Source organism: Micromonospora sp. NPDC004704 (assembly GCF_053601675.1).
Window position 1 is genome coordinate 401328 of sequence record NZ_JBSGCD010000001.1, and the last position, 56145, is coordinate 457472.

Sequence of the window (56145 nt, forward strand, 5' to 3'; positions counted from 1 at the left end):
GGCTGTGGTGGTCCTGACACCGGGTACGGCTGTGCGGACGTTGGCTGTGGTGGTCCTGACACCGGGTACGGCTGTGCGGACGTTGGCTGTGGTGGCCCCGATACCGGGTACGGCTGCCCCGACGTCGGTTGCGGCGGCACCGAGATCGGCTGCGGCACCGGTTGTGCTGGCGGGGTGTACGTCTGCGGGGGCGCGGGTGCCGCCGGTGGTGGCGACACCTGCTGCGGCGGGGTGGACCACGGGTCGATCCGCGGCATGACCTCTGTCGGCGGCTCGTCCTCGACGCTCGGCGGGGACTCGGCCGGGGAGGTTTGCTCGACAGCGACACTGGGACGCGGGTTCCCGCCGGCAGCGGGCAGCCCGAGGGGAACGGTCGGGGTGCCGTCGGTGGCCGCCGGTTGCGGGTGTCCCACCTCCGACTTCCCGGTCCGCGACGGGACGTCATCGTGCAGGTCAGGTGGTACGGGGTGGTACTCCACACCGAGTGCCAGGAAGACCCGCTCCGCACCGGGGCCGTCGTCCGCGGCGAAAGCAGCCCATGGGGCGGAAGCCGCGAAATCAGCGGAGAAGACCCGGGCCCCGCCCGCCTGCGAACTCGCCAACGCGTTCACCGCGGTGGCGAAGGCTTCCCGCCACCGCTGGTCGGTCGCGACCCGGGCATCGAGAATCACCACAGTGACGGGTCTGCCCACCTGGTCGAGGGCCGACCAGACAGTGCCCACCTCAGACGACCCCAGTGCCTCGATCAACTGGTATGGACTGTCCGGTTGCATCCGACCCTCCCGCTCTTCCGTGCGGATCCTAGCGAGGTCTGGCTCGTCGAGCGGAGGCGCCCGCACATACCGCGTCGTCGTCGCCGAGCCTGTCCGCAATGGACGCCGTTCGAGAGCTTGTCGACCTGGCAGCGCCGACAGGCTCTCGAACGGGTCGGGACGGCTCCAGCGGGGCTCGACCGATGCTGACGATCACTGCGCTCACAGGGTCGGCTCCACTAGGGAGTCGGCTCACCTGCCTTGGAAGAACCGGCGTACGTCGGCGGCGAACAGGTCCGGTACCTCGAGTGCGGCGAAGTGTCCGCCCCGGTCGAACTCGCTCCAGTGCGTCACGGTGTACGTCCGCTCCGCGAGAGGGCGTACGGACAGGGTGATGTCGTGGGCGAAGACGGCCACCCCCACCGGAGGCGGGCAGGGCAGGGGGCCGCCGAACGCGCTCTCCCGGGTCAGTCGCGCCGAGGACCCGGCGGTGCCGGTGAGCCAGTAGAGCATGACGTTGGTGAGGATGCGGTCGTCGGTGATCGTGGAGCGTGGGTCGGTCCACTCGGTGAACTTCTCGGCGATCCAGGCGAGTTGCCCGACCGGGGAGTCGGTCAGCGCGTACGCCAGGGTCTGCGGCCGGGTGGCCTGCAGCACCATGTAGCCGGGGCGTTGGGCCACGAACTGCTTGATCCGGGCCAGCCGGTCGCGGTCCCGATCGGTCAGGTGCTGCTCTCCCGTGCCGTCCGGGGGTGGCGGTGTGGGCAGGTAGTTGAGGTGCACCCCGACGACCCGGTCGGGGGCGATCGCACCGAGGGCGCGGGAGACAGCCGATCCCCAGTCCCCGCCCTGGGCGCCGTACCGGTGGTAACCGAGTCGGTGCATCAGGGTCGCCCACGCGCGGGCGACCCGGTGTACGTCCCAGCCGGTTTCCCGGGTCGGACCGGACAGGCCGAAGCCGGGAATCGACGGGATGACCAGGTGAAACTGTTCGGAGAGCGGACCGATCACGTCGAGGAACTCCACGATGGAACCGGGCCAGCCGTGGGTCAGGATCAGCGGGAGCGCCTTCGGGTCCGTGGAGCGTACGTGCAGGAAGTGGATGTTCTGCCCGTCGATCTCGGTGGTGAACTGCGGGTACCGGTTCAGTTCGGCTTCGTGTCGGCGCCAGTCGTACCCGGTGCGCCAGTGCTCGGCCAGCTCCCGTACCCGGTGCAGTGGAATGCCGTAGTCCCAGCCGACGTCGGGCAGTTCGTCGGGCCATCGGGTACGGGTCAGCCGGGCGCCGAGGTCGTCCAGGTCGGCCTGTGGGATGTCGAGGCGGAAGGGCTCGATCATGGTCGTTTCCTCTCCTACTGCTCTGCGTCGCCGACCTACGTCCATCGGCACGGCGAGAATCGTTCGGCGGACTAACGTTGGTGTAACTAACGATAATCGGACGGGTCGGCGTCGTACCGTTAGTCGCACCAATGAAATTTGTTAGGCTGCCCACATGGAGACGCCGTCCGACGACGCGCCGCCGGCCCGGCTCACCACCCTGCCGAGCTGGCTGATGACCCAGACCGCCACACACGCCCACCGGCTGGTCAGTGAGGGCTTCACCGCCGTACACGCCCGCGGCTACCACTACCGCCTGCTCGCGACGCTCGACGAGTACGGCCCGGCGAGCCAGGCCGCGCTGGGCCGCCGCAGCGGCATTCATCTCAGCGACATGGTGGCCACGATCAACGAACTCGCCGAACGGCACCTGGTCGAGCGCGCACCGGACCCGACCGATCGGCGACGCAACGTCATCACCATCACCCCGGACGGACGACGGCAGCTCCGGCTGTTGGACAAGCAGGTGACCCGGATCCAGGACGACCTGCTCGCGCCCCTCTCGCCGGACGAGCGTACGCAACTGGCCCGGCTGTTGGCCCGGGTCCTCGACCACCACAACCGGCGGTCGGACGGCTGATCCGGCCCCGCTCGCGGGCTTCGGGTGGATGCCCGACGATGGTGGTGTGCGGGTCGGGTGGGCGCGGGCGGTAGCCACGGACTGGGTGTCGCTGCACGCTCGCGACGAGGCCGGGTTCGTCGGGGCCTTCTTCAGCGGCTCGACGACCTGGCTGCCGGCCGACGCCGAGATGCCGCCGACCTCCGACGTCGACGTCGTCGTGGTCATGGAGGGGGAACCGCCCGCGCTCAAGCTGGGCAAGTTCCGTCATCGTGGCGTGCTGCTGGAGGTCACCCACCTGTCCCGGGACGAGTTCGACCCGCCGGAGCGGGTCCTGGCAACGTTCTACCTGGCCAGCAGCTTCCGTACCGACACGATCATCGCCGACCCCACCGGGATTCTGGGCCGGCTGCGGTCACTGGTGTCGGCGAGCTTCGCCGAGCCCACCTGGGTACGCGCCCGCTGCGAGCACGCCAGCCGCAGGATCGAGACCGGACTGGCTGCCGTCGACGTGTCGGCGCCGCTGCACGAACGGGTGCTGGCCTGGATGTTCCCCGCCAGCGTGACCACGCAGGTCCTGCTCGTCGCGGCGTTGCGCAATCCGACCGTACGGCTGCGTTACCTGGCGGCCCGGGGTGTGCTCGCCGACCACGGCCACCTCGATCGTTATCCCGACCTGCTGGAACTGCTCGGGTGCGCCCGGATGACCGGTGGCCGGGTGGCGTACCACCTGCGCCGGCTCGCCCACACCTTCGACGCGACCGCCGAGGTGTCCCGTACACCGTTCTTCTTCAGTGCCGACATCACGGCCGCGGCCCGACCGGTCGCCATCGACGGCGGTCGGGTGCTTGTCGAGCGTGGCGACCACCGGGAGGCGGTCTTCTGGATCGCCGTGACCTTCGCCCGCTGCCACCAGATCCTCGCCGTCGACGCACCTCCGGGGCTGCGGGACGCGCTCGCCCCGGCGTTCGAGGAGCTGGTCGGCGATCTCGGCCTGACCACGGGTGCGGACCTGCGCCGCCGAACCGCGGAGGTCCTCGGTTTCCTGCCGGAACTCTGGCGCACGACCGAGTCGATCCTGGCCACGAACCCCGGCATCCGGTCCCGGTAGCGGGGCGAGTCGCTTGACGGGCAACGGCTCACGCTCTACGTTTAACACATCAGTTAATTAGCAATGAGGTTAAATAACATGGCGAGTGACCGGCTCAGCGTGATCTTCGCGGCGCTGGCGGACCCCACCCGGCGGGCGATCCTGACCCGCCTCGCGGAGGGCGACGCCACCGTCTCGGAGCTTGCCGAGCCGTTCTCCATCAGCCTTCCGGCGATCTCGCGACACCTGAAGGTGCTCGAGCACGCCGGACTCATCTCCCGCAGCCGTGCGGCGCAATGGCGGTCCAGCAGCCTGAACGCCGAACCCCTGCAGGAGGCGACGGCATGGATGGAGCGCTACCGGCAGTTCTGGGACGCCAACTTCAATCGACTCGACGCGCACCTGCGCCGCATCCAACAAGAGCGGTCGGCACAGCAGACCGACCGCGCACCCGAGGGGGAAGCACCATGACGAACACCGTCGCCAACAAGGAACTGGTCATCACCCGGATCTTCGACGCGCCCCGCGAACTGGTCTACCAGGCGTTCGTCGACCCCGACCAGATCGCGCAGTGGTTCGGCCCGGTGGGCTTCTCGGTGCCGCGCGACACCATCGACATCGACGCCCGCACGGGCGGACACCAGCGGATGGTGATGGTCAGCGACGACGACCCGAACATGACCTCGCCGGTCGACGCCCGGTTCACCGAGGTGATCGAGAACGAGTTGCTGGTCGGTGCCGAGGAATGGGACCCCACGCCGGGCGAGGCGGAGCCCATCGCGATGTACATGCGGCTCGAGTTCCACGACGAGGGCGACAAGACCCGGATCGTGTTGCGGCAGGGTCCGTACACCGAGGAGGTCGAGGGCATGGCCCGCGAGGGTTGGAGCAGTTCGTTCACCAAGCTCGACAACCTGCTCGGGTCCTGATCCGGCCCGCCCCCGTACCGCCTCTTCGGGGGAGGCGGTGCGGGGGCGTACGGGTCACGTGTTCGCGGTCTGCGCCACGGTGAAGACCTCGCCGTTGCCCGGTACGCCGATCCCGCGCCAGGTGAACGGCACTCCACGGGCGACGTCCAGATCCGGGTCGTCCATGAGCTGGAAGTGCAGGTGCGGTTCGGTGGTGTTGCCCGAGTTCCCGCACCGCGCCAGGAGTTGACCGCCGCGGACCCGGTCCCCGGCGCGCACCGTGAGCGAGTCACGCCGCAGGTGGGCGTACGCGGCGTAGGTGCCGTCGCCGAGGTCGAGGATGACGTGGTTGCCGAACACCCGCCCCGGGCCGGAGAGGTCCCGCAGGATCGACTCGACCAACAGGTAGAGCAGCGCCGGGTACGAGTTGCGACTGAGGTGGTCGCGGTGGTGGTCGACCGCGGACACGACGGTGGCGTCCGCGACGGCCAGGATCGGGGTGCCGAAGGCCGGGAAGTGCCGGTTTCCGCGTACGAACGGCCACCAGCCGAAGCGGGGTCGGGCGGTGTCCTCCGGTTCGGCCACGATGTCGATCGCGTACGCCTGCCCGTAGCCGCGGGTGCCGTGGCTGGGCACCCGGTCGGCGGGACTGTTGAGCGCGGACCAGCGGCCGGTGACCGGTGGGTCGACCTCGACCACGGGCCGGGCTTCGGCGACGGCGGGTTGCCGGTTCGCGGCGAGTTGCAGTGCGAAGGCCAGGCCCAGCGGTAGCCAGCCCCAGAGCCAGGAGAAGTCGAGGTAGTACCCGGCCACGAGCAACGCGAGGAACGCCACCCAGCAGCAGCGGTAGAGGATCATCGACAGCTTGCGCACGGTACGTCTCCTGTCCCGGTGTGGGGTCACGGTCGGGCGGCGGCCAGCATCACCAGCAGTGGCACGACCCGAGCCGGCGGCACCTCGTAGCGGCCCCGGGCGGCGGTGTGCAGCCAGCCGGCGGCGGTCAGTTGCCGCAGGTGGTGGTAGATCTGGCCGGTGGTGCCGAGGTCTTCGAGGGCGGCCAGTTCGGCGGCCGTGCGGCGGCCGCCGAGGATCTCGTGCAGCAGGCGCATCCGTACGGGATGGCCGAGCGCGGCAAACGACTCGGCGGCCTGCGACCAGTCCTCGTCGAGCAGCGCATCGGTCGGGCGGGCGTACTGCCACGCGTAGTGCTCGTCGGTGGGTAGCTGGACCTTGCCGGTGAACAGCACCCCGCCGTGCGCGATGTCGTGCTCGGCGAGCATCGCGGTGAGCCCGTCGAGGGCCCAGAGGTCGCCCTCCACCGCACGGGTGGCGGGACGGTCGGTCCGTTCGAGCGCGACGAGGCGGCGCTCCAACTCCGTGACACGCTCCTCGATCTCCATGGGTTCGAGTTTACGTACTTACGTAAAAGATTGGTAGATGGGTCGGGGCCCGTTTCGGGACCCGACCCATCCGGGATGCTCAACCGCCGTAGCGGGAACGGGTACGGGCGTCGCGCAGTGCGTCACCCCACCAGACGAGCTGGTCGAGCATGGCCGTGGCCGCCGTGGTGCAGGCGTCCGGATCCTTCGGTTGACCGTCGGAGCCGAACCGCGCCCACGCGCCATGGAAGCTGACCGTCTCGCGCACCGTGACGGCGTGCAGTTCGGCGAAGACCTGCCGCAGATGCTCCACCGCACGCAGTCCCCCGGACAGTCCGCCGTAGGAGACGAATCCGACCGGTTTGGCCTGCCACTGGGTGAAGTGCCAGTCGATCGCGGCCTTGAGCGAGGCCGGGTAGCTGTGGTTGTACTCCGGTGTGACCACCACAAACGCGTCGGCCAGGTCGAGACGCCCGGTCAGGCCACCCAGTACCTGTGCCAGTTCGGCCGGCGGGTTGTTGGTGAGCGCGGTCGGCAGCGGGGTGTCCGCCAGGTCGACGAGGTCGACGGTCAGGTCGTCCCGAAGCTCCGCGTGGGAGGCGAACCACCGGGCTGCGGTCGGCCCGAACCGGCCTTCCCGGTTGCTGCCGATGATGACCGCCACCCGCAGCGGCGGCCGGGAGGAGGTGATTGCCGGGTCAACGTTCATCTGTGTCATTCCCTCGATCGCTGTCCTGCCGTCGGTCGACGACAAGATGGACGGTAGGACCTCAACATTTGTTAAGGTCAAGGCCGACGGAAGGAAGGGGCACGACCATGGGTGCATCCATCGCCGGTGAACTCACCGTCGGCGAACTCGCCGCCCGCAGCGGTGTGAGCGTGTCGGCACTGCACTTCTTCGAGCGGCAGAACCTCATCACCAGTCGCCGTACGGCCGGGAACCAGCGTCGGTACCGGCGGGACACGCTGCGCCGGGTCGCGCTGATCCGGATCGCCCAGCGCGTCGGCATCCCGCTGGCGAAGGTCGCCGAGGTGCTGGCCGTGCTGCCCGACAGCCGTACGCCCACCCGGGAGGACTGGGCGCGGCTGGCCCTGTGCTGGCAGGACGAACTGGACCGACGGATGCGTCACCTCCAGCAGTTGCGCAACGAGTTCACCGACTGCATCGGGTGCGGCTGCCTCTCCCTGGACCGCTGCCCGCTGGTCAACCCGTACGACCGGATGGGTGCGGAGGGGCCGGGGCCACGACGGCTGTTCGGCGCAGACGATGTGGTGGCCGGCGGCGGGTGCGCGTCGCCGGCCGCCGGATCGTCCGCCTGCCTGGCTCCGGCCGGCGCGACCGAACAACCATGACGTGACCAGACGTTCCGGTGTGGAATCCGTTGTCTGACAAAGGCATGGACCAGGACGGCGATCTGGATTGGGTAGGGCGCGCCTCGGACGAGGACACCCACCCGGCTGAGAAACTTTTTCACATGCCTCGCACCGCCGCACCCGCTCAGCGTCCGTCGGCCCGCGCCGCCCTGGCCACCGGCCCGCTCGACTTCACCGAGGCGTGGTTGCGCAACCGCCGGCTCTCCGAGCACACCCGGGCGGCGTACCGGCGGGACATCACCGGTTGGCTCGGCTGGTGCACCGGACGGGACCTCGACCCGCTGCGGGTGACCTTCCTCGACGTCAACTCCTACGCGCGCGAGCTGGAGTCGACCGTGGACCCCCGCAGCGGTCGCCCGCTCACCCCGGCGACCGTGGCCCGCAAGCTGTCGGCACTGTCGAGCTGGTACGACTTCCTGGTTCGGTTGCGGGCGGTCGAGGCGAACCCGGTCTCCGGCGCCGACCGCCCCCGGGTCAGCCGGGACCACTCCGCCACCGTCGGCATGACCCCGGACGAGGTGGACGCGCTGCTCGCCGCGGCGGAGACCGACACCGGCCCGACCGCTGCCCGCAACCGGGTCGCGCTGGTGTTCCTGGCCGACCTCGGGCTGCGGGTCGGTGAACTGGTGTCGCTGGACCTCAGCGACCTCGGGTACGAGCGCGGACACCGCAGCATCCGGTTCATCGGCAAGGGCGGCCGGGCCCGGCGACGGGCTCTCACCCCGGGTACGGCGTTCGCGGTCGACGCGTACCTGCGGACCCGGGCGGCGGCCGAGCGGGTTCCGGTCGAGCAACTCGCCGGGCCGCTGCTGGTGACCGGAACCGGTGGGCGACTCGACCGGCACGCCGTGTTCCGCCTGGTACGCCGGCTGGCCCGACTCGCGGGCATCCCGGCCTGGGCGAAGCTCTCCCCGCACTCGCTGCGGCACGCGTTCGCCACCACGGCACGCTCCGAGGGGGTGCCGCTGGAGGACGTCCAGGACGCGATGGGGCATGCGGATCCGCGTACCACCCGCCGCTACGACCGTGACCGGCACAACCTCGACCGGGATCCGGCGTACGCGATCTGGGCCGCCCGCGCCCGACGCCAACCGGCGGACCCGGCCTGACCGGTCACCGGTCGGGTACGGACATCCGCCACAACCCCAGCCGGGTGCTGCCGGTACGGCACACCAGGTCCACGTCGCCGGCCCGGCAGTCCGACACCCGTTCGGGTAGGGCACCGAGGATGCGCAGAGCCGCACCTTCCTCCACCGCGACCAGCGGCCGATCGGGGGAGGGACGCAGCAGCACCCGGGCGCCGGTGCCGATGCCCCACGGCAGCCGTCCCCATCCCCGGTGCGTGCCGCCGGTCCAGAGCGTGCCGCCGGTGACCGGGTCGAGCGCGACCACCTGCCGCCAGTCCTCCAGGCAGACCAGGCCCGCGCACTCGCGCAGGCCGCCGCTGACCCGCTGGACCGGTCGGCTCCACCGCAGACCGAGGTCGGACAGGTCGTAACCGCTGATCGCGGACTCGCCGCCGGTGGTCGGATGCCGCAGGATCAGCCGGTCACCGACGATCACCGGGTTGTCCGGCGCGTAGTCCGCCGGTGGCAGGCGTCCCTCGCCGACCACCGCACCCGTGCGCAGGTCGTGCAGGTTCACCGCGCCGCTGTCGTGCACCACGAGCAGCCGGTCCGGGCCGCCGGGCACCAGTTCACCGACTGCCGTCGACGGCACCGGCACCGTCCACCGGATCCGCCCGGTCGCCAGGTCGACGGCTTCGATCGTCCCCTCGATCCGGCGGCCGGCGCCGGACGCGCTGCGTACCTCGGAGATCGCGACCCCGGTGGCGGAGTCGGCGCCCACCAGCAGCAGGCCGGGGCGTTGCCATCGGACCTGGCCGGTGCGTGCCGACCGGGCGGTGGTGGAGATCCGGCGGCCCAGGCTGTCCACCTCGGCGACCAGCACCAGGTCACCCACGAGGTCCGCGGCGAAGGACGCCGCGGTGGCGGCCGGGACCTGCCAGAGCTGCCGCCCGCCGGGCAGGTCGTATCCGGACAGTGTCATCGGCGTGCTGGTCGGGTCGGCGACCAGGAGCAGGTCCCCGGCGAGGAAGAACGAGGCCCGGGCGGCGATCGGCAACTCGCCGGTGCGGCGCAGGTCCCGCGCGAGCGGCTGCGCCGCGGTCACCGACAGCAGGACCAGCAGCGCGGTCAGGCAGAGCACCGGCCACCGGACCGCGACCCGGCGGGCACGTACGGACGTCGGCCGGTCCTGCTCCGGGATCCCGCGTTCGGTGCCGAGTTCGATCAGCACCGCCGGGTGCGTGTCCATCACATCTCCCGCTTGCCGGCGTCGCCGCCCCTACCCGGAGAGTCGTCCGGTTACCGGTCGAGCGTATCCAGCACCACGGCGCCCGGCTGCCGGTCCGGCCCGATCGGCGGTCGACGCACCGGCACCGCCCGCGTGTCGCCTCGCGTCCCGCCCGCCGGTCGTGCTAGCAGAGCACGTCCAGGTAGTGGTGGGCGTCGGCGGCGATCTCCTCCCCGCGCAGCCAACGCCGCGCCCAGAGTCGGGCGGCGACCTCGGCGAGTTCGTCGCCGCCGGCGGCCTGCTCGACCAGTACGGCGGCGGCCAACGCGTACGCCAGCCGCAGGGCGAACCCGCGTGCGCCGGCGACGACGGCCACCGCGTCCGGGTCGGCGGTCACCTCCGCGACGGTGGTACGCAGCCGCCTCGCCGACGTGGCGAGCGCGTCGGCGAGGGCCGGGTTCAGCCTGCGGGCGATGTCCGTGGCCAGGTCGAGGCGGCGCAACAGCGGCGGGGCGGCGTCCTCCCGTACGGTGGCGCGCAGCACGTCGAGCGCCAGGACGTTGGTGGTGCCCTCCCAGATCGGCAGCACCTGGGCGTCGCGCAGCAGGCGGGGCACCCCGGTGTCCTCGACGTAGCCGGCGCCGCCGAAGCTCTCCACGTACTCGGCGGCCGAGGCGACCGCGAGCCGGCCGGTGGCGAGCTTGGCCAGCGGGGCCACGATCCGCAGTTCGGCGGCGGCGGCCGGATCGGCACCCACCTCCACCCGGCCGAGCAGGAAGAACGCGTGTCCGGCCAGGGCGAACGCACCGGCTGCGTCGACCGCGAGGGTGCCGAGGGTCGCCCGGTGCAGCGGGGAGGTGGCGAGCAGCCCGCCGGCCACCTGCCGGGTGTCGGCGTACGCGCGGGCGTAGGCCAGGCCACGGCGCATACCGCCGGCCGCCGCGGCGGCGTTGTGCAGCCGGGTCACCACGACCAGGGTCATCGCCCGGGTCAGGCCCGGTTGTTCCGGGTCGCCCAGCGGGAGCGCGTACGCGTTGTGCAGGCCGATCTCGGCCGTGGGCAGTGCCCGGGTGCCGAGCTTGTCCTTGAGCCGGTGCACGGTCACGCCGGGTGCCGGGTATCCCGGGTCGGCGCCGACACCGGCCAGCGGTGAGTCGACGGCGTAGCGGGGCACCAGGAACGGGGCCAGGACCCGGCTGCCGCGTACCTTCCCGTCGGGGCGGGCCAGTGCCACCGCCATCGCCGAGTCGGCGGCGGAACAGAACCACTTCTCGCCGGTCAGCCGCCAGGAGCCGTCGCTGGCGGGCCGGCCCGTGGTGGAGGAACGGGCCAGGTCGGAACCGCCCTGCGACTCGGTCATCCACTGCCCGCTGGTGATCGCGTGAGCGGGGTCGGTCGAGGTCAACCGGGGCAGCCAGGCGTCGCGTACCGCCGGGTCGACCTCGGGTCGGTTCAGCAGGGCCGCCGCGCCGTCGCTCATCGCGACCGGGCAGGAGAACGTGGCCGACTCGGGACCGTACAGGTGCAGCAGGGCGTGCTGGACCACCCGCGCCGCCGCGCCCCATTCGCCACGGGCCTGCGCCAGGTAGGGCAGGGCGACCACGGCGTGCCGGGCGGCGGCGGCCCGCTGGGTCTGCCAGCCGGCGGGGGTGTCGATCCGGTCGATCCTGGCTCCCCACGGGTCGTAGCGCACCAGTGTGGGTGGGTGGGCTTCGGCGTCGGCGTGCGCGGCCCGCAGCGGCCCGGTGACGTCGGCCGCGAGCGCGGTGAGCCGGCCCTTGGCGGCGGCGTGTCCGGCGAGCCCCAGTTGCCGGTCCAACCAGGAGCGCAGCAGGCGGTCTTCGGTGTAGGGATCACCCGGCGCGGTCACCGGTTGCACGTAGCGGCCCATCGTCTGCTCCTCCGCCGATCGGGGGTGGTTGGCGGGATGCGCTGACCGTAGACCACACCGAACGGCGGCAACAGGCCACCGAATGTCAACAATCTATTACCACCCGGTGGAGCGGCGCCCTCCCGTACGGGCGGTCGTGATCATCGCGGTGACGCTGGCGCCGACGGCCCCGCAGCCGTACGGCAGAATCCCGCCCGCGACCACCCGCCCGGCCCGAGGAGCCCGATGCCGTCCCCAGCACCCGCCATCCTGTACGTCACCGACCTCGGCTACCAGGCACGCGGGCGCAGGTACTGCGACGAGGACATCTTCCTGTCGGGGCTGCTGCGCGCGGACTTCACCGTCGCCCTGTGCCACCCGTTGCAGGCGACCGCGCTGATGGACGACTTCGACGCGGTGGTGGTCCGCAACAGCGGCCCGGTGATGCAGTACCAGGCCGAGTACGCCGCGTTCCGGTCCGCCGCCCTGTCCCGGGGCACCAGGGTCTACAACCCGCTGACCGGCCGGGCCGACATGATCGGCAAGCAGTACCTGGTCGACCTGACGCTCGCGGGGTATCCGGTGATCCCGACCGTCGACCGGTACGCCGACCTGCACCGGCTGCCGGACGTCGCCGAGTACGTGGTCAAGCCCGCCGCCGGTGCGGACTCGATCGGGCTGCGGACGGTGTCGCGCGAGCAGCTCGACCGGGTCGAGTTCGACGGGTTGCTGGCCCAACCGAAGATCGATTTCCGGTACGAGGTGTCGTTCTACTTCGTCGACCACGAGTTGCAGTACGCCCTGCACGCCCCCGACCCGGACCAGCGCTGGCTGCTGCGGCGCTACGACCCGACCCCCGCCGACCGGGACTTCGCCCACCGGTTCGTCGACTGGAACGGGCTGAGCCACGGCATCCAGCGCGTCGACGCGTGCCGTACCGCCGACGGGGAACTGCTGCTGGTCGAACTGGAGGACCTCAACCCGTACCTGTCGTTGGACCTGGTCGACGAGGACACCCGTACGGCCTTCGTGGCGAGCATGCGCGCGTCGATCCGGGACCTGCTCAGTCGTTGACCGGCAGGTCCAGGGCCGCCCGGACCAGCGCCAACGCCTGCGCGGGCGGTACGCCGAGCCGGCGGCTCTGTTCGGCGTAGCGCTGGGCGAGCAGTTGCGCCTCGGCCGGCACCCGGGCCGCCCTGGCGGTGATCACCGTGCCGTGCCGGCCACGGGTCTGGACCAGCCCGGCCTGCTCCAGCTCCCGGTAGGCGCGGGCGACGGTGTTGGCTGCCAGGCCGAGTTCCTCGGCGAGCTGCCGTACGGCCGGCAGTCGGGTGCCCGCGGTCAGCTCACCGTCGCTGGCCAGGGCGGCGATCCGCGCCCGGACCTGCTCGTACGGTGGGACCGGCGAGTGCGGGTCCAGTTCGATGAACACGATTCGCCGAGGGTAGCAACGGGAGTTCCTGCGGCGGCGCCGGAGGGTATCTACCGTCCTAGGCATGGCGTACGAGATCGCGCGGTCCCGGATCCGGCCCCGGCGGGGGTTGCGCGGGGCGCTGGTCGTGGTCGGGCTGACGCTCTTTGTGTGCTGCGTCGGCGCGGCCGGACTGGCCGCCTGGAACTTCCAGGCCGTCCGGCAGGCGACCGGTCCGGCGAAACGGGCGGCCGGCACCTTCCTCGACAAGGTCACCGCCGGTGACCACGTGGGTGCGTACGACCGGCTCTGTGCGGCGACCCGCAAGCAGTGGAGCCTGCCGAGGTTCGCGTTGCGGATCGAGACCCCGCCGACGATCAGCCGGTACGCGATCGAGGACGTCAAGATCGCCAGTAAGGACGGGCGGCAGAGCGCCACGGTGACGGTCGCGCTGACCCGCACGGGCGGGGCGGTGGACAACCACCAACTGCCGGTGGTTGACTCCGACGACGGTTGGCAGGTGTGCGGTGACCCGTTCTGAGCCCGTACGCCGTGGTCAGCCGCGCGGGCCGAGGTCGCCGGTACGGTGGTGCCGGCGGCAGAGCACCTGGTAACGCACCTCGGCGCTGACCACGGTGTCGCCGATCACCACCTGCTGTCCCTCCCGGGCCACCGCGCCGTTGACGATCCGCGCGTTGAGCAGCCCCTCCCGCCCGCACCAGCAGAGCACCTCGACCTGGATGCGGGCCACCTCGTCGGCGAGTTCGAACAGCCGCTGCGCCGCCGGGAACAGGCAGGAGCGGAAGTCGGAGGCCAGACCGAAGGCGAACACGTCCACGTCGTAGTCGTCGACGAGTTCGGCCATCTGTTCGACGTGTTCCACGGTGTAGAAGCAGGCCTCGTCGCAGATCAGGTAGTCGACCTTGAGGCCCTCGGCGCGCCGGCCCCGGACCAGGGCGCGCAGGTCCAGGTCCTCGGTGACCTCGATCGCCTCGTGGGCGAGCCCGATCCGGGTGGTGACCTGCGGGCCGAGTGAGCGGTCGATCCGGGTGGTGACCAGGCCCCGCCGTCCCTGCCGGGCGTGGTTGTAGTTCATCTGCAGGGCCATGGTCGACTTGCCACAGTCCATCGGTCCCCAGAAGAACTTCAGCGCGGCGGCGTGCAGCGGCCGACCGTCGCGGGCCGGCCGCGCCGTGTAGTGCTGCGGGGCGTCGGGTCCGCCGGATGGCGAGTACACCAGGGGGGCGGAGGAGGTCGCGGCGTCGTCGGTCACGGTCGGGCAGCCTAACGCATGGTCAACCCCGGGCCCCGCCCGTCCGAGCCGCGACCCGCGTGCCTCACAGCACCCGTGGCGGCGTGTTTCCCGCCGCCACGATGGCGCGCCGGATCGGCACCGCGAGCAGGAGCACGAAGCCGACCACGAAGAAGATCAGTAGCGAGACCAAGCCCACCCGGTAGCTGTTGGTGAGTTGGAACACCAGCCCGAACGCGAGCGGCCCGAGCCAACTGGTGCCCTTGTCGCTGATTTCGTAGAAGCCGTAGTACTCGCCCTCCTTGCCGGCCGGGATGAGCTGGCTGAACAGGGACCGGCTCAGTGCCTGGCTGCCGCCGAGCACCAGACCGATGCCGGCACCGAGGATCATGAACGGCACCGGCGCCTCGGCGGGGAGCCGGAACGCGGCCAGGATCACCACGGTCCACAGCACCAGGCTGAGCAGCACCGTCTTCCAGGCACCGATCCGCTTGGCGAGCGCGCCGAGCAGCAGCGCCCCGCCGAAGGCGAGGAACTGCACCAGCAGGATGGTCACGATCAGGGTGGTCTGCTCCAGCCGCAGTTCCTCGGTGCCGTACTGGCTGGCCAGGGCGATCACGGTCTGGATGCCGTCGTTGAAGACCAGGAACGCGAGCAGGAAGAACAACGTCAACGGGTACGCCTTGAGTCCGCGTACGGTCCGGATGAGCTGCCGGAACCCGTCGGTGAGCAGGTTGCCGCCGGTGCTGGCCTCGGCCGCCGGGCGTTCCCGCAGCCAGCGCAGCGGCACCAGGGTGAACAGGGCCCACCACACACCGGCCGAGACGATCGACCACCGGGCCAAGTCCAGGGTTCGCTGGTGGTCACCCTCCACGCTGAACATCGTCACCACGACCAGGTTCAGGGCCAGCAGGAGTCCACCGCCGAGGTAGCCCAGCGCCCAGCCCCGGCTGGAGATCCCGTCCCGGTCGTCGGGGCCGCCGAGTTGCGGCAGGAACGAGTTGTAGACCACCACGCTGGCGCCGAAGGCGATGTTCGCCACCAGGAACAGGGCGCCGCCGAGCAGGTACCGGTCGCCGGTGACGAAGACCATCCCGATGGTGGCGAGCGCGCCGATGAACGCCGCCCCGGCCAGGAGCCGCTTCTTGTGCGCCGACCGGTCCGCGACCGCGCCCATCACCGGGAGCACGAACACGGTCAGGAACACCGACAGCGACACCAGGTACGGGAAGTACGACCCGGCCGCGATCGTGATCCCGAACGGGTGCACGTCGCCGTCGCAGGCGTCCGCGCCGAGTTCGCAGCCGGCGGCCAGTTCGGTGACCGTGGTCAGGAACGGGCCGAGGAACACGGTGATGACCGTGGTGGAGAACGCCGACATCGCCCAGTCGTAGAAGTACCAGCCGGTCCGTTCCCGGCGGGTGCTGGGCGGCGGCGCGCTGGTCACGGGGACGGAGACGGTTTCGGCCATCGGTGGTCCTTCGACGGTGCTCGGGCGGCGGGTCCGGTCCGACCTAGGGGGTTCGGTCGGCGGGCCAGTGACCGCGGCTGAGGTACGTGTCGCGCAGCACGTCCACGCGATCGGTCATGATGCCATCCACACCGAGGTCGAGTAACTCGTGCATCTCGGTGGATTCGTCGATCGTCCAGACATGTACCTGAAGTCCCAGGCTGTGGGCGTAGCGGACGAACCGTCGGTCGACCACCGGGATCCGCCCGTAGCGGACCGGCACCTGGGCGGCGACCACCGACGGGGGCAGCACCAGCCGTCTGCCGGTCAACGAGGCCAGCCGCAGTCGGGCCACCCCGCGCATGCCGAGCGAGGTCGCCACCGTCGGCCCGGCCAGGGCCCGCAGCCGGGTGAGTCGGGCGTCGCTGAACGAGGCGAGCAGCACCCGGTCCTGCGCGGCGGTACGGCGTACGGAGGCGAGCGTCGGCTCGATGCCGCCGTCGGCCTTCACGTCGATGTTGAACCGGACCTGCGGCCAGCTGCCGAGCACGTCGTCCAGTCGCGGTACGGCAGCCGCCCCGCCGATCCGTACGCTGGTCAGGTCGGCCCAGGTCAGGGTGGAGATGCGGCCGCGTTCACCGGTGAGCCGCTCCAGGGTCGAGTCGTGGAAGACCACGGCCACCCCGTCCGAGGTGCCGTGTACGTCCGTCTCGACGTACCGGTAGCCGAGTTCGATCGCGCGGCTGAACGCCTCGGCGGTGTTCTCGTCGCCCTCGGCCGCCCCGCCCCGGTGCGCGAAGGCCAGCGGCGTCGGTGCGTCCAGGTAGGCGAACTGCGCTCTCACGCAGCGCAGTATGCCGGCCGGAGGTGACCGTCGGGTGTCCGGTGGACGAGAAGAAGCTGGCCGGGGTCCCGGGGTGGGGCGTGCTCGACAACCCCCGGACCGGTAACTACCCTACTGACTATGACTCCTTACGCACTGGATCCGGTGGCCTGGCAGGAGAGTTGGGACCGTCAGCAGGAGGCGTACCTGCCCGACCGGGAGGAACGCTTCGCCGCGCTGCTCGACACCGTTGCCGCGACCGCGGACGGGCCCGCACCGGCGGTACTCGACCTGGCCGGCGGCACCGGCAGCATCTCGCTGCGGGTGCTGCGCCGGTTCCCGTACGCGACCACGACGCTGCTCGACGTGGACCCGGTCCTGATGACGATCGCCCGGGAGTCCCTGGACCAGCGGTCCACCGTGGTCGCCGCCGACCTGCGTTCCCCGGACTGGGCGACCGGCCTGCCCCGCCAGGAGTACGACGCCGTGCTGACCGCGACCGCGCTGCACTGGCTGCCCCGGGAGCGTCTCGGCGCGCTCTACGCCGAGATCCGGCAGGTGCTGCGCCCCGGCGGAGTCTTCGTCAACGTCGACACGATGCCCGACGACGGCCTGGCGGACCTGACGATCAGGCTCGGTGACCTGGCCCGGGCCCGCCGTCAGGCGCGCTACGCGGCCGGCGCGGTGCTGTCGTGGGAGGCGTGGTGGGAGCACGTGGCGAGGGATCCGGTGCTGGGGCCGTTGCTCGAACAGCGGCGCGAGGTGTTCGCCGACCGGCATGCCACGGAGTGGACCCCGCCGATGTCGTGGCACCTCGACGCGCTGCGCGCGGCCGGGTTCACCCAGACCGGCCTGGTCTGGCGGGGTGCCAGGGACGCGGCCGTGGCCGGGGTCCGCTGAGTCCACGGACCCTCGTGCCGCTGCCGGTGGCCCGCACGGGTGCGGTCAACGCGCCGACGGGAACCGGGTGTCGGTTCACGCCGTCGAACGGTTCGTGAGGATCGTTCGAGTCGGCCCGCGCCCGGCGCCCGCCGTCACCGTGTCGCTCGTGCTCGTGGCGGTGCTCGCCGGGTGCGGCTCGGGCGGTGCGGGTGTGTCGCCGTACCCGACCCCGACGGCACCGGTTGTCGTCCCGGCGAACTGCCCGGTGCCGGTGAACGGGTCCGCGTTGCCGGGGCTGACGTTCGAGCCGGGTCCGGCGGGCAACGTCCCGGCGGACTTCGTCGCGGTCGCCGCACTGCGCTGCACCGTCGTCACCCCGGAACCTGCGGGCCCGACCGTGGTACGGGAGGAGCGCATCGACGGCCCCGGACTCGACGGGCTCCTCACCGCCCTGGCCACTCCCTGGGCGACGCAGCGGGCCGAGGTGTGCCTGCTGGCGTTGCGGGTGTCCCCGTACGTTGCTCTCGTCGCCGCCGACGGCACCGCGATCCGCCCGGCGCTGCCCCTGGACGGGTGCGGTCAGCCGCAGGTCGGGGTGGTCGAGGCGATCTCCGGTCTGCCGTGGCGGACGGTCCGGGAGAAGCAACGGTGAGCGCGGCCGGGTGACGCCCGGGTCAGCCCGCCTGCGTCCCCCAGAAGCGGGCCAGGGCGCTGGTCGCCGGATCGTCGGAGGCGGCGAGCGCGGTCCACGGGTCTTCCCCCGGTGCCACCTCCTCGGCCGCGTAACCGGCCAGTTCCGTGGGCTCCGGTGCGCCGGTCCACGCGGTTGCCGGGTCCGGTGCCGTGTCGGCGTCGCCCAGGGCGGTCGGGTCTGCCCAGGGGAAGCCGTCGACCGGTTCCGGTACGGCCCCGGCGTCGAACGCCTCCGGGAACACCGGCTGCGGCCAGGAGTCGGTGTCGCCGTACGGGTCGAGGTCGGGGTCGGCGCCCACCGGCGCCCCGGCGGCTCCGAAGCCGACCCGGGCGTCACCGTCGACCGGCGACTGCGGTCCGGTGTCGGCATCCGCCGGCCCCAGTCCCGCGTCGGCGTCCGGGGCGTCGTCAGCGGACCCGAACCCCGTGACGGCGTTGTCGTCGGCGGACCCGAACCCGCTGTCGTAGTCCTGGGAACCGGATCCGGTGTCGGGGTCGGCGGGGCCGAATCCGGTCTCGGCCGGGTAGTCGGTGTCGGCGGTGAAGGGCTCGTCGCCGTACCCGATCGGCCCGGTGTCCGACGCGGTGCCGTCGAGGTCCTCCTCACCGGCCCCGCCGCCGCCGGTGTGGTCGTCGGCCGGGCCGAACCCCTCGATCGGGTAGCCGTCGGCGGCGGCGAAGTCCGTCGACCCGGCCGGCTCCCCGCCGGGCTCGGCCCCGAAGTCCGGCCCGTCGTCGATCCACCCTTCCCAGTGGTCGCCCATCCTGGTCACCCCCGCCCGTCGGTGGCCGGCACCGGCGACAACATCCGGGTCCGGGAAAGTACCTCGTCAACCTGCTTGATCCGGGCCCGCAGCGTCTCCCGTTCGGCCTGCAACACGGTACGACGCCTGGCCCGGGTCGACTTGTCCTCGGCCATCGCCTTGTCGATCTCCGCGATGTGCGCGTCGAGTTCCCGCAGCCGCCGTTCGATCGCATCGTCGAGGGCGAGGGTCAGCGCGTACTGCAGGTCGGTGAACCGGTGGGTGACCTCGTCGGAGAGTGCGGCGCGGGCCTCGGCGAGCACCTCCCGCAGCCACACCCGGGCCTGCTGCCGGTCAGACTGCACCCGCCGCCGGTAGAGGATGAACGCCCCCGCGGCCAGGCCGAGCCCGAGACCGGCGAACGGCACCAGCAGGCCGCCGCCGATGAGGGTCCCGGCGCCCAGGGCCGAGGCACCGGCCATCGCCCCCCGCCCGGCCATGAACGCCATCCCACCGGCCGACATAGCGATCATGACGTTGTCGGCGCCGCCGCCGTCGCGCCGGGGCTTGCTGGCCAGCGCGTGCCGCAGGGTGGCGTTGAGCCGGCGCAGCACGAACTGCAACTCGTGCGGCGCGAACACCTGCGCCAGGGCCCGCTCGGCGACCTTGGCGAACCGGGACTCCAGGTCCCGTGACAGGCGTACGGACAGCGCCTGGAGGGACTCATCGACCTTCCCCGGCAGGTTCTTGATCTCCTCACCCCTTCCGTTGTCGATGGTGTTGAGCAGTTCCTCCTGCAACGCACCCAGGTAGCCGCGCAGCAGGCCGGTCACCTCGACCCGGGCCCGCTGGGTTTCGGTGCTCAGCGCCAGCGACCACTGCCGTGACTCGGTGCGTTTGCGGGCGGCCAGGGCGGCTCGTTCGTCCTTGGCCCGGGTCACGTCCGCCGGTTCGGGGTCGGTGGCGCTGAGCCGGGCGCCGATGCCGAGGTCCAGCCGGACCAGTTCACTGCGGACCGTACGGAGTGCGTTCGCCCGGTCCAGCAGGTGTCTCTTGCCGGCCAGGTCGACCAGGGCGTGTTGCAGTTCGCCGATCCGGGATTCGCGCAGCAGTTCGGTGGCCGCCTCCGGTGGCAGGGTCAGGGCGAGTTCGGCAAGCCGGGCGGAGACGGGAAACCAGGCGGCGGCACCGAACCGGGCGGCGTGTGCCTGCAACTGGGCCCGGTTGTCCGCCCAGATGGTCCGCCAACCCGGGTACGCGTCGGTTTTCGTCAACGCGAACACCACCAGGTTGACCCGTTTGCTGGCCTCGATGAGGAAGTCGAGTTCGGGTTTGCCGAACGGGGCGGAGGCGTCCACGACGAACAGCAGCGCGGTGGCCCGTTCGACCGCGTCCAGGGCGATCTCGGCGTGGACCGGGTCCAGCCCCCCGGTGCCTGGGGTGTCGACCAGACTCAGGTGCTCCAGCAGCGGCGCCGGGTGCCGTACCTCGATCCGCCGGGGCGGGCGTGTCCCGTCCGGCAGGATCCCGCCCGCGGTGCCCCAGTTGCGCAGATCGGCCAGGCCGAGTTCGACCGGTTCCGTACGACCGGGCAGGAAGGCTCGGGCACCCGCGTCGGCCGCCGGCACGAACTCCAGGTAGGTGCTGGTCGCCACCGCCACGTCGACCGGCGACAGACCGGTCGCCCCGATGAGCGCGTTGACCAGTGAACTCTTGCCGCGTTTCGTTTCACCGACGACGACGACGATCGCCGGCCGGGTCACCTCCCGGCGCAGGGCGGTGTCGACCTCGGCGGCCGCGTCCGGGTCGGCTTTGCGCAGGTACGCGAGCGACGTCTGCACCGCCCCGGCCAGCAGCTTGCCCAGCGCCTCCGGTTTTGCCTCCGCCGCCGCCGTCACCGTGCCCGCCCTTCGTAGCCGACCGCGGGAGGTACGGGCTGTGGTGGCGTACCGGCGCGGATCCGTTGCGAGAGTAGATAGAAACCCCGGTGTACGACCAGCGCCACCCGGGACTGGGCCGGGCCGGATCCGGCGACCGCGTACACCCGCCACCGGGTCGCGGCCGCGAGCGCCGCCTCGGCCAACTCCGGTGCCCCGGCGCCGGGGCGGTCGAGGATCCACTCCGGATCGGTGGACAGCGCCAGCCGGTTCAGCTCCCGCTCCATCGGTTCGGGCAGCTCGACCGTGCCGGTCCCGACGAGCTGGGCGACCTCCAGCAGCCGCAGCCGGTGGTAGTCGGGCTGTTGCAGGACCCGTTCGATGCCGTCGCGGAGCAGTTCCCGGTCGGCGGCCGAGGTGGCGTGGCTGGCGATCTTCTCCAGCGCGGACAGCGCCCAGCCGGCCTTGATTGCGTCGGTACGCCACCGGAACGCCTGGTCGAGGGTGTAACGCAGGCGCGGCAGGCCGGACGCCCGGAACAGGGCCCGGACCAGGTCACCGCTGGCCAGGTCCGGTACGGCGGCGAGCTGGGCGAGGGCGAACCCGATGCCGTACAGGTCCAGCAGCCGCAGCAGCCGCTCCCGTTGCGCCCGTGGCACGGCGCAGTCGCGGGTGGTGAACAGGTCGACCGAGGCGAGCAGGATGAGCCGTTCGGTCGCGGGCAGCCGCGACAGCGTACGCAGGGCCTCGCAGTCGGCGGCGGTCAGCCGCCCGGCTTCGGTGGTCTCGGCCAGCAGTCCCACCACCGGGACCACGTCGGACACCACCCGGCGCAGCACCCGGGCCTGGTCGGCGGCGAGCGGCCCGGCGACCGGCCACGGGTCACCGGTCCCGCCGACGAGTTTGTCCACCTTGTTGAACAGGCCGAGGGAGTTGATCGGGTTGCTGGCCAGCCGGGCCGAGACCGAACGGAACGCGGCCAGGGCCCGCACGTCGTCGTCGCGTACGGCCTGGGTGAACACGTAGACGATCGCCTCGGCGCCGGAGATCGCCCCGGTCGAGTCGTCGTCGATGTCGTCGTCGAAGGGGGCGGCGTCGGTGTGCAGGAACCGGTTGGCCCCGTCGCTGACGGAGGTGTTCGTCGAGGCCAGACCGGGGGTGTCGACCACGGTCAGGTCCCGCAGGTGGTCGCTGGTCAGCGTCACGTCGACGTAACCGATCTCGGCGCGCGGCACCCCGAGCCGGGACGGGATCATGCCGGTTTCGTCCAACGGCAGGCTGGTACGGGAGCCGTCGCGGCGGACCACGTCGACCCGGTCGGCGGTGCCGTAGCGGAACTGGGTGACGACCCTGGTGCACTCACCGACCTCGGTCGGCGCGACCCGGCGGCCGATGAGCGCGTTGACAAGTGTCGACTTTCCGGCTTTGAGCCGGCCGGCGATCGCCACCCGCAGCGGTTCGTCGAGCCGCCGCCGTACGCCGAACACCTGTCCCTGCAGGGAAACACCGAGCCGGGGCCCCACCTCGTCGCAGAGCGCGGCGACGCGGGCACCGAGCGGACCTGACCCCATGACTCGTCAGCCGGCGGTACGGTCGGCGACAATGGCATGGTCACGGCGGTCTTGCTCGCTCATATCGTTGGACGTCCCTCCGACGCGGCGACAGGGCGGGGCGCCCCTGCCGGACCCACACTACGAATATCCTGCCGGCGCAGGATCCCATGTTCGTGCCACCGCCCCCTGCGGTGGTGGCCGCGAGCCCTGGCGGGGAGGACCCAGTGCGGCACGCACTCGGCGGCGTACCCGACGGCCGTGTCCACGGACACGAGCCGGTCGACCCATCCGCGCGCGCCCTGCTCGACCGGGCGGCGGCGTTGCTGACCGCACCGGGCCTGGTGGTGGTCCACGGTGGCCCCGGCAGTGGGCGCAGCACCGTGCTGTCCCGCCTCGGTGCGGCGTTCCACGGGCCGGTGTGGCGCGGCGGCGGCCTGGCCACCCTGCGGTCGGTGCCGGCGTTCGCGCTCAGTCACGCACTGCGGGTGCGGCTGCCGACCGGGGACCCGGCGCTGCTGGCCGAGGCGGTCCGGTCCCGGGTACGCGGCGGGTTGCTGCTCCTCGACGACCTGCAGTGGGCCGACCCGGCGACCCTTGCCGCCGTGGTGCCGCTGGCGGTGCACTGCCGGGTGGTGGTGGCGTTGCGTACCCCGCACCGGTTGCCGGCGACGGCGGTGACCGCGTTGCGTGAGACGGCTGCCGGGTGGTTGGCCGTACCGCCGATGGACGCGGTCACGGCGGCGGACCTGGTCCGGTCCACCGCGCCCGGTCTGGATCCGGTGACGGTCACCGACGTGGTCCGCCGGGCCGGTGGGGCACCGCTGGCGGTGACGGTACTGGCCCGGCAGGCGGCCGGCACCCGGCCCGGTGCCGGTCCGGCCGCCGAGGTCGACCAGATCGGGTACGTCGTGGCGACCGCGTTGGCCGACCTGACCCGTCCGGCCCGTACGGCGTTGGCCGCGCTCGGCCTGCTGGGCCGCCCGGCGTCCGTCACGCTGCTCGGCGCGGGTGTCGACGAACTCCTCACCGCCGCCCTGGTCACCGACCTCGGGGACGGGACCGTCGCCCCGGTGTCGGCGTACCTGGCGGAGGTCGCGGCCGGGATGCTCGACCCCGACGGGCGGGCGGCGTTGCACCGGCGGCTGGCGGACCTGGTTCCGGCCGGTGAGTCGGCCCGGCACCTGGCCGCGGCGGGGCACGGCGCCGCCGCGTACGCCAGGGCGGTCACCGCGGCCGGGGACGCGGCCACCGCCGGGGAGCGGGCGGACCTGCTGTTGTTCGCGTGTGCCCTGCCGGACGTCCACCCGGATCCGGCGGTACGGATGGACGCCGCCCGTGCCGCGCTGGCCTGCGGCCGTCCCCGGGCCGCCGTCCGGGTCCTGACCACCGCCGCCCCGCTGGGTGTGGCCGCGTCGGTGTTGCGGGCCGAGGCGCTGGTGCAGGTCGGTGACCTGCCGGGGGCGCGGGCGGCGGCGGCACCGGTGCCCGACTCGGCCGCCCCGGATCTCGTCGCCGCCCGTGACCGGGTCCTGCTCCTGGCCCGGCTCGGTGACGACCCCGCCTCGGCGGTCGAGGCGCTGTCCGGGGTCCTTGCCCGGCACGGGGCACGGCCGTCGCATCCCGGTCTGCGGGCGGCGTGCGCGGCGGTGCTGGCCGCGTCCCGGACCCCCGGGTGGGAGGAGTCGTTGCGCGACGCGGTCGACGTGGCGTCGGCCGCCGGTGACGTGCTCGCCGCGAGGTGGAGTGCCTGGTTGCTGGTGGAGACGCTGCTCGCCGACGCCCGGTTGGTCGAGGCCGAGCGGGCCGCCGCGGCGGCGGCCGCCGGGTGCGCGTCCGACCTCGCCTACAGCTGGCAGACCCGGTTCCTGACCGCGTCGCTGTGGTCCGCGGCGTTGCGCCGGACCGGGACGGACCCGGACGAGGTGCTGCGCCGCGCCGGTGACCTGACCGAGCGCACCCTGCCGACCCTGGCCCGGGTGTACGCGGTGGCGGCGGCGAGCCTGGTCGAGGCCGACGGTGGGCTGCTGGCCCCGGCCCGGGCGCGGCTGGCCGCGATGGCGGCACCGACGGGCGGTCTGCTGGACTGGGTCGGCCGGGAGGCTGCCTGGCTCGACGGGCAACCGGAACGCGCGGTCGCGGATGCCGCCGTGTCCGGTTCGCCGTTGCTCGACGGGCTGCGCCGGATCACCGGCCGCTGGGCGGCGCACGACGCCGCCGTCGACCGCACCCCGGTCCCGGTGCCACCGGCGACGCTGCCGGTGGTGGACCAGACCCTGACCGCCTGGGACCGAGCGACGCACGATCCAACCGGGTTCACCCGGGCCGCCGCCGGGTGGCGCGACGTGGTGGTCCGGGAGGAGGTGCGGTGCCTGTTGGCGCACGGTCTGCATGATCCGGATCCGGGGCGGGCGGTGCCGGCGCTGCTGGAGGCCGAGCGGTTGGCGACCGACGCGGGCCTGGTGGTCCTGCTGGGGCGTACCCGGCGGGCGTTGCGGCGGCACTCGGTGCGCCGCGACAGCCGGGGACCGCGTGCGGGCAACGCACTTACCGACCGGGAACGTGAGGTCCTGCGTCTGGTTGCCGCGGGTGAGCCGACGCGTCGGGTCGCGGGCCAGTTGGGGGTGTCGACCGAGACGGTGGAGACGCACATCCGATCCGGTATGCGCAAGCTCGGGGCGCGTACGCGTACGGAGGCGGCGGCGTTGGTGCTGACCGGGGCGGTCGAGGTGCCGGCCCCGCGTGCCGGTGGTGCGGCCCGTCCGGTGTCGGAGGTGGGCCGGTGAGCGGGACGGATTCGCCGCGCTACGTGGTGTCCTCGGCGGTCGACGCCACGGCGGTACTGCGTCGGCTCGCCCGGGCGGGCTGGTCGACCCGGGAGGGTTTCGCGCTGCCGGAGGGCGGGTGGGACCTGACGGCGGCACGGGTGCTGTTGTTCGGGCGGGTGCCGGATCTGGAGACGGCGCGTCTGGTGGTGCTCGCCGCCGCCCGGGGCGCGGGTGTGGTGGCGATCGTCGAGGCGGGCGGTGACGTCGGCCGGGCCCTGCTGGCCGACCTGGACCGGCTCGGTGAGGTGTTCCGGACCCCGGACGGTGGCCCGGAGGCCGATTCCCCGGCGGCGGCGGTGCAGCTCATTCCGGAGCAGCGGGCCCTGCTGGAGCGTCTGGCGAACGGGGAGACGATCGCGGCCGCGGCGGCGGAGTTCCTGTCGCTGCGTACGGCGAACCGGCGCATCGCGCAGGCCCGGGAGGTGCTCGGCGTACGGAGCACCCGTGAGGCGGTGCTGGCGTACCTGCGCCAACGCCGCCCCGAGTAGCCGGGCGCGCTCCTACACCGGGGGTGGGTCGGAGCGTCGGTGTACTCGGGTGGTCTCGGTGGGGCGGGTCGGGTCGCGGTGGCGGGGGCCGTCGGGTTCGTCGGGGCGCAGCGGCACCAGGGTGGTGGTGAGCGCGTCGATGATCCGGTCCGTGGCCCGCCTGGCCGCTCCGGATACGGTCGGGTCGAGCCCGTCCAGGTCGACGGGTTCGCCGAAGTGCACCCGGATCACCGGGCGGCGTACGAGTGCCCGGCCGACCGCGCGCAGCAGCCCCTTCGGGGTGCCGTACGGCAGCACCTCGTGGGCGCCCCACTGCGCGACGGGTACGACAACCGAGCCGCTGGCGAAGGCGAGCCGGGCGGCTCCGGTCTTGCCCCGTTCGGGCCACATACCGGGGTCGAGCCCCATCCGTCCCTCCGGGTAGAGCAGCACCACGGATCCGTCGGTGACGGCGCCGGTGGCGGTGTGCAGGGCCTGGCCGACCTCGGCGGTGCGCCGGTCGACCCGGATGTGACCGCTGCGGCGCATGACCGTGCCGACGACCGGGGTGCGGAACAGGCCGCCGGTGGCCATGATCCGGGGTGCGATCCGGCGGACCTGGCAGGCGGCGGTGAGCACCACCGGGTCGAACGGGCTGATGTGGTTGGCGGCGAGGATCAGTGGCCCGTGCCGTAGCTGCTCGGGTACGTCGCCGGTGACCCGCAGCCGGGCGACCACGGCGACCAGCGCCCGGGCCACCATCTGCAGGAATCGCCAGAGTCGGGGGGCCCGCCAGCGGGGATCGGTCGCGGTGTCCATCAGCCGCCGATCCTCGCACAGTCGGGGCGCGCGGGGTTGCGGCTACCGGTTGCGGGCGGTGCGGGGGAGTGTGGTCGAGCGCACGCCGGCATCCCCCGCCCTCATCTACGACGGTCGGTAGTATTTACTACAGGCCGTCGTAGAACCTGGGGGGTTCCCGTGGACGCGTTGGACGTCGCCCGCTGGCAGTTCGGTGTCACCACCGTCTACCACTTCCTGTTCGTGCCGCTGACCATCGGGCTGTCGCTGCTCGTCGCGATCCTGCAGACCCTCTGGTACCGCACCGGCAACGAGCGCTACCTCAAACTCACCAAGTTCTACGGCAAGCTCTTCCTGATCAACTTCGCGATGGGGGTCGTCACCGGCATCGTGCAGGAGTTCCAGTTCGGCATGAACTGGAGCGACTACTCCCGCTTCGTCGGTGACGTCTTCGGCGCCCCCCTGGCGATCGAGGCACTGCTCGCCTTCTTCCTCGAATCCACCTTCCTCGGCCTGTGGATCTTCGGGTGGGACCGCCTGCCCCGGCGGATCCACCTCGCCACCATCTGGGCCGCCGCGATCGGCTCCACTCTCAGCGCCTACTTCATCCTCGCCGCGAACTCCTGGATGCAGCACCCGGTCGGCTACCGGATCAACCCCGACACCGGGCGCGCCGAACTCACCGACATCTGGGCCGTACTGACCAACAAGGTCACCCTGGCCACGTTCCCGCACACCCTCGCCGGGTGCTTCCTCGTCGCCGGCGCCCTGATGGTCTCGGTCGCCCTCTGGCACCTCATGCGCCACCGGGACACCGGGGCACCCGACGACGAAGCCACGACCGCCGACGAGGCCACGACCGCCGACCCCGCCGCCACCCCGCAAGCGCCCGTGCACCGGATCCGCCGGTGGCGCAACCGGCCATCCGCCGCGACCCTTCCGGCACACTCCGCGACCGACACCAGCGCGTTCCGGTTCGCCGCCAAGTTCGGTGCCATCGTCACCCTGGTCGCCGCCGTCGGCGTCCTGATCAGCGGCGACTTCCAAGGCAAGATCATGACCGATGTGCAGCCGATGAAAATGGCCGCCGCGGAGGGGCTCTACCACACCGAACAACCCGCCGCGTTCTCCGTACTGACCATCGGCAGCCTCGACGGCACCCGCGAGCTGTACGCCCTCAAGATCCCGTACCTGCTCAGCTTCCTCGGCACCGGCGACCCCCACGGGCAGGTCCAGGGCATCAACGACCTGCAGGCCCAGTACGTCTCCGAGTACGGCCCCGGCAGCTACACCCCGGTCATCCCGATCACCTACTGGAGCTTCCGATTCATGATCGCCTTCGGGATGGCGGCCGCCGCCATCGCCCTGTGGGCGCTCTGGGCCACCCGCCGCGGCCGTACCCCCACCTCCCGGTGGCTGCTGCGGGCCGCGATCATCATGCCGATCCTGCCCCTGGCCGCGAACTGCTTCGGCTGGATCTTCACCGAGATGGGCCGCCAACCCTGGGTCGTCTTCGGGGAGATGCTCACCCGCGACGGCGTCTCCCGCAGCGTCTCGATGACCGAGGTCGTCACCTCCTTCACCACCTTCACCCTGATCTACGCCACCCTCGCCGTGATCGAGGTCCGGCTCCTGCTCCGCTACGCCCGCGCCGGACTACCCGACCTCACCCCACCACCCGAACCCGACGACGACACCGCCGACGAAGACCGGCCCCTCGCCTTCGCCTACTGAACCCGGAGCCCACAGTGGACCTCACCACCGTCTGGTTTCTGCTCATCGCCGTCCTGTTCACCGGGTACTTCATCCTCGAAGGCTTCGACTTCGGCGTCGGCGCACTGCTACCCGTACTCGGCCGCGACGACCGCGAACGCCGCGTACTGATCAACACCATCGGACCCGTCTGGGACGGCAACGAGGTCTGGCTGATCACCGCCGCCGGCGCGCTCTTCGCCGCCTTCCCCGAGTGGTACGCCACCCTCCTGTCCGGGTTCTACCTGCCGTTCCTGCTCATCCTCGTCGCCCTCATCGGCCGCGGCGTCGCGTTCGAGTACCGCCACAAGCGCCCCGACGCCCCCTGGAAACGACGCTGGGACGCCGTCATCACCGCCGGGTCCGTCATCCCCGCCGTCGGCTGGGGCATCATCTTCGCCAACATCGTCCGAGGCGTACCCCTGGACGCCAACCACGACTACACCGGCGGCCTCACCGACCTGCTCAACCCGTACGCCCTGCTCGGCGGCGCGACCACCGCGGCCCTGTTCCTCACCCACGGCGCCGTCTTCCTCGCCCTCAAGACCAACGGCGACATCCGCACCCGCGCCGGTGACCTCGCCGCCCGGATGACCCCGGCCGCGCTCGCCCTCACCGCCACCTTCCTCACCTGGACCCTGGTCCAACGACACAACCCCACCGCCGTCGCCCTCGCCGTCGCGGCGGCCCTCGCCCTCACCGGCGCGTTCGCCGCCACCCTCGTACGCCGTGAAGGCTGGGCCTTCGCCGGCACCGCCACCGCGATCGGCCTGGCCGTGGCGACCCTGTTCGCCGCCCTCCACCCGAACGTGCTGCCCTCCACCACCGACCCCGCCGGCACCCTGACCGTGCTCAACGCCGCATCCAACCCCTACACCCTCAAGATCATGACCTGGGTGGCGGTCATCTTCACCCCGGTCGTCCTCGCCTACCAGGGGTGGACGTACTGGGTGTTCCGCCGCCGGATCAGCGTCGCCAACATCCCGCACTGACCGCCCGACACCGACAAAACGCCCCCGGAATCTCCGATTCCGGGGGCGCACCGTACGCGTCGCTGCTCAGCCGACGTCGCGCAACTCCGCCAACCGGGCCTCGATCTCGGCCAGCTCCGCCCGCAGCTTCTCCGCCTGCTGCTCGGCCTCACTGCGCTCCACCGACATGATCTGCTCCACCGCCTCGTGGACCCCCGGCACGTCGATCAACGACACCATCTTCAACGCCTCGACCGGCTTGATCACGTACGGCTTCGCCAGCGCCTTGGTGCCCTGCGTCGCCGCCAACGTCCACTCCCCGTCGGCGTACGCGAGCGTCACCGTCAACCCCGCCGGGCCCTTCGGCCGGGCCGGCTTCGCCACCGCCCGCCGCGCCGGCTTCGCGTCCGCCTCCACCGGCGCCGCCACAGAACTGTCCACCGCGGTCACAGCAACCTCCTCGCGTGGCGCCGGCACCGGCGACCTGACAACCATGAACTCCGGCTCCGGAACACTCTCCACCGGCTCCGCCGCCTCCGCCTTCGGCTCGGCCCGGCGACCCGTCGCCCCGCGCGGCGGAATGCTCAGGTCGGTGGGGGAGAAGGGCAGCTCGTCGCGACCGAACCGCACCACCACCCACTCGTCCGACGTCGCCGGATCGGTCAACTCCACCACCTGACCGATCTGCCCGGCGATCTGCCCCGCCGCCTCGGTGAACATCACCTTCGGCTTGCGACCACCGGCCAACGTGTCCCGGATGCTCTGCAACTCCTCGGTGGACAACCCTCGGACAGCGGTATGCGCGGCAGCCATCAGATCCTTCTTCCGTACACCTGTTTGATTTCCTGCCTTCCTACCAGCCCGATCCGACAACGTCGAACCGACCCCACCCCACGGACACTCACCGGTCCACCCGCGACGCCAACACCCGCAGCGCCCGATCCGCGTGCCCGTTCATGTCCAACTCACCCCGGATCACCTCGACCACCCGACGATCCGTGCCGATCACGAACGTCATCCGCCGGGTCCCCAACGACCCCGGAGCCAACCGCCGACGCACCCCGAACCGTGCCGCCACCACCCCGTCGACATCCGACAACAACGGATAGTCGAACCCGTGCAGGTCCGCGAACTCCCGCTGCCGATCCATCGAATCGCGGCTGATCCCCACCCGGTGCGCACCCACGCGCGTGAACTCCACACCCAGATCCCGGAAATGGCAACTCTGCGCCGTACAACCCCGACTCAACGCCGCCGGATAGAAGAACACCACCACCGGACCGGTGGCCAGGAAGTCCGACAACCGCCGGGGTGTACCCGTCTCGTCCGGCAACACGAAATCATCGACCAGATCACCAACCCGCAGACCCTCGGCCACCCGTCCACCTCCCGCGACACCGCACCGCCCGGCGGAACACCCGACAGTGCGCGAAGCGTACGCCGTGCGCCACGTCACCACGATCACCCCGCACCGGCGCGCTAACCTCACCCCACACGCAGGGAGGTCACGATGAACCCGGTAACAGTGGTCACCGGCGGCGGACGCGGGATCGGCGCCGCCACCGTACGACAACTCGCCCGCGCCGGACACCACATCGCCCTCTGCTACCGCGCCGACGCCGACGCCGCAGCCGCCGTCCTGCGCGACGTCCACGAAGCCGGCGTACGCGGCATCGCCGTCCAGGCCGACACCACCGAACCCGAACAGGTCGCCCACCTCTTCGACGCCGCCACCGCACTCGGCGACATCACCGGCCTGGTCAACAACGCCGGCGTCACCAGCCAGGTCGGCCCGTTCGTCGACCTCACCCTGACCGACCTTCGCCGCGTCGTCGACGTCAACCTGATCGGCTACATCCTCTGCGCCCAGCAGGCCGCCCGCCGGATGAACGCCGGAGCGGCGATCGTCAACGTCTCCTCCGCCGCAGCGACCCTCGGCAGCCCCGGCGAATACATCCACTACGCCGCCGTCAAAGCCGCCACCGACACCCTCACCATCGGACTGGCCAAGGAACTCGGCCCCCGCCAGATCCGGGTCAACACCGTCTCACCCGGCACCATCTGGACCGACCTGCACACCATCTCCGGCGTACCCGACCGACCCGCCCGGATCGCCGAACGGGTCCCACTCGGCCGCGCCGGCCAGGCCGACGAAATCGCCGCCGCCATCGTCTGGCTGCTCAGCCACGCCGCCTCCTACACCACCGGGGCGACCCTCAGAGTCGCCGGCGGCCTCTGAACCAGCCCTTGTGACGCGGGCGTGTCGGCGCTCCTCACGCGCTGCTAAGCCCTCGGCGAGGCGAGCACCCGCCACAGGCCCGACACGGCCAGCAGGGACGCCGCACCCGCCGCACCGACGACCAGGCCGGGCGCCGACACCTCGCCCAACGCCCCGCCGGCGGCCGCGAACAACCCCTGCAACGTCATCGTCCCGGTCACCGCCAACCCGAAAGCCTGACCCCGGTACGCCTCCGGCAACACCTCCAGAAAACGCCGAGCCAACCCCAACTGGTACGCGACCCCGAACCCGGACACAGCCAGCAGCATCGCCGCAGGCACCGGCCCGGGCGAGACCACGAACCCGAGCAGCGGCGCGCCGAGCAGCAGAGCCAGCGGCCCGGCGAGCCGTTCCCTTCGTTCCGGGGTGACCAGCCGGCCGATCACGAGGTCACCGGCGAGCATGCCGAGCGCCACGGCGGTGAACAGCAGCCCGGCCGAGGCCGGCACACCGATCTCGACGGCGTACGGAACCAGCACGCCCTCGGCGCCTACCACGATCGCCGGCGGCAGCCACTGCGCCAGCAGCAACGAACGGATCGCCGGCCGGCGCAACAGCTCGCGATTGACCCGCCAGGTCTGCCGTACCGCGTAACCCCCGGCCGTGCCACGACCCGGCCGCCCGGCCAGCCGCAGGCGCAGCAGCACGGCGGACAGCAGACAGCTCGCCACGGTCATCCAGAGCGCGCCGTACGGGCCGAGCCCCGCGATCAGCATCCCGCCCACGGCGAAGCCGAACACCTGCGTGCCACCGGCAGCCATGGAGAACACGGCCCGGCCGAGCACGTACCGGTCGCCGTCGAGCAGTTCCGGCAGCAACGCGCTGCGCGCCGCGGACGCGACCGCGCCGGGGATGCCGGTCACGAACACCAGCACCAGCATCGCGGTGGGGGAGAGCAGCCCGGCGGCGAGCACAGCGGCGACCACGGCGCGAACCACGTCGTAGCCGACCATCACCGCCCGCGGCGGCCACCGGTCGGCGTACGCCAGCAGCAACGTCCCACCCAGGGCGTACGGCAGGAAACCGGCGACGTACGCCAGCGCCGCCAGCATCGACGAGCCGGTCCAGGCGTACACGGTCACCGAGAGGGCGAGCATCTTCACCGTCTCGCCGCCGAGGAAGAGCGTGTAACCGGCGAACAGCACACGGAACTGACCTACCGCGAACACCTCACGGTAGGTGGCCCGCACCGGCGCGACCCGGGGTGTCGGCATGCGGGTCAGTCTCGGTGCGCCCCGGGCGCAGACGTTAGGCTTTCGCGTGGAGGCGAAAGATGCTTGCCATCGAAATCGGGCCGGTCGACGTGGCGCACACCCGCTACGCGATCTCCCCGCTGGGTGAGGCGATGAACGCCCTGCGGGTCGCGGCGGGCAAGCAGCCGGCCGGGCCCCTGCGGCCCTGGGCGGAGCGCATCGCACCCCGGTACGAACGCCTGCTCGCCGAGACGCCTGCGGTCGGGGCACTGACAACACTGTTCCGCCGCGGCGCCTACAACGCCGACTTCATCCACCCTCCGCCGTCGGGGACCGGCGACGACTTCGCCGACGAACTCGCCACCGTCCGGGCGACCCCACTGCGCCAGGTTCGCACGGAGATCGCCCGCAACCTCGTCGGGCTGCGTACGCCGCCGCGCCACGTCCAGCAGATCCTGTCCGCCCCGGACGTACTCACCCGGCTCGCGGACGCGATCGAGGCGACCTGGCACACCCTGGTCGAGCCCGACTGGCCACGGCTGCGTACCGTCCTCGAGCGCGACCTGGTGCACCGCGCCGGACACCTCGCCATGTACGGCTGGGCCTCGGCGCTGTCCGACCTGGATTCCCGGGTGGGCTGGCGTTCCGAAGGTGCCGACGGTGTGATCGAGGTGCGCACCGGCCCCCGCAACGACTGGGAACGGCACCGACTCGACGGCAAGGGACTCCTGCTGATGCCGACCGTCTTCGGCACCCTCATCAGCTACGTCGAGCCACCCTGGCCCTACGCCCTGGTGTATCCGGCGCGTGGCGTCGCGAACCTCCTCGGGCCGCCGGCCCCGCAGGGCGGCGCGACGGCGCTGGCACGGCTGGTCGGCCCGCACCGCGCGCAGGTGCTGCGGGCCCTCGCAGTGCCGGCGACGACCACGCAACTGGTCCGCCAGCTGGGTCTCAGCCTGGGCGCAGTCGGCGGCCACCTGGCCGTCCTACGCGAATCCGGCCTGGTCACGCGGACCCGGACCGGCCGATCCGTACGCTACGAGCGCACCCCGCTGGGCGGAACCCTGGCCGGCGACTGAACGCGCCCACCATGTTCGCCCCGCAGGCCCCCCTCGACCCGGGCAACGCCGAACATCCCCTGGAGCGTCGGCGTCACCACGTCCGTTTCGTGTCCGGCTGACCGAAACGACGACAACCAGCCGTACGGCACGACCCATACCGAAGCCGACACGCGGACTGCGGCGGCACCCGGTCGGCGTTGGGCAACCCCGGTCCGACGTGGCACCATCACGCAGGTGACCAGCAGATCCGCCCCGGCGCAGCACCTGCTCGACCTCGCCCGGCTCCGTCGCGTCCGCGACCGGATCGACCGGGACTACGCCCAGCCGCTGGACGTCGAGGCCCTCGCGCGCGGTGTGAACATGTCGGCCGGTCACCTCAGCCGCGAATTCCGGCGCGCCTACGGCGAGTCCCCGTACGCCTATCTCATGACCCGGCGCATCGAGCGCGCGATGGCGCTCCTACGCCGCGGCGACCTCAGCGTCACCGAGGTCTGTTTCGCGGTCGGCTGCGCGTCGCTGGGCACCTTCAGCACCCGCTTCACCGAACTGGTCGGCGTGCCGCCCAGCACCTATCGCAGCCAGGCGCCACGCGCGACGGCGGGGATGCCGTCGTGCGTGGCGAAACAGGTGACCAGACCGATCAGGAATCGAGAAGCCCAGGTCACGCACCCACAGCTAGCGTGACTGCCATGGACATCACCATTCACGCGAGCTTCCTCCCGCACAACGACCCGGACGCCTCCCTGGCCTTCTACCGCGACACCCTCGGCTTCGAGGTCCGCAACGACGTCGGCTACGGCGGAATGCGATGGATCACGGTCGGCCCCGTCGACCAGCCCGGCACCTCCATCGTCCTGCACCCGCCGGCCGCCGACCCCGGCATCACCGACGACGAGCGCCGCACGATCACCGAGATGATGGCCAAGGGCACCTACGGCGGGATCCTCCTGGCCACCAAGGACCTCGACGCCACCTTCGAGCGGCTCCAGGCCAGCGACGCCGACGTCGTCCAGGAGCCGACCGAGCAGCCGTACGGCGTACGGGACTGCGCCGTACGCGATCACGCGGGCAACCTGATCCGCATCCAGCAACTGCGCTGAGGGCCTCCGGAACCCGCAGCGACAAGCCGGGCAGGAACGCGCAGCCGGCGCGGTGCCGACCGGTGCTGCCTGATGGCCAGGCCGGCGGGCGGCACCAGGGACGCCCGCCGGCCTGTCGAATCACACCCGTGTGACGCTGCCGTACAGCCGGTCCGACCGATTCGTCGCGGACGGCGGCTCCGACGTGGCGCCCGCAGCCGGCCACGCCGTACCGCTGGTTCGGCATCTCCCCACATCGCATCTAGGCTTGCGCGGGTGGACGGGATGTCGCCGGCGAGTTGACGCGCGACACCCGCTCTGACGCCCGGCTGGTCAGGCCGCGCGTTGCCGGGGCCCGGAGGCGCCACCTGCCGAGCGGCGCGGGGGATGGCTCGGTACTCGCGACCACCACGGATAACCGGACATACCGCCCGGATCGGGTCATCCAACAGGCGACGTCGACGGAGCCCGCCAGAGCGGGCCGCCCAACAGATGGAGACACATGAGCATGGCCACGAGGACGGGCACGCAGCCGCCCGCGCCACACGCCGCCGACAGCCACGACCTGATCCGCGTACACGGCGCGCGCGTGAACAACCTCAAGGACGTCAGCATCGAGATTCCGAAACGCCGACTGACGGTGTTCACCGGCGTCTCCGGCTCGGGCAAGAGCTCCCTGGTGTTCGGCACGATCGCCGCAGAATCACAGCGGATGATCAACGAAACCTACAGCGCCTTCCTGCAGGGCTTCATGCCAACGCTGGCCCGACCCGAGGTCGACGTACTCGACGGGCTCACCACCGCGATCATCGTCGACCAGCAGCGGATGGGAACCGACCCGCGCTCCACCGTCGGCACCGCCACCGACGCCAACGCGATGCTCCGCATCCTCTTCAGCCGACTCGGGCAACCACACATCGGCTCACCCCAGGCGTTCTCCTTCAACGTCGCCTCCATCAGCGGGGCGGGCGCGGTCACCCTGGAACGCGGCGGAACAACCGTGAAGGAGCGCCGCAGCTTCACCATCACCGGCGGCATGTGCCCCCGCTGCGAGGGCAGGGGATCGGTCAACGACATCGACCTGTCCGCCCTCTACGACGACAGCAAGTCACTCAACGAGGGCGCACTCACGATCCCCGGCTACAGCATGGAGGGCTGGTACGGCCGCATCTTCGGCGGCTGCGGCTTCTTCGACCCGGACAAGCCAATCAAGAAGTTCACCAAACGCGAGCTCCACGACCTGCTCCACAAGGAACCAACCAAGATCAAAGTCGACGGCATCAACCTGACGTACGAGGGGCTCATCCCGAAAATCCAGAAGTCGATGCTGTCCAAGGACATCGACTCACTGCAATCGCACATCCGCACCTTCGTCGAACGGGCCGTAACCTTCACCACCTGCCCCGAATGCGGCGGCACCCGGCTCAGCGAGGCCGCCCGATCATCGAAAATCAACGGCATCAACATCGCCGACGCCTGCGCGATGCAGATCAGCGACCTCGCCACCTGGGTACGCGACCTCGACGAACCCTCCGTCGCCCCACTGCTCACGACCCTGCGACACACCCTCAACTCGTTCGTGGAGATCGGGCTGGGCTACCTGTCACTCGACCGACCCGCCGGCACACTCTCCGGCGGCGAGGCACAACGCACCAAAATGATCCGCCACCTCGGCTCCTCGCTCACCGACGTCACCTACGTCTTCGACGAACCCACCATCGGCCTGCACCCCCACGACATCCAGCGCATGAACAACCTCCTGCTCCAACTACGGGACAAGGGCAACACCGTCCTCGTCGTCGAACACAAGCCGGAGGCGATCGCGATCGCCGACCACGTCGTCGACCTCGGCCCCGGCGCCGGCACGGCCGGCGGCACCATCTGCTACGAGGGAACCATCGAGGGACTACGGACCAGCGGCACCCTCACCGGCCGGCACCTCGACGACCGCGCCACCCTCAAGGAAACGGTACGCAAACCCACCGGCACCCTGGAGATCCGGGGCGCCACCGCCCACAACCTCCGCGACGTCGACGTCGACCTCCCACTCGGAGTCCTCTGCGTCGTCACCGGCGTGGCCGGCTCCGGCAAGAGCTCACTCGTACACGGTTCGATCCCCGCCGGCGAGGACGTGATCTCGATCGGCCAGGGCGCGATCCGCGGCTCACGACGAAGCAACCCCGCCACGTACACCGGACTGCTCGACCCGATCCGCAAGGCGTTCGCGAAGACCAACGGCGTCAAGCCGGCCCTGTTCAGCGCCAACTCCGAGGGAGCCTGCCCCAACTGCAACGGCGCCGGTGTCATCTACACCGACCTGGGAATGATGGCCGGTGTCGCCACCACCTGCGAGGTGTGCGAGGGGAAGCGGTTCCAGGCATCCGTCCTCGAATACCACCTCGGCGGCCGGGACATCAGCGAGGTGCTCGCGATGTCGGTCACCGAGGCCGAGAAGTTCTTCGGCACCGGCGAGGCCCGTACGCCGACCGCCCACGCCATCCTCGACCGGCTCGCCGACGTCGGACTCGGCTACCTCAGCCTCGGCCAGCCGCTCACCACGCTGTCCGGCGGCGAGCGGCAGCGACTCAAGCTCGCCACCCACATGGCAGGCAAGGGCGGCGTCTACGTCCTGGACGAGCCGACCACCGGCCTGCACCTCGCCGACGTCGAACAGCTGCTCGGTCTGCTCGACCGGCTCATCGACTCCGGCAAATCGATCATCGTCGTCGAGCACCACCAGGCGGTCATGGCACACGCCGACTGGATCGTCGACCTGGGTCCCGGCGCAGGTCACGACGGCGGCCGGATCGTCTTCGAGGGCACACCCGCCGATCTCGTCGCCGCTCGCTCCACCCTCACCGGCGAACACCTCGCCGCCTACGTCGGCGCCTGACAAAGCACCACCGGCCCTTGATCACCGCGCGGGGGAGTACCCGAGTGCTTCCCGGCGGTGATCAAGGATCTGGCCGGAGTCGGTGGACGCCCGTCCGTGCAGGCAGTCGAAAGCATGGTGTTGGCGAGGTCGTCGGTCACGCTGACCTCCCTGACTGACGACCTCGCAAAGCCGAGAACCGGCGATCATGGCTGGGCGATCATCTGTCCCTCGAAGCACCCGCTTTCGCCGCGCACACTCCGCCAAACTGGTAACCCGATGCATTGAAGCGGTTCCCCACTCCCATCGGCGGTCTGCCGCCGTTACCCGGAACCGATCGCCGTCGATTTACCGGAGCCCGGCAACCAGTGATTTCGAGTTGGACTTGCCGCAGGTGAGGTGCGGGTTCTCCGCCTGGACCCGGCTCGGCAACCGGGGCGTGTTCTTACAAGAGCGACAGCTCACGACACGCTAATTTGTGGGCACCCCAAAGCAGAGGAGAGCCCCGTGGGCAAGGTGGTCATGTACAGCTCGGTGTCGGTGGACGGCTTCGTCGCGGACGTGAATGACCAGCCCGGACCCTTGTTCGACTGGCTGTCCAGCGGTGACGTCCCGTTGGACGAGAGCGGCGCGCTGAAGGTGTCGCAGACGTCCTACGACTACACCCGGCCGTACTGGGACCAGATCGGGGTGACAATCGTCGGCCGCCACGTCTTCGACATGACGGACGGCTGGGACGGGAAGCCTCCGGGCGGGATCGACCATGTCGTCGTCGTGACGCACCGGCCGGCGCCCGAGGGCTGGGACCCCGAGGCGCCGTTTCACTTCGTCGACGGCGTCAAGGCAGCCGTGGCCAAGGCGCAGGAGCTTGCGGGTGACCGCATGGTCGAGGTCGCCGCTGGCGAGGTGGGTGGCCAGGTGCTTGCCGCGGGCCTGGTCGACGAGGTGCGCATGGACGTCGTACCCGTCGTGTTCGGGTCCGGCAAGCGCTACTTCGGGTCGGTCGACGCGCAGCACCTGCTGGAGGATCCTGACGTGGTGATTCAGAGCAACCGGGTGCTTCACCTGCGCTATCGGGTGCGCCGTTGACCGACCTGGGCGGGTACGCCAAGAAGTCCACTGCGGACGGTGACAACAAGATCGGCCAGCATCCCTTCAAATGTCTGATCGTCAGGCCGCAGCAGGGGAGACGTACCGACCACGATCAGATGGGGAGCGACTCCCGCCACGTTGCCGCCACCGGCCTCCACGACCGAGAACGACAGCCGGCATGCCGAGGTCACGCCCATCAACCGAGCCGCGCCCAACAGACCTCGTCGGATCCCGCTGGCAGCACGGTACGACAGACCGCGCAACCCTTGCTGGGGCACGGAGTCACACTGCTCCGATGAGTCTTCTCGTCTGCTTCGACTCACCGGAGTAGAAGTTCGATAATGTACATTATGTCAACTAGCACAGGCGTACGTCGGTCCTCCCGTATGGAAGGGGTCAACCCACGCCCCTGAGCGATCATGTGGCTCGCACCCCGCTCACATCATCCCAAGATCCGCCAGCCTTGCCGGCGGCCCGGAGCCCGGGTATGTCGGGTCGCTGGGTCGACCGGCGCGGTTCATTCGTCGCGCGTGCGCACGAGCAAGGCTGCGGCCGGGCGGTCAGTGCGGTCACCACCGTCAGCGAGAGCCCCTGCCCCGCGTGATGGTCGGTCTCCGCACTCCTGAAGATCAATTACCGGCCCCGGTTCCGCTGTACCGGTAAAACATGCATAATATTCCTTATGCAGGACAAAAGTGACATACCGCTACTTGAGTTGGTGGAGGAGTTCCTGACCGCTCGGGGCACCCGTAAACCATCCCCCCACACCCTGCAGGCGTACCGCCGGGACCTGCTCGCCATCGGGAATCTGATCGCCGAGGACACCGCCCCTCCCCTGCCCCTGGCCGAACTTCCGCTGTCCGCCCTCACCGCCCGCACCCTCCGGGCGGCATTCGCCCGGTTCGCCACCCCCAGGGCAGTGGCGTCCATCTATCGCGCCTGGTCGACCTGGAACAGCTTTTTCACCTTCCTGGTCACCGACCAGGTGGTGGCCGGGAACCCGATGTCCGCGGTGGACAAACCGGCGGCACCACTCCCCCTACCCAAGCCGCTACGTGGCGAGGACACCCCGGAGCAGCTGCTGCAGGCCGTCGCCCGCGAGGATCATCGGCAGCGTCACCCGTGGCCCGAGCGGGACTTGGCGGTCATCGCCCTGGCGCTCTGCGCCGGGCTGCGTCTGTCCGAGCTGCTCGCTCTGCAGGTGGGTTCGTTGGCCGGGCGTCCCGGGGAGCGGCGGGTCGAGGTGGCCGGTAAGGGCGGGCGGCCTCGGGTGATTCCGATCGAGCCGGAGCTCGACGCGGTGGTGTCGGGCTATCTCGACAGCCGGCGGCGGCGGTTCGGGGCTCGTACGGTGCGGCGGGAGTCGGTGCTGCTGGTGGATCGGCACGGTGAGCCGCTGCGTCGTGGCGGGCTGCAGTACCTGGTCGAGTCGTGTTACCGCCGCGCGGGTATCACCGACCGGGTGCCCCGTGGCGCCCAGTTGCACGCGTTGCGGCACACGTTCGCGACCAGGTTGGCGGAGGACGGTGCCACCGCTTCGGAAATCATGTGGTTGTTGGGGCATGCGAGTTTGACGACGAGTCAGAACTACATCGACGTGACGGCGGGCCAGCAGCGGGCGGCGGTACGGGCGAATCGTACGAACCGGGCGTTGACCGGGTTGGCTGGCGAGCGGCCGTGACTGCCTGTTGCCTGGTGCGGGTCATTTGGCGAGGTCGGTGACGGCGAAGCTGAGGGCGCGGCGGTCGGCGGTGAGTACGGCGACGAGGTCCTTGTTGATGGTGACGTGTTCGGGTGGTTCGGCGCCGACGTCCGCGCCGCCGGTGGTACGGCCGGTGGTGATCTCCTGGACGGCGATCTGCCACTGTTTCGTGGCGCCGTTGTACTCCTGGAGGACGAGGTTGGTGCCGTCGGTGGCGGTGGCGTTGGTGAACTGGGGAAGCTGGCGCAGTTGTTTGCCGTCGGTGTGGTTGAGGATGCGGGCTTCGGCTATGCGGTCGAAGGTGCTGTCGCCGCTGACGATGACGGTGGCGCCGGCGTACCAGTTTTCGTCGTCGGCTGATTCGGTGGGGGTGGACCAGGCTTGTTTGCCGGTCCGGGTGTCGAGGGCGATGACCCGGTTGTTGCGGGCTTCGTCGATGGCGGCGCAGATGAGGTGCGGGCCGCAGGGTTTGACGTTCTCGATGTCGACGCCGGCGGGGAGTTCGTGTTTCCACTTCTGTTTGAGGTCGGCGGCGTTGTAGGCGGCGAGTACGTCGCGGGCCGGTGATGCCTTGGTGCTGAGTTTGCCGATGACGAGGTTGTCGTAGGCGACCCAGCGTTCCTCGTCGAGGGGTAGGTTTCCGCTGCTCTTGACCTTGCCGGTGGTGGCGTCGAGGGTGTAGCCCTTGCCGGTGCTGGTGTTGAGTTCGACGACGGTCGGGCTGGTGGTGGTGGTGTCGCGTAGTGCGCCCGCGGTGGCGGGGAGGGTGCCGGCGGTGGGGTCGGGCGTGGTGGGCCATTGGCGCATGGCTTCGATCCGGTGGCGTTCGAGGATGAGTAGGCCGGTGTTGCCGGCGCGGTTCCAGCGTTGTTTGCCGGTGCGCAGGTCGATGCTGAGTACGGCGTTGCCGTCGATGGAGCCGCGGGCTTCGACGATGGCGTTGGTGCCGTAGTAGGCGACGTCGTAGCGGTTGGTCCAGGTGTCGCGCCAGAGGAGTTTGCCGGTGGTGGCGTTGAGGACGGCGCGTACGGGTTTGCCGTCGTCGGTGGCGGAGTCTGCGCCGTCGATGATGATGAGGTCGTCGGCGGGGTTGGGTGCGTCGATGGTGGTGAGGGTGAGGTCGGCGGGTTCGATCGGCACCTTGACGGTCCAGTGTGCTGCTCCCCCGTTGCCGGGTAGGGCGGTGATTTCGGTGTTGCCGGCGGTGGTGAGGGCGGAGATGACGTTTCGGTCGGCGATGGTGACGGCGGCGGCGCCGCTGGTGGCGGCGGGGCGGGTCTGGCCGGGTTTGAGGGTGCCGTCGCTGGGTTGGTTGTTGTCCGTCAGGCCGGGGATGCGGTTGGCCTGGTTCAGTGCGCCGTTGACGCGGTCGGCGAGCCAGTTGCCGCTGGTGATGGTGGTGCCGATGCAGGCGGCGACGGCGGTGAGTGCGGTGGCGGTGATGACGTTGCGGCGGGTGCGGCGGCGTACGGGGGTTGGTGTCGGTGGTGGTGCGGGGGCGGGGTGTGCGACCGGGGGGCGGGGCGGCGCGGGTGGTGGCGGCGGGGTGTGGGTTGGTGCGGGGTGTGGGGTGGTGGGGTGGCGCAGGGCGCCGTAGGCGACGGGTAGTTCGGGTTGTTCGGGTACGGCGGGGGCGATGCCGAGGCGGGCGTGGAGGCGGCTGGCGACCAGGGGCATGCGGCTGGATCCGCCGACGAGCAGGAGTGCGGCGAGGGTGGTGGGTTCGGTGCCGGCGCGTTGGAGGACGCGGCGGGTTTCGTCGACGGCTCGGGCGATGAGTGGGGCGGCGATGCGGTCGAGTTCTTCGCGGGTGAGGTGCAGGGGTTCGGTGCGGCCGGGGACGGTGACGGGTGCGGTGGCGGTGCGGGAGAGCATTTCTTTGGCGGCGCGTACTTCGGTCCAGAGGGTTTGGCGGTCGCGGCGGTCGACGGGTGTGGTGGGTTGGTGGAGTCGTTGCCACAGGTCGGGGTCGCGTAGGGCGATGAGTTGGCCGAGGTGGGCGACGAGGGCGTCGTCGATGTCGACGCCGCCGAGGTCGTCGAGTCCGCCGGTGGCGAGTACGCGTGGGCCGGTGGGTTCGCGGCGGATGACGGTGACGTCGAGGGTGCCGCCGCCGAAGTCGAAGATGGCGAGGGTGGCGCCGGGTGGGAGTTGGGGGCCGAGGAGGTCGAGGCAGTAGTGGGCGGCGGCGACGGGTTCGTCGATGAGGGTGACTTCGCCGAGGCCGGCTTGGCGGGCGGCGGTGCGTAGGAGGTTGCGGCGGGGTTGGGCCCAGTCGGCGGGGCAGGTGAGGACGGTGGCGGTGGTGGGGTCGATGCCGGTGAGGCGGGCTTCGTCGGCTACTCGTCGGAGGCCGGCGGCGAGGAGTTGTTCGATGGGGATGTCGTTGTCGCCGAGCAGGATGGTGCCGTCGTCGATGCGGCGTTTGGGGTGTGGTTCGAAGCGGTCGGGTTGGCTGCTGGCGAGGCGGTGTGCGTCGCGGCCGGTGTGGGTGGTGCCGGTGGGGTCGAGGTAGACGCCGCTGGGCAGTAGTGGGGTGCCGTCGAACAGGAGTGGGCGGGGTGGTTGGCCGGGGCGGTGGATGACCGCGACGGTGTGGGTGGTGCCGAGGTCGACGGCGAGCCGGGCCGTTGTGTTCACCGTGTGTCCGCCTTCCGGCGGTCGCGGGGGTTGCCGCCGGGGGGCGATGTTACTGCCCGGGTACGACGTGTCGTCGGGGGTGGGTGGTTCGGTCTCGGCTGCCGGTTTTTGCCGTGGTGGTGGGTGGGTCAGCCGAGGTCGACGACGAGGGGGCGGTGGTCGGAGATGGTGGCGGCGGGGGTGGTGACGGCGGTGACGTCGGGTAGGCGTTGGCGGCCTCGGGGGTCGGCGAGGATGTGGTCGAGTTGGACTCGGGGTTCGGTGGAGGGGTAGGTGGGTTCGCGGCCGAGGGTGTGCCAGCGGGAGGTGAGGGTGGCGAGTCGGGCGGGGAGGTTGAGGTCGCCGAGGAGGAGTCGTGGGGCGGGGAGGGTGCGGAGGGCGCGGATGACCTGGCGGAGTTGGCGGAGGTTCCAGCCGGGGACGAAGGAGAGGTGGGTGGCGGCTGCGGTGATGGGGCCGTAGGGGGTGTCGAGTACGGCGGCGAGCAGTACGCGGGGTTCGTCGTGGAGGAGGGTGAGTCCGCCGCTGGGGCCGGGGATGTAGAGGGGTGCGCGGATGGGTGCGGGGGTGAGTCGGGTGACTTGCCAGGAGTGGGCTGGGTAGCGGCTGATGAGGCCGACTCCGTAGAGGGGTTCGCCGTGGCCGTCGTCGTCGTGGTTGAGGGGGCGGAATCCTTCGCCGGGGGTGCCGACGACGGCTGCGGCGAAGCGGTGGGTGGGTGCGTTGAGGGCTTGGGCGGCGATGGCGGTGAGGTCGAGGTTGCCGCTGCGGCTTTGGTCGCGGTCGACTTCCTGGAGGGCGAGGATGTCGGCGTCGAGGGCGGTGACGGTGTCGTGTAGTCGGGTCTGGTCCACCATGCCGTCGTGGAGGGATCGGCCGTGGAGCAGGTTGAAGGTGACCAGTCGCACCTCTGCACCTTACGGGGTGGTGTGGGAGAGTTTCTGGGTGATCATCAAGGTGTTGCTCTGTTCGGTGTTGGTCTTCGTGGCGTTGGGTGTGGCGGGGATCGGGTTGCGTCGGCGGCGGGGGCGGTGACGGGGCCTGGGTGAGGCTGCCCACAGGGTTGGTCGGGTTGGGTGGTGGCGGCGGAATAATGCCGCGTCGTGGATCATGGCGCGTTGGTGGGTTTGTTGGTGGCTGCGGCGGCGGCGGGGTGGGTTGATGCCGTGGTCGGTGGTGGTGGGTTGCTGTTGTTGCCGGCGTTGTTGATCGCGGCGCCGGGGTTGGCGTTGCCGGTGGCGTTGGGGACGAACAAGTTCGCGGCGATCGCGGGTACGGCGACGGCGGCGGTGACGTATGCGCGGCGTACGAAGGTTGATTGGCGGTTGGCGGGGCCGGCGGCGGTTCTGGCGGTGGTGACCGCGGGGGTGGGTGCGGCGTTGGCGGGTGTGGTGCCGGCGGCGGCGTACCGGCCGGTGGTGTTGGCGGTGTTGGTGGGGGTGGCGTTGTTCGTGACGTTGCGTCCGCGGTTGGGGGTGGTCGCGGAGCCGGGGAAACGTACGCGGGGCCGGGTGGTGGTGGCGGTCGCGGTGGCCGGTGGGGTGATCGCGTTGTACGACGGTCTGATCGGTCCGGGTACGGGCACGTTTCTGGTGTTGACGTTCACTGCGGTGGTGGGCGCCGATTTTGTTCATGGGTCGGCGATGGCGAAGTTGGTCAACGCGGGGACGAATCTGGGTGCGTTGGTGGTTTTCGGTTCCGCGGGGCATGTGTGGTGGTCGCTGGGGGCGGCGATGGCGGCCTGCAACGTGGTGGGTGCGTTGGTGGGCGCGCGGATGGCGTTGCGCCGTGGTTCGGGTTTTGTTCGGGTGGTGTTGCTGGTGGTGGTGTTGGCCCTGGTGGCGAAGCTCGGTTTTGACCAGTGGGTCGCCTGAGCGCCGGGGCGGGGTTGGTCAGGTGTTGCGGCCGGGGGCGGCGAATCGGCCGTCGCGGATTTCGCGCAGCGCCCGGCGGCGGGTGTCGCCGCGCAGGGTGTCGACGTAGAGGCGGCCGTTGAGGTGGTCGGTTTCGTGTTGGAGGGCGCGGGCGAGGAAGCCGCTGCCGGTGATGGTGCTGGGTTCGCCGTACTGGTCGACGCCGTGGGCGGTGGCGTGCATGGCGCGGGGGGTCGGGAAGTACAGCTCGGGGATGGACAGGCAGCCTTCGTCGTCGTCCTGGAGTTCGGTCGACAGTTCGAGGGTGGGGTTGATCAGGTGGCCGCGGTGTCCGTCGGCGTCGTAGACGAAGACGCGGGCGCTGACGCCGATCTGTGGTGCGGCGACGCCGGCTCGGCCGGGGGCGCCGAGGAGGGTGTCCATCAGGTCGGTGACCAGGGCGCGTAGTTCGGTGTCGAAGGTGGTGACCGGTTCGCAGGGGGTGCGGAGTACGGCGTCGCCGATGATCCTGATGGGCCGCATCGTCATGGGGTGAGGTTATCGCCGTGGGTCGGCCGGTCGTGCGCGGGCTGTCGGGGTGTGGCGGCGGGTGGGGTGTGGTGGGTCGGGGGCGGTTGCCTCGGTGGCGCGCCGACGATTCCTACCAACTGGTGGACATCGATTTAATATTCTATAAGCCAGGTGGGTTTTGCGGGTCATATTACCGCAGGCCACAGCATGTTTTATGACTCTTCATTTCTTCGGTTCTCAACATCTGGTCGGTGCGTTGACCAATTTCGGTGGGGGCTGGAGCATGGTCTGCATGCGACAGCGACACGTACTCCTGCTCGTCGCTCGCGTGCACGTCGACCTGGTCCGGCACGCCAGCGCCCTCTGTCCGCGCTGACCCTCGCGCGGCGCGGCCCCACGACGGCCCAGCCCCGCCCCTCCCCCATCACCCCGGTTCGGGCGTCGGGATCAGCGCCGACCCGCCCACGAACAGCGGGACCCCTTCCACCACGCCACGCGCCCGACACCGATGTCGCCAGGCGCGGCTGTGTCCCCGCGGCGCGCCACTGTACGACCGCCGTCCGCGTGATCCACCGTGCCCGCCGCGGCGGGACGACCCCGCGTGCTCCACCCCCGAGGAGGAGAAGATGACGATCACCGAGCTCGACCCGGTCGGCACCGGCCAGTTCCGGGCGTTGCTGCGCCGGCAGGCGGCGACGGTCACCGTGGTGACCGCGCCGGCGGACCCGGACGCAGGCCTGCCCGCCGCCGGTTTCACCGCCACCTCGTTCACGTCCGTGTCCCTGGAACCGCCGCTGGTGTCGTTCTGCCTCGACCGGGGCTCGTCGTCCTGGCCGACGGTGTCCCGGGCCGGGTACGTCGCCGTGCACCTGCTCGCCGAGACGCAACAGGACGTGGCGCGGACCTTCGCCGTCAGCGGCATCGACCGGTTCGCCGCCCACCCCGGCTGGCAGCCCGGCCCGCACGGTGTGCCGCTGCTGCACGGGGTGCTCACCTGGCTGGTCTGCCGGGTCGTCGACCGGCTCACCGCCGGTGACCACAGCATCGTGCTCGCCCAGCCGCTCACCGGCAGCCACGGTGACGACGGCGCACCCCTGCTGTACCACCAGGGCGCGTACGCCGGTCTGCGGGAAACCCGATGACCGGGCTTCCGTTCGACGCGTACGGCACCCCGTTGCGGCGGCGTACGGTGCTGTCCTCGATCGTCGGCGCGGCTGCTCTGGGGCTGACCGGGTGCGTTGCCGACGCACCGGCGCGGGGCGCGCTCGGGCTCGGTGACCCGCTACCGAGCACCGTGCCGCCCGACACCGCGTTGACGATCTCCATCCACACCTCGCACCTGCAACTGCAGGCCGCCGGGCTCCTCGACGACCTGCCGTTCGTCGTCCGGGACTGGCCGAACATCAGCGCCGGTCCGGACGTCATCCAGGGTTTCCGGGCCAACTCGATCGACCTGGCCTCGAACGCGGGCATCCCACCGATCCAGGCGCGGGCGATCGGGTTCGACGCGAGGATCGTCGCGGTGCAGGCGCGGACGAAACCGAACTACCAGCTCGCCACCGCACCGGGTGCGGCGATCGGCGGGCTGTCCGACCTGCGCGGGAAGAAGATCGGGTTCTCCCAGGGGCAGGCGCAGGGTGTGGTGGTGCTGCGTACGCTCAAGCAACTCGGCCTGGGCACCGACGACGTCACCCTGGTCCCGCTCAACAGCCCACAGTTCCTCACCGCCCTGCAGGCCCGGCAGGTCGACGCGGCACCGCTGGGTGAGCCGACCCTGACGAAGTACCTGCGCCAGTACGGCACCGACGGGGCCCGGGCGGTCGAGATCACCGCACTGGACTACCTGACGATCCTCTGGGCGCCGACGTCGGTGCTGACCGACCCGGCCAGGGCCGCCGCCGTCGCCGCCTTCATTCCCCTCTGGGCCAGGGCGAAGACGTGGGCGTACGAGAACCCCGACGCCTGGATCGACCACTTCTACGTCAAGGACCAGGGCGTCACCGCCGACGACGGCCGGCGGATCGTCGCCGTCGATGACCGTCCCGTCTTCCCCACCAACTGGGACAAGGCCATCGGATGGGAGCAGGAGACGATCGACCTGATGGCGCAGGGCGGTTTCGTGCCGACCGCGTCCGCCGCGGAGTTGTTCGACCGCCGGTTCGAACCGATCGCGGCGCGGGCCGTCGCCGCCGCCTACCGGGAGTGAACCCATGACCGACACGTACCCGGCGACGGTTGCCCGTACCGTTTCCTCGCCGCACTCCCCCACGACCGTGACCGTCGCGGCACCGCCGGTGCGTCGCCGGCGTCTGGGTCCGGGCCGACCCATCCCGTACGGGCGGGCGATCGGCCCGGTGCTGCTGCTCGCGGTCTGGGTGCTCGCCTCCGCCACCGCGGTCCTCGACCCGCGGATCCTGTCCGCGCCGTGGACCGTGGTCGCCACCGCCGCCGACCTGATCGAGAGCGGGAAGCTGCAGGACAGTGTCGCGACGTCGTTGCAGCGTGCCGCCCTCGGGTTCCTGTTCGGCGCGGTCGCCGGGGTGACCCTGGCGGTAGCCGCCGGACTCAGCCGGATCGGGGAGGCGGTCATCGACGGGCCGGTCCAGATCAAGCGGGCGATCCCGTCGCTCGGCCTGATCCCGTTGCTGATCCTCTGGCTCGGCATCGGCGAAACGTTCAAGATCGTCGTGATCGCGCTCGGGGTCGCGGTCACCATGTACGTCCAGACCCACGCCGCGCTGACCGGCATCGACAGCCGCTTCGTCGAGCTGGCGCAGGTGCAGGGCTACAGCCGGTGGCAGTTCCTGCGGCACGTGGTCGTCCCCGGTGCCCTGCCCGGGTTCTTCATCGGTCTGCGGCTCGGTGTGACCGGGTCGTGGCTGTCCCTGATCGTGCTGGAACAGATCAACGCCACCAGCGGCATCGGCTACCTGATGTACCAGGCCCAGAACTACGCCCAGACGGAGATCATCGTCGTCGGGTTGGCGGTGTACGGGCTGTTCGGGTTCTTCTCCGACGCCGCCCTGCGGCTCACCGAACGGAGGGTGCTGTCGTGGCGCCGTACGCTGACGAGCTGACCACCGACCCGGCCGTACGGGTCACCGGGCTGGTCCGCCGGTTCGGGACCCGGACCGTACTGGACGGCCTCGACCTGGACATCGCCCCCGGACAGTTCGTGGCCCTGCTCGGGCGCAGCGGCTCCGGGAAGAGCACCCTGCTGCGGGCCCTGGCCGGGCTCGACCACGACGTCGCCGGTGACGGTGACCTGCAGATCCCCCGGCAGGTGTCGGTGGTGTTCCAGGATTCCCGGCTGCTGCCGTGGCGTCGGGTGATCGACAACGTCGTTCTCGGGTTGCGTGGCCCGGACCGGCACGCCCGGGCCGGCGCCGCGTTGGCCGAGGTCGGGCTCGCCGGCCGGGAACGAGCCTGGCCCAACCAGCTCTCCGGTGGCGAACAGCAGCGGGTGGCGTTGGCCCGGTCCCTGGTCACCGAGCCGGAACTGCTGCTGGCCGACGAACCGTTCGGCGCCCTCGACGCACTCACCCGGATCCGGATGCACGGTCTGCTGCGTGACCTGTGTGCCCGGCACCGGCCGGCGGTGCTGCTGGTCACCCACGACGTCGACGAGGCGGTCCTGCTCGCCGACCGGGTGGTGGTGATCGACGACGGGGTCTTCACCGTCGACCTCGACCTGGACCTGCCGACCCCGCGTACGTCACGCGACCCGCGGTTCCAGGAGTACCGGGAACTGCTGCTCGCCGCCCTCGGCGTCCCCGACGCCGCCATCTGATCCCCCGCGAAGGAGCCGTCCCATGACCGGTCGACCCGGGAAGCTGCACCTGAACGCGTTCCTGATGAGCGTCGGGCACCACGAGGCCGCCTGGCGGCTGCCGGAGAGCGACCCGTTCGCGCACACCGACGTCGCCCACTACCAGCACCTGGCCCGGACCGCCGAACGCGGCAGACTCGACTCGTTGTTCCTCGCCGACTCCCCGGTGCTGTGGAACAGCATCGGCCGCCGTCCGGCGGGCGCGTTGGAGCCGACGGTGCTGCTCACCGCCCTGGCCGGGGTCACCACCCACATCGGGTTGATCGCGACCGCGTCGACGACGTACAACGAGCCGTACAACCTGGCCCGCCGGTTCGCCTCGGTCGACCACATCAGCGGCGGCCGGGCCGGCTGGAACGTCGTCACGACCGCCGGCGCCGACGCCGCCCGCAACTTCAACCTCGACGACCTGCCGGCCCACGCCGACCGGTACGCCCGCGCCGCCGAGTTCATCGACGTGGCCCGCAAACTGTGGGACAGCTGGCAGGACGACGCCCCCCTCGGTGACAAGGCCACCGGGATCTGGGGTGACGATGCCCGGGTGCATCCGCCGGCGCACCGGGGCCGGTACTTCCGGGTCGCCGGGGCGCTGAACCTGCCCCGGTCGCCGCAGGGGCATCCGCTGCTGGTCCAGGCCGGTTCGTCCGACGACGGCAAGGCCCTCGCCGCCCGGTACGCCGAGGCGGTCTTCACCGCGCAGCAGACCCTCGCCGACGCGCAGGCGTTCTACACCGACCTGAAGGCCCGGGCCCGGGCGCTGGGGCGGGACCCGGACACGGTGAAGATCCTGCCCGGGATCGTGCCGGTGATCGGGGCCACCGAAGCCGAGGCGCGGCGCCTCGACGCCGACCTCGACGAGCTGATCCGACCCGAGTACGCGCTGCGTCAGCTCGCCGAACGGCTGCGGGTGGCGCCGGAGGACCTGCACCTGGACGCCGAACTTCCCGCCGACCTGCCCGGCGAGGACGAGATCGAGGGTGCGAAGAGCCGGTACACGCTGGTGGTGAACCTCGCCCGCCGGGAACGGTTGACCGTCCGTCAGCTCATCGGGCGCCTCGGTGGCGGGCGCGGGCACCGTACGTTCGCCGGCACCCCGGAGCAGGTCGCCGACGCGATCGAGCACTGGTGGGACAACGGTGCCGCGGACGGGTTCAACATCATGCCGGCGGTGCTGCCGTCGGGGCTGGTCGCGTTCGTCGACCACGTGGTGCCGATCCTGCAACACCGTGGTCTGTTCCGGACCGAGTACACCGGGACGACGCTGCGGGACAACTACGGACTGCCCCGCCCCGCGGGTGTGCGTACCGACGACCGGGACCGGGCGGCCGTACCGGCCTGATCCGCAACAGGAGGAGAAGCACCATGACGCAGTACCGCCTCTTCGGCACCACCGGGGTACGGGTCAGTCCGCTGACCCTCGGTGCGATGAACTTCGGCCAGCGCGGCAACCCCGACCACGACGAGGGCGTACGGATCATCCACCGGGCGTTGGACGAGGGCATCAACGTCGTCGACACCGCCGACGTCTACTCCCAGGGCGAGTCGGAGGAGATCGTCGGCGAGGCCCTCGACGGTGGCCGCCGCGACGACGTGTTCCTGGCGACGAAGTTCCACGGACAGGTCGGTGAGGACGTCAACCACTTCGGCAACTCCCGGCGTTGGATCTTCCAGGAGGTGGAGCGAAGCCTGCGCCGGCTGCGGACCGACTGGATCGACCTGTACCAGGTGCACCGCCCGGAACCCGACACCGACTTCGACGAGACCCTCGGCGCGCTCAGCGACCTGGTCCACCAGGGCAAGATCCGCTACATCGGGACGTCGACGTTCCCGGCGTCGGCGATCGTCGAGGGACAGTGGATCGCGCAGCGCCGGGGCCGGGAGCGGGTGGTCAGCGAACAGCCGCCGTACTCGATCCTGGCCCGTGGTGTCGAACGGGAGGTGCTGCCGGTCGCCCAGCGGTACGGCCTGGCGGTGATCCCGTGGAGTCCGCTGGCCGGCGGCTGGTTGTCCGGGCGCTACCACCGGGGGCTGACCGAGCCGATCTCGTTGCGGGCGGGACGGCAACCCGGCCGGTTCGACCCGGCCCTGCCGGCGAACGCCGCGAAACTCGTCGCGGTCGAGCAGCTCGCCGACCTCGCCGAACAGGCCGGGCTGTCGTTGATCCACCTGGCGATCGGTTTCGTGCTGCGGCACCCGGCGGTGACCTCGGCCATCATCGGCCCCCGCACCCTGGAACACCTCGACAGCCAGCTCGGCGCGGCGAAGGTGACCCTGACCGACGACGTGTTGGACCGCATCGACGAGATCGTCCCACCGGGTACGACCCTGAACCCGGCCGACGCCGGTTACCAGCCGCCGGAGTTGACCGACCCGACCCGGCGCCGCCGGCCCGTGTCCTGACCGCCGTGGCGACAACCACCGGGCCGCGCCGCCCGGTGGTTGTTGCCCAATACTCGCGGTTACCGCGTTGTTGCATACCGGTAGCGGCGCTTATTCTGCCGACCGGCGAGCACCGTCGTGACCGCCGGCCGGGAGGAAACGATGAGCCACGACCACGCACACGGCCACGGGGACGGGGACGGGGATCATGGACACGGGCACGGGGATCGCGGACACGGTCACGGGCCGACGCTCCTGCACCGGGTCCGGCACCTGCTGACCCCGCACTCGCACGACACCGCAGACAAGGTCGACCGGGCGCTGGCCACCTCCCGCGACGGCATCCGAGCACTGTGGATCTCCCTGGTGGTCCTCGGGGTGACCGCCGCCGGGCAGGCCGCGGTGGTGTTTCGGTCCGGTTCGGTGGCCCTGCTCGGCGACACCCTGCACAACGTCGCCGACGCCCTCACCGCCGTACCGCTCGGGGTGGCGTTCCTGCTCGGCCGGCGGGCGGCGAACCGCCGCTACACCTACGGATACGGCCGGGCCGAGGACCTCGCCGGGGTCGCGATCGTCGCGACGATCGCCGCGTCGGCGGTCTTCGCCGGATACCAGGCCGTCGCCCGGCTGCTCGACCCGCGGCACATCGACCACCTGCCGTACGTCGCCGCCGCCGGGCTGATCGGGTTCGCCGGCAACGAACTCGTCGCCCGGTACCGGATCAGGGTCGGGCGGCGGATCGGTTCGGCCGCCCTGGTCGCCGATGGGCTGCACGCCCGTACCGATGGGTTCACCTCGCTGGCGGTGCTGCTCGGCGCCGGTGGTGTGGCGATGGGCTGGTGGTGGGCGGACCCCGCGGTCGGGTTGCTGATCACCGTCGCGATCCTGGTGGTGCTCGTCGACGCCGGCCGGGCGGTGTACCGGCGGCTGATGGACGCCGTCGACCCGACCCTGGTCGACACCGCCGAGGAGGCCCTGCGCGCCACTCCCGGTGTCACCGACGTCGGTACGCTGCGGCTGCGGTGGATCGGTCACCACCTGCACGCCGAGTGTGCGATCACGATCGACGGGAACCTCACCGTGGCGCTGGGGCACGTGATCGCGGTGGCGGCCGAGCACCGCCTGATTCACGCCGTACCCCGGCTCAGTGCCGCGCTGGTCCACGCCGACCCCGACCACCGTGGGACCGGCGACCCGCACGCACCACTGGCCCACCACCGGTAGCACCCGTTAGGATCGTCGCCATGACTGCCGGGTCGGCCTTGGGCCACAACCGAGTGGGGCACCCGGCGCAGGCGTGACCGCCGGGCGGCCGAGAGGCCCGCCACCCCCGCGTTCCGCGCGACCGATCACCCCCGTACGGCCACCGACAACGGGCGCTGCCGTACGCATTTCCTGACCCGACCCGGTCGGTGACCACACCGACCCGTTGGCTGTCCGGGCGACTTCCCACCCCACTGTCGGGGTTGCACCGTGCTCATTTTTCGCCCCGCCCACCGCGGCGGGTTCCTCACCGTGCCCGCGCGACGGTACGCGGGCACCATCGCAACGGGAGAGACGACAAACGTATGGCGAATGATTTCAACCAGCAGGTCATCGACGAGTTCCGGGCCAACGGCGGGCGGGTCGGTGGCTACTTCGAGGGGGCCCGGCTGATCCTGTTGACCACCACCGGCGCCCGGTCCGGGGCCGCCCACACGACCCCGCTGGGCTACCTGCCCGACGGCGGTGAGCGGATCCTGGTCATCGGCTCGGCGGGCGGCGGCCCGAAGCACCCCGCCTGGTTCCACAACCTGGTCGCCGATCCGCGGGTCACGGTCGAGGACGGTGTTTTCGTCTACGACGCCACCGCCACCGTCCTGGTCGGCGACGAACGGGACCGGGTGTTCGCCCGGGCGGTCGAGGCCGACCACGGGTGGGCCGACTACCAGGCCCGGACCGGGCGGGTTCTGCCGGTGGTCGCCCTGCGGCAGGTGCCGGGCCCGCCCCGGTTCGGCACCGCCGACGGGCAACCGTCCTGGGGTACGGCGCTGCGGCTGGTCCACGACGCGTTCCGGCGGGAACTCGCCCTGATCCGTGCCGAGGTCGCCGGGTCGGGGGCCGGGCTCGGCGCCCAGTTGCGGGTGAACTGCCTGACCGTCTGCCAGGGCCTGGGGCTGCACCACGTCGGTGAGGACACCGCCATGTTCCCCGCCCTCGCCGAGCACCACCCGGCGCTCGCCCCGACGATGGCCCGGCTGCGCCGCGAACACGAGACTATCGCCGCCCTCGTCGAGGACCTGCGTCGGGTCGTCTCCGCCGACGGGGTCGCCGCCCCGGTGGTGCTCGCCGAGGTCGACCGACTCGTCGACGAACTGGAACGGCACCTGGCGTACGAGGAGGAGCAGTTGATCCCGATCCTCGACTCGCCGGCGGCGGTACCGGCCGAACGCGGCTGACGGCCGGCGGGCGGGGTCCGGTCGATTGTCAGGCCCCGCCCGAAGGTCGGTCCGGTCCGGTGAGCGCGGTGCGGACCGGTCCGGCTTTCGCCGCCGCCTCGGCGACCTCGGCGTCCGGGTCGCTGTCCCAGGTGATCCCGCCGCCGGCCCAGACGTGCAGCCGTTCACCGTCGGCGGCCGCGGTACGGATGGTCAACCCGAGGTCGATGTGGTCCGGGCCGACCCAGCCGAGCCCGCCCATGCCGGCGCCGCGGCCGACGGGTTCGAGGTCGGCGATGCGGCCCAGCGCGGAGACCTTCGGGGTGCCGGTGACCGAACCGCCGGGGCAGACCGCGCGCAGCAGGTCGGCCAGGCGCAGACCGTCGGCGGCGCGGGCGGAGATCGTCGACTCGGCCTGCCACAGGTCGCACCACCGGCGGATGGCGTAGAGCTCGTCGACCCGGACCGATCCGGTGGCGGCGACCCGGGCCAGGTCGTTGCGTTCCAGATCGACGATCATGATGTGTTCGGCCCGTTCCTTGGCCGAGGTGAGCAGCTCGACCCGGCCGGGTCCGGTGGCCGGGCGGGTGCCCTTGATCGGGCGGGTGACGAGGCGTCCCCCGGTGACCTCGATCAGGGTCTCCGGGGAGGCGCAGCCGATCGCCCAGGTGTCGCCGGTGAGGACCCCGCCGTAGCGGGCGCCGGGCAGCCGGCCGAGTCGGGCCAGGGCGGGGATCGGGTCGCCGGTGTACCGGGCGCTGGCGTGGCCGACGACGTTGACCTGGTAGATGTCACCGCGGCCGATGGCGTCACGGGCGGCGGCGACGGCGGCCGCGTGGGCGGCTTGGGACCAACTCGGCTGCCACGGCCCGAGCCACCACGGCGCCGTGGGCGGCGGGGGCTCGGGGGCGCGTCGGGTGGTGCGGGTGTAGACGACCGCGACCACGTCGGGTACGCCCGCCGCCGGGGTGGGCCGCCCGGTCGGGGCGCCGATCATGGCGGCCCCGGCGGCGGCGGAGACGAACAGGGCCGCCCCGGCGGGGTGACCGGGTTCGGGTCTGGGGTGGGCCCCGGAACCGGTGCCGGTCGACGGGCGCAGCGCGCCGGTGCCGAGCCCGTGACCGGTCAGGAACCCGTCGATCAACTCGGCCGGGTCGCCGGGCTGGCCGACGTACCATTCAAATCGGTCGAGCTCAGTCAATGGATCGAGGTATGCCGATGGCATCGCCGGTGTGACCCCGGCCCCGTATGGGAGCGTTTCCACGACGAGTGGCCCAATCTCCATCATCCGTTGGGTGGATTCTCCCCGGTTGGTGCCGATCCCTGCTCGATGTGGCACCGTTCCGCTTGGTACCGTGCGTCACTGGTCATGTGAACCATGACACAGCACCCCCACAGTCCGGAGAACCCGATGTGCCAGCACCAACCCACCTGTCCCTCCGCCGAGGCAACCGACCGGGACGCCGCCCGGGTCGTCGCCTGTTTCCGTGAGCAGGGCTGGAGCCTGCTCTGCAACGGTGTGATCGTCTTCGAGGACACCGGTGAACTGCTCCCCGACGGCAGCACGATCGCACCGCACCGCGGACCCGCCCGGCACGTACTGGTCGCCTGAGTCGACCCGCGCCTTGACCAACCCGGTGGGCAGTGCAGCCCGCCGATCAAGGCTATCCCCGCCGATCAACGACCACCCCGCCCCGGTCAGGTGACCGGGGCCCGGATGTTCCGTCCTTGATCGGCGCGGATTTCCTTGATCGACCCGGACGTGTTCAGTCCTCGAACGCGTCCGGCGGCGGGCAGGCGCAGACCAGGTTCCGGTCCCCGTACGCGCCGTCGATGCGACGCACCGGCGGCCAGTACTTCCCCGCCCGGTCCACCCCGGCCGGGTACGCCGCCACCGACCGCGGGTACGGGTGCGTCCACTCGTCCCCGGTGACCATCGCCGCCGTGTGCGGGGCGTTCGACAGCGGATTGTCGCCCGCCGGCCACTGCCCCGAACCGACCAGGTCGATCTCCTCCCGGATCGCGATCATCGCCGCGCAGAACCGGTCGAGTTCGGCCAGGTCCTCACTCTCGGTCGGCTCCACCATCAGCGTCCCGGCGACCGGGAACGACATCGTC

Annotated in this window: 54 protein-coding genes and 1 pseudogene (1 of these 55 cut by a window edge); 32 read left to right on the forward strand and 23 right to left on the reverse strand. The window is 71.3% G+C overall.

The window, feature by feature from the left end; genetic code table 11:
- A pseudogene (locus tag ACWEFB_RS01665) lies at positions 1-674 on the reverse strand (hypothetical protein); the annotation flags it as partial.
- A gap of 330 nt (positions 675-1004) precedes the next feature.
- The gene (locus ACWEFB_RS01670; RefSeq protein ID WP_452281211.1) at positions 1005-2090 is read right to left on the reverse strand and encodes an epoxide hydrolase family protein; all 1086 of its coding nucleotides are present in this window, start codon (positions 2088-2090) and stop codon (positions 1005-1007) included.
- Between the two features lie 154 nt (positions 2091-2244).
- Here ACWEFB_RS01670 and ACWEFB_RS01675 point away from each other — a divergent pair, with 154 nt between their 5' ends.
- The 4 genes from ACWEFB_RS01675 (at position 2245) to ACWEFB_RS01690 (ending at position 4707) form a co-directional block, all read left to right on the forward strand.
- Positions 2245-2709: a MarR family winged helix-turn-helix transcriptional regulator gene (locus tag ACWEFB_RS01675; protein ID WP_452281213.1), complete on the forward strand. Its 465-nt coding sequence runs from the start codon at positions 2245-2247 to the stop codon at positions 2707-2709.
- 28 nt (positions 2710-2737) lie between these two features.
- Entirely contained in the window at positions 2738-3799 is a 1062-nt protein-coding gene (locus tag ACWEFB_RS01680) for a hypothetical protein (protein WP_452281215.1), read from the forward strand.
- Positions 3800-3877: 78 nt separating this feature from the next.
- Positions 3878-4249, forward strand: a complete 372-nt coding sequence (locus ACWEFB_RS01685) for an ArsR/SmtB family transcription factor (RefSeq protein WP_326558376.1) — start codon at positions 3878-3880, stop codon at positions 4247-4249.
- Positions 4246-4707 (forward strand): SRPBCC family protein, encoded by a 462-nt coding sequence (locus tag ACWEFB_RS01690; RefSeq protein WP_452281217.1) that lies wholly within the window; start codon positions 4246-4248, stop codon positions 4705-4707. The genes ACWEFB_RS01685 and ACWEFB_RS01690 overlap by 4 nt, the downstream gene beginning before the upstream one ends.
- A gap of 54 nt (positions 4708-4761) precedes the next feature.
- Here ACWEFB_RS01690 and ACWEFB_RS01695 read toward each other — a convergent pair whose 3' ends face one another.
- From ACWEFB_RS01695 to ACWEFB_RS01705, 3 genes are all read right to left on the reverse strand, one after another.
- Positions 4762-5559 carry a M23 family metallopeptidase gene (locus tag ACWEFB_RS01695; RefSeq protein ID WP_452281219.1) on the reverse strand — a complete coding sequence of 266 codons (798 nt, stop codon included), beginning with the start codon at positions 5557-5559 and terminating at the stop codon, positions 4762-4764.
- Positions 5560-5585: 26 nt separating this feature from the next.
- On the reverse strand, positions 5586-6086 hold the full coding sequence (locus ACWEFB_RS01700) for an ArsR/SmtB family transcription factor (protein ID WP_452281221.1): 501 nt from the start codon (positions 6084-6086) through the stop codon (positions 5586-5588).
- Between the two features lie 79 nt (positions 6087-6165).
- Positions 6166-6774, reverse strand: coding sequence for an NADPH-dependent FMN reductase (locus ACWEFB_RS01705; protein WP_452281223.1), 609 nt, complete (start codon positions 6772-6774; stop codon positions 6166-6168).
- Positions 6775-6881: 107 nt separating this feature from the next.
- Between ACWEFB_RS01705 and soxR the strand changes: the two genes are divergently transcribed.
- Complete coding sequence (soxR, locus tag ACWEFB_RS01710) at positions 6882-7418, forward strand: redox-sensitive transcriptional activator SoxR (protein WP_452281225.1); 537 nt, start codon at positions 6882-6884, stop codon at positions 7416-7418.
- Positions 7419-7540: 122 nt separating this feature from the next.
- Positions 7541-8548 carry a tyrosine-type recombinase/integrase gene (locus ACWEFB_RS01715; RefSeq protein WP_452281227.1) on the forward strand — a complete coding sequence of 336 codons (1008 nt, stop codon included), beginning with the start codon at positions 7541-7543 and terminating at the stop codon, positions 8546-8548.
- Positions 8549-8552: 4 nt separating this feature from the next.
- On the opposite strand, the gene ACWEFB_RS01720 is transcribed toward ACWEFB_RS01715, so the two are convergent.
- Entirely contained in the window at positions 8553-9755 is a 1203-nt protein-coding gene (locus ACWEFB_RS01720; protein WP_452281229.1) for an outer membrane protein assembly factor BamB family protein, read from the reverse strand.
- A 163-nt stretch (positions 9756-9918) separates the two neighbouring features.
- Positions 9919-11625, reverse strand: a complete 1707-nt coding sequence (locus tag ACWEFB_RS01725) for an acyl-CoA dehydrogenase family protein (protein WP_452281231.1) — start codon at positions 11623-11625, stop codon at positions 9919-9921.
- Positions 11626-11850: 225 nt separating this feature from the next.
- Here ACWEFB_RS01725 and ACWEFB_RS01730 point away from each other — a divergent pair, with 225 nt between their 5' ends.
- A complete protein-coding gene (locus tag ACWEFB_RS01730; RefSeq protein WP_452281233.1) occupies positions 11851-12678 on the forward strand; it encodes a hypothetical protein in 828 nt (275 codons plus the stop codon).
- Here ACWEFB_RS01730 and ACWEFB_RS01735 read toward each other — a convergent pair.
- Positions 12668-13036, reverse strand: coding sequence for a GntR family transcriptional regulator (locus tag ACWEFB_RS01735; protein ID WP_326558366.1), 369 nt, complete (start codon positions 13034-13036; stop codon positions 12668-12670). The two genes, ACWEFB_RS01730 and ACWEFB_RS01735, sit on opposite strands and share 11 nt — an antisense overlap.
- A gap of 64 nt (positions 13037-13100) precedes the next feature.
- On the opposite strand from ACWEFB_RS01735, the gene ACWEFB_RS01740 reads away from it, so the two are divergent.
- Complete coding sequence (locus ACWEFB_RS01740) at positions 13101-13556, forward strand: Rv0361 family membrane protein (protein WP_452281235.1); 456 nt, start codon at positions 13101-13103, stop codon at positions 13554-13556.
- 15 nt (positions 13557-13571) lie between these two features.
- Here ACWEFB_RS01740 and ACWEFB_RS01745 read toward each other — a convergent pair whose 3' ends face one another.
- The 3 genes from ACWEFB_RS01745 to ACWEFB_RS01755 all read right to left on the reverse strand — a co-directional run bounded on the left by ACWEFB_RS01745 (position 13572) and on the right by ACWEFB_RS01755 (position 16561).
- Positions 13572-14288: a thymidine kinase gene (locus tag ACWEFB_RS01745; RefSeq protein WP_452281237.1), complete on the reverse strand. Its 717-nt coding sequence runs from the start codon at positions 14286-14288 to the stop codon at positions 13572-13574.
- A 64-nt stretch (positions 14289-14352) separates the two neighbouring features.
- Positions 14353-15738, reverse strand: a complete 1386-nt coding sequence (locus ACWEFB_RS01750; protein ID WP_452281239.1) for an MFS transporter — start codon at positions 15736-15738, stop codon at positions 14353-14355.
- Between the two features lie 43 nt (positions 15739-15781).
- Positions 15782-16561 (reverse strand): glycerophosphodiester phosphodiesterase, encoded by a 780-nt coding sequence (locus tag ACWEFB_RS01755; RefSeq protein WP_452281241.1) that lies wholly within the window; start codon positions 16559-16561, stop codon positions 15782-15784.
- A gap of 120 nt (positions 16562-16681) precedes the next feature.
- Here ACWEFB_RS01755 and ACWEFB_RS01760 point away from each other — a divergent pair, with 120 nt between their 5' ends.
- A complete protein-coding gene (locus ACWEFB_RS01760; protein WP_452281243.1) occupies positions 16682-17440 on the forward strand; it encodes a class I SAM-dependent methyltransferase in 759 nt (252 codons plus the stop codon).
- 94 nt (positions 17441-17534) lie between these two features.
- Complete coding sequence (locus ACWEFB_RS01765; protein ID WP_452281245.1) at positions 17535-18074, forward strand: hypothetical protein; 540 nt, start codon at positions 17535-17537, stop codon at positions 18072-18074.
- A gap of 22 nt (positions 18075-18096) precedes the next feature.
- Here the strand turns inward: ACWEFB_RS01765 and ACWEFB_RS01770 are convergent, their stop codons facing one another.
- Genes ACWEFB_RS01770 through ACWEFB_RS01780 form a run of 3 tightly spaced genes read right to left on the reverse strand, consistent with a single transcriptional unit; the run spans position 18097 to position 22306 of the window.
- Positions 18097-18879: a hypothetical protein gene (locus ACWEFB_RS01770; RefSeq protein WP_452281247.1), complete on the reverse strand. Its 783-nt coding sequence runs from the start codon at positions 18877-18879 to the stop codon at positions 18097-18099.
- A gap of 5 nt (positions 18880-18884) precedes the next feature.
- Positions 18885-20756, reverse strand: a complete 1872-nt coding sequence (locus ACWEFB_RS01775) for a dynamin family protein (protein ID WP_452281249.1) — start codon at positions 20754-20756, stop codon at positions 18885-18887.
- The gene (locus ACWEFB_RS01780) at positions 20753-22306 is read right to left on the reverse strand and encodes a dynamin family protein (RefSeq protein ID WP_452281251.1); all 1554 of its coding nucleotides are present in this window, start codon (positions 22304-22306) and stop codon (positions 20753-20755) included. Before ACWEFB_RS01780 ends, ACWEFB_RS01775 begins: the two co-directional genes overlap by 4 nt.
- Before the next feature lie 206 nt (positions 22307-22512).
- On the opposite strand from ACWEFB_RS01780, the gene ACWEFB_RS01785 reads away from it, so the two are divergent.
- Positions 22513-25071: a LuxR C-terminal-related transcriptional regulator gene (locus tag ACWEFB_RS01785; RefSeq protein ID WP_452281253.1), complete on the forward strand. Its 2559-nt coding sequence runs from the start codon at positions 22513-22515 to the stop codon at positions 25069-25071.
- The gene (locus ACWEFB_RS01790; RefSeq protein ID WP_452281255.1) at positions 25068-25601 is read left to right on the forward strand and encodes a LuxR family transcriptional regulator; all 534 of its coding nucleotides are present in this window, start codon (positions 25068-25070) and stop codon (positions 25599-25601) included. Before ACWEFB_RS01785 ends, ACWEFB_RS01790 begins: the two co-directional genes overlap by 4 nt.
- A 12-nt stretch (positions 25602-25613) precedes the next feature.
- Here the strand turns inward: ACWEFB_RS01790 and ACWEFB_RS01795 are convergent, their stop codons facing one another.
- Entirely contained in the window at positions 25614-26399 is a 786-nt protein-coding gene (locus ACWEFB_RS01795) for a lysophospholipid acyltransferase family protein (protein ID WP_452281257.1), read from the reverse strand.
- Positions 26400-26558: 159 nt separating this feature from the next.
- On the opposite strand from ACWEFB_RS01795, the gene ACWEFB_RS01800 reads away from it, so the two are divergent.
- On the forward strand, positions 26559-28112 hold the full coding sequence (locus tag ACWEFB_RS01800) for a cytochrome ubiquinol oxidase subunit I (protein ID WP_452281259.1): 1554 nt from the start codon (positions 26559-26561) through the stop codon (positions 28110-28112).
- A 14-nt stretch (positions 28113-28126) separates the two neighbouring features.
- The gene (cydB, locus tag ACWEFB_RS01805; RefSeq protein ID WP_452281261.1) at positions 28127-29122 is read left to right on the forward strand and encodes a cytochrome d ubiquinol oxidase subunit II; all 996 of its coding nucleotides are present in this window, start codon (positions 28127-28129) and stop codon (positions 29120-29122) included.
- Between the two features lie 66 nt (positions 29123-29188).
- Here the strand turns inward: cydB and ACWEFB_RS01810 are convergent, their stop codons facing one another.
- Positions 29189-29914, reverse strand: coding sequence for a hypothetical protein (locus ACWEFB_RS01810; protein ID WP_452281263.1), 726 nt, complete (start codon positions 29912-29914; stop codon positions 29189-29191).
- A gap of 88 nt (positions 29915-30002) precedes the next feature.
- The gene (locus tag ACWEFB_RS01815; RefSeq protein WP_452281265.1) at positions 30003-30479 is read right to left on the reverse strand and encodes a peroxiredoxin; all 477 of its coding nucleotides are present in this window, start codon (positions 30477-30479) and stop codon (positions 30003-30005) included.
- A 132-nt stretch (positions 30480-30611) separates the two neighbouring features.
- Between ACWEFB_RS01815 and ACWEFB_RS01820 the strand changes: the two genes are divergently transcribed.
- Positions 30612-31340 (forward strand): SDR family oxidoreductase, encoded by a 729-nt coding sequence (locus ACWEFB_RS01820; protein WP_452281267.1) that lies wholly within the window; start codon positions 30612-30614, stop codon positions 31338-31340.
- Positions 31341-31384: 44 nt separating this feature from the next.
- Here ACWEFB_RS01820 and ACWEFB_RS01825 read toward each other — a convergent pair whose 3' ends face one another.
- Positions 31385-32593, reverse strand: coding sequence for an MFS transporter (locus ACWEFB_RS01825; protein ID WP_452281269.1), 1209 nt, complete (start codon positions 32591-32593; stop codon positions 31385-31387).
- Between the two features lie 59 nt (positions 32594-32652).
- Here ACWEFB_RS01825 and ACWEFB_RS01830 point away from each other — a divergent pair, with 59 nt between their 5' ends.
- The 6 genes from ACWEFB_RS01830 to ACWEFB_RS01855 all read left to right on the forward strand — a co-directional run bounded on the left by ACWEFB_RS01830 (position 32653) and on the right by ACWEFB_RS01855 (position 40357).
- Positions 32653-33651 carry an ArsR/SmtB family transcription factor gene (locus ACWEFB_RS01830; protein WP_452281271.1) on the forward strand — a complete coding sequence of 333 codons (999 nt, stop codon included), beginning with the start codon at positions 32653-32655 and terminating at the stop codon, positions 33649-33651.
- Positions 33652-33867: 216 nt separating this feature from the next.
- On the forward strand, positions 33868-34317 hold the full coding sequence (locus tag ACWEFB_RS01835) for a helix-turn-helix transcriptional regulator (RefSeq protein ID WP_452281273.1): 450 nt from the start codon (positions 33868-33870) through the stop codon (positions 34315-34317).
- 5 nt (positions 34318-34322) lie between these two features.
- Positions 34323-34733, forward strand: coding sequence for a VOC family protein (locus ACWEFB_RS01840; protein ID WP_452281275.1), 411 nt, complete (start codon positions 34323-34325; stop codon positions 34731-34733).
- A gap of 487 nt (positions 34734-35220) precedes the next feature.
- Positions 35221-37605, forward strand: coding sequence for an ATP-binding cassette domain-containing protein (locus ACWEFB_RS01845; RefSeq protein WP_452281277.1), 2385 nt, complete (start codon positions 35221-35223; stop codon positions 37603-37605).
- A gap of 486 nt (positions 37606-38091) precedes the next feature.
- The gene (locus ACWEFB_RS01850) at positions 38092-38673 is read left to right on the forward strand and encodes a dihydrofolate reductase family protein (protein ID WP_452281279.1); all 582 of its coding nucleotides are present in this window, start codon (positions 38092-38094) and stop codon (positions 38671-38673) included.
- Between the two features lie 685 nt (positions 38674-39358).
- Complete coding sequence (locus tag ACWEFB_RS01855; RefSeq protein WP_452281281.1) at positions 39359-40357, forward strand: tyrosine-type recombinase/integrase; 999 nt, start codon at positions 39359-39361, stop codon at positions 40355-40357.
- Positions 40358-40378: 21 nt separating this feature from the next.
- Here the strand turns inward: ACWEFB_RS01855 and ACWEFB_RS01860 are convergent, their stop codons facing one another.
- Positions 40379-43018, reverse strand: a complete 2640-nt coding sequence (locus ACWEFB_RS01860) for an Hsp70 family protein (RefSeq protein ID WP_452281283.1) — start codon at positions 43016-43018, stop codon at positions 40379-40381.
- Between the two features lie 128 nt (positions 43019-43146).
- Positions 43147-43926, reverse strand: a complete 780-nt coding sequence (locus ACWEFB_RS01865) for an endonuclease/exonuclease/phosphatase family protein (protein ID WP_452281285.1) — start codon at positions 43924-43926, stop codon at positions 43147-43149.
- Between the two features lie 195 nt (positions 43927-44121).
- On the opposite strand from ACWEFB_RS01865, the gene ACWEFB_RS01870 reads away from it, so the two are divergent.
- Positions 44122-44892: a sulfite exporter TauE/SafE family protein gene (locus ACWEFB_RS01870; RefSeq protein WP_326558341.1), complete on the forward strand. Its 771-nt coding sequence runs from the start codon at positions 44122-44124 to the stop codon at positions 44890-44892.
- Between the two features lie 18 nt (positions 44893-44910).
- Here ACWEFB_RS01870 and def read toward each other — a convergent pair whose 3' ends face one another.
- Positions 44911-45420 (reverse strand): peptide deformylase, encoded by a 510-nt coding sequence (gene def / locus ACWEFB_RS01875; protein ID WP_326558340.1) that lies wholly within the window; start codon positions 45418-45420, stop codon positions 44911-44913.
- A 196-nt stretch (positions 45421-45616) separates the two neighbouring features.
- On the opposite strand from def, the gene ACWEFB_RS01880 reads away from it, so the two are divergent.
- From ACWEFB_RS01880 to ACWEFB_RS01920, 9 genes are all read left to right on the forward strand, one after another.
- Positions 45617-45778: a putative leader peptide gene (locus tag ACWEFB_RS01880; RefSeq protein ID WP_452281287.1), complete on the forward strand. Its 162-nt coding sequence runs from the start codon at positions 45617-45619 to the stop codon at positions 45776-45778.
- A gap of 250 nt (positions 45779-46028) precedes the next feature.
- A complete protein-coding gene (locus ACWEFB_RS01885) occupies positions 46029-46544 on the forward strand; it encodes a flavin reductase family protein (protein WP_326558338.1) in 516 nt (171 codons plus the stop codon).
- On the forward strand, positions 46541-47608 hold the full coding sequence (locus ACWEFB_RS01890) for an ABC transporter substrate-binding protein (protein ID WP_452281290.1): 1068 nt from the start codon (positions 46541-46543) through the stop codon (positions 47606-47608). Before ACWEFB_RS01885 ends, ACWEFB_RS01890 begins: the two co-directional genes overlap by 4 nt.
- 4 nt (positions 47609-47612) lie before the next feature.
- The gene (locus ACWEFB_RS01895; RefSeq protein WP_326558336.1) at positions 47613-48479 is read left to right on the forward strand and encodes an ABC transporter permease; all 867 of its coding nucleotides are present in this window, start codon (positions 47613-47615) and stop codon (positions 48477-48479) included.
- Complete coding sequence (locus ACWEFB_RS01900) at positions 48455-49192, forward strand: ABC transporter ATP-binding protein (protein WP_452281292.1); 738 nt, start codon at positions 48455-48457, stop codon at positions 49190-49192. Before ACWEFB_RS01895 ends, ACWEFB_RS01900 begins: the two co-directional genes overlap by 25 nt.
- A gap of 22 nt (positions 49193-49214) precedes the next feature.
- Positions 49215-50570: an LLM class flavin-dependent oxidoreductase gene (locus ACWEFB_RS01905; protein WP_452281294.1), complete on the forward strand. Its 1356-nt coding sequence runs from the start codon at positions 49215-49217 to the stop codon at positions 50568-50570.
- Positions 50571-50593: 23 nt separating this feature from the next.
- Positions 50594-51631 carry an aldo/keto reductase gene (locus ACWEFB_RS01910; RefSeq protein ID WP_452281296.1) on the forward strand — a complete coding sequence of 346 codons (1038 nt, stop codon included), beginning with the start codon at positions 50594-50596 and terminating at the stop codon, positions 51629-51631.
- A gap of 141 nt (positions 51632-51772) precedes the next feature.
- Positions 51773-52834: a cation diffusion facilitator family transporter gene (locus ACWEFB_RS01915; RefSeq protein WP_452281298.1), complete on the forward strand. Its 1062-nt coding sequence runs from the start codon at positions 51773-51775 to the stop codon at positions 52832-52834.
- Between the two features lie 344 nt (positions 52835-53178).
- Positions 53179-54048, forward strand: coding sequence for a nitroreductase/quinone reductase family protein (locus tag ACWEFB_RS01920; RefSeq protein WP_452281300.1), 870 nt, complete (start codon positions 53179-53181; stop codon positions 54046-54048).
- A 28-nt stretch (positions 54049-54076) separates the two neighbouring features.
- On the opposite strand, the gene ACWEFB_RS01925 is transcribed toward ACWEFB_RS01920, so the two are convergent.
- Positions 54077-55315, reverse strand: a complete 1239-nt coding sequence (locus ACWEFB_RS01925) for a chorismate-binding protein (RefSeq protein ID WP_452281302.1) — start codon at positions 55313-55315, stop codon at positions 54077-54079.
- Between the two features lie 123 nt (positions 55316-55438).
- Between ACWEFB_RS01925 and ACWEFB_RS01930 the strand changes: the two genes are divergently transcribed.
- Positions 55439-55639 carry a DUF5999 family protein gene (locus ACWEFB_RS01930; RefSeq protein ID WP_326563301.1) on the forward strand — a complete coding sequence of 67 codons (201 nt, stop codon included), beginning with the start codon at positions 55439-55441 and terminating at the stop codon, positions 55637-55639.
- A 154-nt stretch (positions 55640-55793) separates the two neighbouring features.
- On the opposite strand, the gene gcvP is transcribed toward ACWEFB_RS01930, so the two are convergent.
- Positions 55794-56145, reverse strand: the end of a protein-coding gene (gene gcvP / locus ACWEFB_RS01935; RefSeq protein WP_452281304.1) for an aminomethyl-transferring glycine dehydrogenase. The gene runs 2471 nt beyond the window's last position; 352 of the gene's 2823 nt are visible here — the last part of the coding sequence; its start codon lies beyond the right edge, outside the window; it ends in the stop codon at positions 55794-55796.

Bases quoted from the DNA above. Each gene is read 5' to 3' on its own strand.
- ACWEFB_RS01895 (WP_326558336.1), top strand. From the start codon at position 47,613: ATGACCGACACGTACCCGGCGACGGTTGCCCGTACCGTTTCCTCGCCG.
- ACWEFB_RS01890 (WP_452281290.1), top strand. From the start codon at position 46,541: ATGACCGGGCTTCCGTTCGACGCGTACGGCACCCCGTTGCGGCGGCGT.
- def (WP_326558340.1), bottom strand. From the start codon at position 45,420: ATGACGATGCGGCCCATCAGGATCATCGGCGACGCCGTACTCCGCACC.
- ACWEFB_RS01670 (WP_452281211.1), bottom strand. From the start codon at position 2,090: ATGATCGAGCCCTTCCGCCTCGACATCCCACAGGCCGACCTGGACGAC.
- ACWEFB_RS01855 (WP_452281281.1), top strand. From the start codon at position 39,359: ATGCAGGACAAAAGTGACATACCGCTACTTGAGTTGGTGGAGGAGTTC.
- ACWEFB_RS01760 (WP_452281243.1), top strand. From the start codon at position 16,682: ATGACTCCTTACGCACTGGATCCGGTGGCCTGGCAGGAGAGTTGGGAC.
- ACWEFB_RS01840 (WP_452281275.1), top strand. From the start codon at position 34,323: ATGGACATCACCATTCACGCGAGCTTCCTCCCGCACAACGACCCGGAC.
- ACWEFB_RS01730 (WP_452281233.1), top strand. From the start codon at position 11,851: ATGCCGTCCCCAGCACCCGCCATCCTGTACGTCACCGACCTCGGCTAC.
- ACWEFB_RS01795 (WP_452281257.1), bottom strand. From the start codon at position 26,399: ATGGACACCGCGACCGATCCCCGCTGGCGGGCCCCCCGACTCTGGCGA.
- ACWEFB_RS01825 (WP_452281269.1), bottom strand. From the start codon at position 32,593: ATGCCGACACCCCGGGTCGCGCCGGTGCGGGCCACCTACCGTGAGGTG.
- ACWEFB_RS01810 (WP_452281263.1), bottom strand. From the start codon at position 29,914: ATGGCTGCCGCGCATACCGCTGTCCGAGGGTTGTCCACCGAGGAGTTG.
- ACWEFB_RS01905 (WP_452281294.1), top strand. From the start codon at position 49,215: ATGACCGGTCGACCCGGGAAGCTGCACCTGAACGCGTTCCTGATGAGC.
- ACWEFB_RS01920 (WP_452281300.1), top strand. From the start codon at position 53,179: ATGGCGAATGATTTCAACCAGCAGGTCATCGACGAGTTCCGGGCCAAC.
- ACWEFB_RS01700 (WP_452281221.1), bottom strand. From the start codon at position 6,086: ATGGAGATCGAGGAGCGTGTCACGGAGTTGGAGCGCCGCCTCGTCGCG.
- ACWEFB_RS01845 (WP_452281277.1), top strand. From the start codon at position 35,221: ATGGCCACGAGGACGGGCACGCAGCCGCCCGCGCCACACGCCGCCGAC.
- soxR (WP_452281225.1), top strand. From the start codon at position 6,882: ATGGGTGCATCCATCGCCGGTGAACTCACCGTCGGCGAACTCGCCGCC.
- ACWEFB_RS01910 (WP_452281296.1), top strand. From the start codon at position 50,594: ATGACGCAGTACCGCCTCTTCGGCACCACCGGGGTACGGGTCAGTCCG.
- ACWEFB_RS01780 (WP_452281251.1), bottom strand. From the start codon at position 22,306: ATGGGGTCAGGTCCGCTCGGTGCCCGCGTCGCCGCGCTCTGCGACGAG.
- ACWEFB_RS01885 (WP_326558338.1), top strand. From the start codon at position 46,029: ATGACGATCACCGAGCTCGACCCGGTCGGCACCGGCCAGTTCCGGGCG.
- ACWEFB_RS01685 (WP_326558376.1), top strand. From the start codon at position 3,878: ATGGCGAGTGACCGGCTCAGCGTGATCTTCGCGGCGCTGGCGGACCCC.
- ACWEFB_RS01720 (WP_452281229.1), bottom strand. From the start codon at position 9,755: ATGGACACGCACCCGGCGGTGCTGATCGAACTCGGCACCGAACGCGGG.
- ACWEFB_RS01925 (WP_452281302.1), bottom strand. From the start codon at position 55,315: ATGATGGAGATTGGGCCACTCGTCGTGGAAACGCTCCCATACGGGGCC.
- ACWEFB_RS01705 (WP_452281223.1), bottom strand. From the start codon at position 6,774: ATGAACGTTGACCCGGCAATCACCTCCTCCCGGCCGCCGCTGCGGGTG.
- ACWEFB_RS01725 (WP_452281231.1), bottom strand. From the start codon at position 11,625: ATGGGCCGCTACGTGCAACCGGTGACCGCGCCGGGTGATCCCTACACC.
- ACWEFB_RS01740 (WP_452281235.1), top strand. From the start codon at position 13,101: ATGGCGTACGAGATCGCGCGGTCCCGGATCCGGCCCCGGCGGGGGTTG.
- ACWEFB_RS01750 (WP_452281239.1), bottom strand. From the start codon at position 15,738: ATGGCCGAAACCGTCTCCGTCCCCGTGACCAGCGCGCCGCCGCCCAGC.
- ACWEFB_RS01690 (WP_452281217.1), top strand. From the start codon at position 4,246: ATGACGAACACCGTCGCCAACAAGGAACTGGTCATCACCCGGATCTTC.
- ACWEFB_RS01830 (WP_452281271.1), top strand. From the start codon at position 32,653: ATGCTTGCCATCGAAATCGGGCCGGTCGACGTGGCGCACACCCGCTAC.
- ACWEFB_RS01915 (WP_452281298.1), top strand. From the start codon at position 51,773: ATGAGCCACGACCACGCACACGGCCACGGGGACGGGGACGGGGATCAT.
- ACWEFB_RS01680 (WP_452281215.1), top strand. From the start codon at position 2,738: ATGCCCGACGATGGTGGTGTGCGGGTCGGGTGGGCGCGGGCGGTAGCC.
- ACWEFB_RS01880 (WP_452281287.1), top strand. From the start codon at position 45,617: ATGACTCTTCATTTCTTCGGTTCTCAACATCTGGTCGGTGCGTTGACC.
- ACWEFB_RS01930 (WP_326563301.1), top strand. From the start codon at position 55,439: ATGTGCCAGCACCAACCCACCTGTCCCTCCGCCGAGGCAACCGACCGG.
- ACWEFB_RS01770 (WP_452281247.1), bottom strand. From the start codon at position 18,879: ATGGGCGACCACTGGGAAGGGTGGATCGACGACGGGCCGGACTTCGGG.
- ACWEFB_RS01820 (WP_452281267.1), top strand. From the start codon at position 30,612: ATGAACCCGGTAACAGTGGTCACCGGCGGCGGACGCGGGATCGGCGCC.
- ACWEFB_RS01715 (WP_452281227.1), top strand. From the start codon at position 7,541: ATGCCTCGCACCGCCGCACCCGCTCAGCGTCCGTCGGCCCGCGCCGCC.
- ACWEFB_RS01675 (WP_452281213.1), top strand. From the start codon at position 2,245: ATGGAGACGCCGTCCGACGACGCGCCGCCGGCCCGGCTCACCACCCTG.